The organism is Variovorax flavidus (assembly GCF_030317145.1).
GTDB lineage: Bacteria > Pseudomonadota > Gammaproteobacteria > Burkholderiales > Burkholderiaceae_C > Variovorax > Variovorax flavidus.
Map to the genome: position 1 here is coordinate 622268 of NZ_JASZYE010000003.1, position 53600 is coordinate 675867.

Annotated in this window: 60 protein-coding genes (2 of these 60 running past the window's edge); 34 read left to right on the top strand and 26 right to left on the bottom strand. The window is 65.9% G+C overall.

Features of this window, described 5'->3' with window-relative positions; genetic code table 11:
- From QTH90_RS18125 to QTH90_RS18150, 6 genes are all read left to right on the top strand, one after another.
- Positions 1-471, top strand: the 3' portion of a protein-coding gene (locus QTH90_RS18125) for an MFS transporter (RefSeq protein WP_286665952.1). The gene continues 750 nt to the left of window position 1, outside the view; only the last 471 of its 1221 coding nucleotides appear in the window; its start codon lies beyond the left edge, outside the window; the stop codon is at positions 469-471.
- Positions 472-479: 8 nt separating this feature from the next.
- Complete coding sequence (locus QTH90_RS18130) at positions 480-620, top strand: hypothetical protein (protein ID WP_286665953.1); 141 nt, start codon at positions 480-482, stop codon at positions 618-620.
- Positions 617-1171 (top strand): class I SAM-dependent methyltransferase, encoded by a 555-nt coding sequence (locus tag QTH90_RS18135; RefSeq protein ID WP_286665954.1) that lies wholly within the window; start codon positions 617-619, stop codon positions 1169-1171. Before QTH90_RS18130 ends, QTH90_RS18135 begins: the two co-directional genes overlap by 4 nt.
- A 69-nt stretch (positions 1172-1240) precedes the next feature.
- A complete protein-coding gene (gene dapA, locus QTH90_RS18140) occupies positions 1241-2167 on the top strand; it encodes a 4-hydroxy-tetrahydrodipicolinate synthase (RefSeq protein ID WP_286665955.1) in 927 nt (308 codons plus the stop codon).
- A 120-nt stretch (positions 2168-2287) separates the two neighbouring features.
- Positions 2288-3373 carry an NlpB/DapX family lipoprotein gene (bamC, locus tag QTH90_RS18145; RefSeq protein WP_286665956.1) on the top strand — a complete coding sequence of 362 codons (1086 nt, stop codon included), beginning with the start codon at positions 2288-2290 and terminating at the stop codon, positions 3371-3373.
- Positions 3374-3383: 10 nt separating this feature from the next.
- On the top strand, positions 3384-4160 hold the full coding sequence (locus QTH90_RS18150; protein ID WP_286665957.1) for an MBL fold metallo-hydrolase: 777 nt from the start codon (positions 3384-3386) through the stop codon (positions 4158-4160).
- A gap of 86 nt (positions 4161-4246) precedes the next feature.
- On the opposite strand, the gene QTH90_RS18155 is transcribed toward QTH90_RS18150, so the two are convergent.
- From QTH90_RS18155 to QTH90_RS18165, 3 genes are all read right to left on the bottom strand, one after another.
- The gene (locus QTH90_RS18155) at positions 4247-4498 is read right to left on the bottom strand and encodes a hypothetical protein (protein ID WP_286665958.1); all 252 of its coding nucleotides are present in this window, start codon (positions 4496-4498) and stop codon (positions 4247-4249) included.
- Between the two features lie 93 nt (positions 4499-4591).
- Positions 4592-5095 carry a hypothetical protein gene (locus QTH90_RS18160; RefSeq protein WP_286665959.1) on the bottom strand — a complete coding sequence of 168 codons (504 nt, stop codon included), beginning with the start codon at positions 5093-5095 and terminating at the stop codon, positions 4592-4594.
- On the bottom strand, positions 5085-6224 hold the full coding sequence (locus QTH90_RS18165; protein ID WP_286665960.1) for a JmjC domain-containing protein: 1140 nt from the start codon (positions 6222-6224) through the stop codon (positions 5085-5087). The genes QTH90_RS18160 and QTH90_RS18165 overlap by 11 nt, the downstream gene beginning before the upstream one ends.
- Before the next feature lie 14 nt (positions 6225-6238).
- Between QTH90_RS18165 and QTH90_RS18170 the strand changes: the two genes are divergently transcribed.
- On the top strand, positions 6239-6763 hold the full coding sequence (locus QTH90_RS18170; RefSeq protein ID WP_286665961.1) for an FKBP-type peptidyl-prolyl cis-trans isomerase: 525 nt from the start codon (positions 6239-6241) through the stop codon (positions 6761-6763).
- Between the two features lie 65 nt (positions 6764-6828).
- Here QTH90_RS18170 and QTH90_RS18175 read toward each other — a convergent pair whose 3' ends face one another.
- The 3 genes from QTH90_RS18175 to coaBC all read right to left on the bottom strand — a co-directional run bounded on the left by QTH90_RS18175 (position 6829) and on the right by coaBC (position 9223).
- Positions 6829-7320, bottom strand: a complete 492-nt coding sequence (locus QTH90_RS18175) for an outer membrane lipoprotein (RefSeq protein ID WP_286665962.1) — start codon at positions 7318-7320, stop codon at positions 6829-6831.
- A 195-nt stretch (positions 7321-7515) separates the two neighbouring features.
- Entirely contained in the window at positions 7516-7962 is a 447-nt protein-coding gene (gene dut / locus QTH90_RS18180) for a dUTP diphosphatase (protein ID WP_286665963.1), read from the bottom strand.
- A 34-nt stretch (positions 7963-7996) separates the two neighbouring features.
- Positions 7997-9223 carry a bifunctional phosphopantothenoylcysteine decarboxylase/phosphopantothenate--cysteine ligase CoaBC gene (coaBC, locus tag QTH90_RS18185; RefSeq protein WP_286665964.1) on the bottom strand — a complete coding sequence of 409 codons (1227 nt, stop codon included), beginning with the start codon at positions 9221-9223 and terminating at the stop codon, positions 7997-7999.
- Positions 9224-9303: 80 nt separating this feature from the next.
- Between coaBC and pyrG the strand changes: the two genes are divergently transcribed.
- The 8 genes from pyrG to QTH90_RS18225 all read left to right on the top strand — a co-directional run bounded on the left by pyrG (position 9304) and on the right by QTH90_RS18225 (position 15702).
- Positions 9304-10980, top strand: a complete 1677-nt coding sequence (gene pyrG, locus QTH90_RS18190; protein ID WP_286665965.1) for a CTP synthase — start codon at positions 9304-9306, stop codon at positions 10978-10980.
- Positions 10977-11834: a 3-deoxy-8-phosphooctulonate synthase gene (gene kdsA, locus QTH90_RS18195; protein ID WP_286665966.1), complete on the top strand. Its 858-nt coding sequence runs from the start codon at positions 10977-10979 to the stop codon at positions 11832-11834. The genes pyrG and kdsA overlap by 4 nt, the downstream gene beginning before the upstream one ends.
- A complete protein-coding gene (locus tag QTH90_RS18200) occupies positions 11831-12121 on the top strand; it encodes a DUF1330 domain-containing protein (RefSeq protein ID WP_286665967.1) in 291 nt (96 codons plus the stop codon). Before kdsA ends, QTH90_RS18200 begins: the two co-directional genes overlap by 4 nt.
- Positions 12122-12187: 66 nt before the next feature.
- On the top strand, positions 12188-13471 hold the full coding sequence (gene eno, locus QTH90_RS18205; protein WP_286665968.1) for a phosphopyruvate hydratase: 1284 nt from the start codon (positions 12188-12190) through the stop codon (positions 13469-13471).
- Between the two features lie 20 nt (positions 13472-13491).
- Positions 13492-13767: a cell division protein FtsB gene (gene ftsB / locus QTH90_RS18210; RefSeq protein WP_286665969.1), complete on the top strand. Its 276-nt coding sequence runs from the start codon at positions 13492-13494 to the stop codon at positions 13765-13767.
- Between the two features lie 23 nt (positions 13768-13790).
- Complete coding sequence (locus QTH90_RS18215; protein WP_286665970.1) at positions 13791-14447, top strand: AAA family ATPase; 657 nt, start codon at positions 13791-13793, stop codon at positions 14445-14447.
- 20 nt (positions 14448-14467) lie between these two features.
- On the top strand, positions 14468-15460 hold the full coding sequence (locus tag QTH90_RS18220) for a hypothetical protein (protein WP_286665971.1): 993 nt from the start codon (positions 14468-14470) through the stop codon (positions 15458-15460).
- Entirely contained in the window at positions 15457-15702 is a 246-nt protein-coding gene (locus tag QTH90_RS18225) for a hypothetical protein (RefSeq protein ID WP_286665972.1), read from the top strand. The genes QTH90_RS18220 and QTH90_RS18225 overlap by 4 nt, the downstream gene beginning before the upstream one ends.
- On the opposite strand, the gene hslO is transcribed toward QTH90_RS18225, so the two are convergent.
- The gene (gene hslO / locus QTH90_RS18230) at positions 15696-16694 is read right to left on the bottom strand and encodes an Hsp33 family molecular chaperone HslO (RefSeq protein ID WP_286665973.1); all 999 of its coding nucleotides are present in this window, start codon (positions 16692-16694) and stop codon (positions 15696-15698) included. The genes QTH90_RS18225 and hslO overlap by 7 nt on opposite strands.
- Positions 16695-16717: 23 nt before the next feature.
- Positions 16718-17242: a gamma carbonic anhydrase family protein gene (locus QTH90_RS18235; protein WP_286665974.1), complete on the bottom strand. Its 525-nt coding sequence runs from the start codon at positions 17240-17242 to the stop codon at positions 16718-16720.
- 39 nt (positions 17243-17281) lie between these two features.
- Here QTH90_RS18235 and QTH90_RS18240 point away from each other — a divergent pair, with 39 nt between their 5' ends.
- Positions 17282-18085: a ferritin-like domain-containing protein gene (locus tag QTH90_RS18240; RefSeq protein ID WP_286665975.1), complete on the top strand. Its 804-nt coding sequence runs from the start codon at positions 17282-17284 to the stop codon at positions 18083-18085.
- Positions 18086-18102: 17 nt separating this feature from the next.
- Here the strand turns inward: QTH90_RS18240 and QTH90_RS18245 are convergent, their stop codons facing one another.
- The 3 genes from QTH90_RS18245 to QTH90_RS18255 form a co-directional block, all read right to left on the bottom strand.
- Positions 18103-19077 (bottom strand): Bug family tripartite tricarboxylate transporter substrate binding protein, encoded by a 975-nt coding sequence (locus QTH90_RS18245; protein WP_286665976.1) that lies wholly within the window; start codon positions 19075-19077, stop codon positions 18103-18105.
- Between the two features lie 73 nt (positions 19078-19150).
- Positions 19151-20077 carry a site-specific tyrosine recombinase XerD gene (gene xerD, locus QTH90_RS18250; RefSeq protein WP_286665977.1) on the bottom strand — a complete coding sequence of 309 codons (927 nt, stop codon included), beginning with the start codon at positions 20075-20077 and terminating at the stop codon, positions 19151-19153.
- Between the two features lie 65 nt (positions 20078-20142).
- On the bottom strand, positions 20143-21117 hold the full coding sequence (locus QTH90_RS18255) for a tripartite tricarboxylate transporter substrate binding protein BugE (RefSeq protein ID WP_286665978.1): 975 nt from the start codon (positions 21115-21117) through the stop codon (positions 20143-20145).
- 79 nt (positions 21118-21196) lie between these two features.
- Between QTH90_RS18255 and QTH90_RS18260 the strand changes: the two genes are divergently transcribed.
- Positions 21197-22126, top strand: a complete 930-nt coding sequence (locus tag QTH90_RS18260) for an AEC family transporter (protein ID WP_286665979.1) — start codon at positions 21197-21199, stop codon at positions 22124-22126.
- 29 nt (positions 22127-22155) lie between these two features.
- Positions 22156-22584, top strand: coding sequence for a hypothetical protein (locus QTH90_RS18265; protein WP_286665980.1), 429 nt, complete (start codon positions 22156-22158; stop codon positions 22582-22584).
- Here QTH90_RS18265 and queG read toward each other — a convergent pair.
- Positions 22571-23641, bottom strand: a complete 1071-nt coding sequence (gene queG, locus QTH90_RS18270) for a tRNA epoxyqueuosine(34) reductase QueG (protein ID WP_286665981.1) — start codon at positions 23639-23641, stop codon at positions 22571-22573. The genes QTH90_RS18265 and queG overlap by 14 nt on opposite strands.
- Here queG and tsaE point away from each other — a divergent pair.
- Both tsaE and QTH90_RS18280 read left to right on the top strand, forming a co-directional pair.
- Positions 23627-24124, top strand: coding sequence for a tRNA (adenosine(37)-N6)-threonylcarbamoyltransferase complex ATPase subunit type 1 TsaE (gene tsaE / locus QTH90_RS18275; RefSeq protein WP_286665982.1), 498 nt, complete (start codon positions 23627-23629; stop codon positions 24122-24124). The genes queG and tsaE overlap by 15 nt on opposite strands.
- Positions 24121-25584, top strand: a complete 1464-nt coding sequence (locus tag QTH90_RS18280) for an N-acetylmuramoyl-L-alanine amidase (RefSeq protein WP_286665983.1) — start codon at positions 24121-24123, stop codon at positions 25582-25584. The genes tsaE and QTH90_RS18280 overlap by 4 nt, the downstream gene beginning before the upstream one ends.
- 43 nt (positions 25585-25627) lie before the next feature.
- Here the strand turns inward: QTH90_RS18280 and QTH90_RS18285 are convergent, their stop codons facing one another.
- On the bottom strand, positions 25628-26050 hold the full coding sequence (locus tag QTH90_RS18285) for an Lrp/AsnC family transcriptional regulator (RefSeq protein ID WP_286665984.1): 423 nt from the start codon (positions 26048-26050) through the stop codon (positions 25628-25630).
- 148 nt (positions 26051-26198) lie between these two features.
- Between QTH90_RS18285 and ctlX the strand changes: the two genes are divergently transcribed.
- From ctlX to QTH90_RS18300, 3 genes are all read left to right on the top strand, one after another.
- A complete protein-coding gene (gene ctlX, locus QTH90_RS18290; protein WP_286665985.1) occupies positions 26199-27140 on the top strand; it encodes a citrulline utilization hydrolase CtlX in 942 nt (313 codons plus the stop codon).
- 143 nt (positions 27141-27283) lie between these two features.
- Positions 27284-27565, top strand: a complete 282-nt coding sequence (locus QTH90_RS18295; protein ID WP_286665986.1) for a YMGG-like glycine zipper-containing protein — start codon at positions 27284-27286, stop codon at positions 27563-27565.
- 72 nt (positions 27566-27637) lie between these two features.
- Positions 27638-28999 (top strand): alpha/beta hydrolase, encoded by a 1362-nt coding sequence (locus tag QTH90_RS18300; protein ID WP_286665987.1) that lies wholly within the window; start codon positions 27638-27640, stop codon positions 28997-28999.
- Between the two features lie 13 nt (positions 29000-29012).
- Here QTH90_RS18300 and QTH90_RS18305 read toward each other — a convergent pair whose 3' ends face one another.
- On the bottom strand, positions 29013-29660 hold the full coding sequence (locus QTH90_RS18305) for a DedA family protein (protein WP_286665988.1): 648 nt from the start codon (positions 29658-29660) through the stop codon (positions 29013-29015).
- Between the two features lie 49 nt (positions 29661-29709).
- On the opposite strand from QTH90_RS18305, the gene mutL reads away from it, so the two are divergent.
- From mutL to QTH90_RS18325, 4 genes are all read left to right on the top strand, one after another.
- Positions 29710-31569 (top strand): DNA mismatch repair endonuclease MutL, encoded by a 1860-nt coding sequence (mutL, locus tag QTH90_RS18310; RefSeq protein WP_286665989.1) that lies wholly within the window; start codon positions 29710-29712, stop codon positions 31567-31569.
- Positions 31570-31761: 192 nt separating this feature from the next.
- Positions 31762-32718 carry an alpha/beta hydrolase gene (locus QTH90_RS18315; RefSeq protein ID WP_286665990.1) on the top strand — a complete coding sequence of 319 codons (957 nt, stop codon included), beginning with the start codon at positions 31762-31764 and terminating at the stop codon, positions 32716-32718.
- 45 nt (positions 32719-32763) lie between these two features.
- Positions 32764-33759, top strand: coding sequence for a tRNA (adenosine(37)-N6)-dimethylallyltransferase MiaA (gene miaA, locus QTH90_RS18320; protein WP_286665991.1), 996 nt, complete (start codon positions 32764-32766; stop codon positions 33757-33759).
- On the top strand, positions 33756-34412 hold the full coding sequence (locus QTH90_RS18325; RefSeq protein ID WP_286665992.1) for an ABC transporter ATP-binding protein: 657 nt from the start codon (positions 33756-33758) through the stop codon (positions 34410-34412). The genes miaA and QTH90_RS18325 overlap by 4 nt, the downstream gene beginning before the upstream one ends.
- Here the strand turns inward: QTH90_RS18325 and QTH90_RS18330 are convergent.
- Entirely contained in the window at positions 34409-35377 is a 969-nt protein-coding gene (locus QTH90_RS18330) for a threo-3-hydroxy-L-aspartate ammonia-lyase (RefSeq protein ID WP_286665993.1), read from the bottom strand. The genes QTH90_RS18325 and QTH90_RS18330 overlap by 4 nt on opposite strands.
- A gap of 121 nt (positions 35378-35498) precedes the next feature.
- Between QTH90_RS18330 and QTH90_RS18335 the strand changes: the two genes are divergently transcribed.
- The 5 genes from QTH90_RS18335 to QTH90_RS18355 all read left to right on the top strand — a co-directional run bounded on the left by QTH90_RS18335 (position 35499) and on the right by QTH90_RS18355 (position 41136).
- Positions 35499-35855, top strand: coding sequence for a YciI family protein (locus tag QTH90_RS18335; protein ID WP_286570763.1), 357 nt, complete (start codon positions 35499-35501; stop codon positions 35853-35855).
- Positions 35852-37093, top strand: coding sequence for an RNA polymerase sigma factor (locus QTH90_RS18340; protein WP_286665994.1), 1242 nt, complete (start codon positions 35852-35854; stop codon positions 37091-37093). Before QTH90_RS18335 ends, QTH90_RS18340 begins: the two co-directional genes overlap by 4 nt.
- A gap of 188 nt (positions 37094-37281) precedes the next feature.
- Positions 37282-37980, top strand: coding sequence for a peptidoglycan-binding protein (locus tag QTH90_RS18345; protein ID WP_286665995.1), 699 nt, complete (start codon positions 37282-37284; stop codon positions 37978-37980).
- On the top strand, positions 37977-38453 hold the full coding sequence (locus QTH90_RS18350; RefSeq protein WP_286665996.1) for a hypothetical protein: 477 nt from the start codon (positions 37977-37979) through the stop codon (positions 38451-38453). The genes QTH90_RS18345 and QTH90_RS18350 overlap by 4 nt, the downstream gene beginning before the upstream one ends.
- A gap of 118 nt (positions 38454-38571) precedes the next feature.
- On the top strand, positions 38572-41136 hold the full coding sequence (locus QTH90_RS18355) for an FtsX-like permease family protein (RefSeq protein ID WP_286665997.1): 2565 nt from the start codon (positions 38572-38574) through the stop codon (positions 41134-41136).
- 24 nt (positions 41137-41160) lie between these two features.
- On the opposite strand, the gene QTH90_RS18360 is transcribed toward QTH90_RS18355, so the two are convergent.
- Positions 41161-41958, bottom strand: a complete 798-nt coding sequence (locus QTH90_RS18360) for an alpha/beta fold hydrolase (RefSeq protein ID WP_286665998.1) — start codon at positions 41956-41958, stop codon at positions 41161-41163.
- A 69-nt stretch (positions 41959-42027) separates the two neighbouring features.
- Positions 42028-42420 (bottom strand): DUF1801 domain-containing protein, encoded by a 393-nt coding sequence (locus tag QTH90_RS18365; protein ID WP_286665999.1) that lies wholly within the window; start codon positions 42418-42420, stop codon positions 42028-42030.
- A 48-nt stretch (positions 42421-42468) separates the two neighbouring features.
- Here QTH90_RS18365 and QTH90_RS18370 point away from each other — a divergent pair, with 48 nt between their 5' ends.
- Both QTH90_RS18370 and QTH90_RS18375 read left to right on the top strand, forming a co-directional pair.
- Entirely contained in the window at positions 42469-42606 is a 138-nt protein-coding gene (locus QTH90_RS18370) for a hypothetical protein (protein ID WP_286666000.1), read from the top strand.
- Positions 42607-42608: 2 nt separating this feature from the next.
- Positions 42609-43664 (top strand): lipocalin-like domain-containing protein, encoded by a 1056-nt coding sequence (locus QTH90_RS18375; RefSeq protein WP_286666001.1) that lies wholly within the window; start codon positions 42609-42611, stop codon positions 43662-43664.
- Positions 43665-43724: 60 nt separating this feature from the next.
- Here QTH90_RS18375 and QTH90_RS18380 read toward each other — a convergent pair whose 3' ends face one another.
- The 9 genes from QTH90_RS18380 to QTH90_RS18420 form a co-directional block, all read right to left on the bottom strand.
- On the bottom strand, positions 43725-44714 hold the full coding sequence (locus tag QTH90_RS18380) for a branched-chain amino acid ABC transporter permease (protein WP_286666002.1): 990 nt from the start codon (positions 44712-44714) through the stop codon (positions 43725-43727).
- Positions 44715-44726: 12 nt separating this feature from the next.
- Complete coding sequence (locus QTH90_RS18385; protein ID WP_286666003.1) at positions 44727-45602, bottom strand: branched-chain amino acid ABC transporter permease; 876 nt, start codon at positions 45600-45602, stop codon at positions 44727-44729.
- A gap of 118 nt (positions 45603-45720) precedes the next feature.
- A complete protein-coding gene (locus QTH90_RS18390; RefSeq protein WP_286666004.1) occupies positions 45721-46914 on the bottom strand; it encodes an ABC transporter substrate-binding protein in 1194 nt (397 codons plus the stop codon).
- A 41-nt stretch (positions 46915-46955) separates the two neighbouring features.
- Positions 46956-48149: an ABC transporter substrate-binding protein gene (locus tag QTH90_RS18395; protein ID WP_286666005.1), complete on the bottom strand. Its 1194-nt coding sequence runs from the start codon at positions 48147-48149 to the stop codon at positions 46956-46958.
- Positions 48150-48183: 34 nt separating this feature from the next.
- The gene (locus QTH90_RS18400; RefSeq protein WP_286666006.1) at positions 48184-48894 is read right to left on the bottom strand and encodes an ABC transporter ATP-binding protein; all 711 of its coding nucleotides are present in this window, start codon (positions 48892-48894) and stop codon (positions 48184-48186) included.
- Complete coding sequence (locus tag QTH90_RS18405) at positions 48894-49664, bottom strand: ABC transporter ATP-binding protein (protein WP_286666007.1); 771 nt, start codon at positions 49662-49664, stop codon at positions 48894-48896. Before QTH90_RS18405 ends, QTH90_RS18400 begins: the two co-directional genes overlap by 1 nt.
- A 444-nt stretch (positions 49665-50108) precedes the next feature.
- Positions 50109-51668 (bottom strand): DHA2 family efflux MFS transporter permease subunit, encoded by a 1560-nt coding sequence (locus QTH90_RS18410; protein ID WP_286666008.1) that lies wholly within the window; start codon positions 51666-51668, stop codon positions 50109-50111.
- A gap of 19 nt (positions 51669-51687) precedes the next feature.
- Positions 51688-52989: an HlyD family secretion protein gene (locus tag QTH90_RS18415; protein WP_286666009.1), complete on the bottom strand. Its 1302-nt coding sequence runs from the start codon at positions 52987-52989 to the stop codon at positions 51688-51690.
- 29 nt (positions 52990-53018) lie between these two features.
- On the bottom strand, positions 53019-53600 hold the final stretch of the coding sequence (locus tag QTH90_RS18420; RefSeq protein ID WP_286666010.1) for an efflux transporter outer membrane subunit. The gene runs 918 nt beyond the window's last position; 582 of the gene's 1500 nt are visible here — the last part of the coding sequence; its start codon lies off the right edge, out of view; its stop codon occupies positions 53019-53021.

Consider the following 53600-nt stretch of genomic DNA (forward strand, 5'->3'; position numbering starts at 1 on the left):
CCCGAGGTCGCGAGCTACGCGCTGGCGCTGATCGGGCTGTTCAATGTGTTCGGCACCTACATCGCAGGCTCGCTGGGCGCACGGCTGGCCAAGCGCAAGCTGCTGGCGGCGATCTACATCAGCCGGGCGGTGGCGATCGCGCTGTTCCTGATCGTTCCGATCTCGCCGCTGACCGTGTACGTCTTTGCCAGCGTGATGGGCTTCCTGTGGCTTTCGACCGTGCCGCTCACGAGCGGCATCGTGGCCCAGATCTTCGGAGTGGCGCACCTGTCGATGCTGGGCGGCATCGTGTTCCTGAGCCATCAGGTCGGCTCGTTCCTCGGCGTCTGGCTCGGCGGCTACCTCTACGACCGCACCGGCAGCTACGACCTGGTCTGGTACATCGCCATTGCGCTGGGCGTATGCGCGGCGCTGATCAACCTGCCGGTGAAGGAAGGCGCGATCGCGCGCCCGACGCCGCAACCGGCCTGAGCACGGCCATGTCCGACCTCACACGCCATCGCCTCGTGCAAGCCGGCTGGCTGGGCGTGGCTGCTTTGGCCCTGGCGGCGGTGTTCGCGCTTTACACGCGTCCGGCGTTCCTCGTGACGCTGATCGACCAGATCTGGGCCTGTTTTTGAACCATTCGACGCTCGCGCCTTCACCCTGGATCGTGCGCTGGTCCCACCTGCCGGCGCCCGGCGCCACGGTGCTGGACGTGGCCTGCGGCTCTGGGCGACACATGCACTGGTTCGCCGAACGCGGCCATCCGACGATTGGCGTGGACCGGTCGCCGGAAGCGGTCGCTGCCGCGGCGCCCTTCGGCCGAACGGTGCTGGCCGACATCGAATCCGGGCCCTGGCCATTCGCAGGGCAGGCTTTCGGTGCGGTGATCGTCACCAACTACCTCTGGCGGGCACGGATGGCCGACATCGTGGCCGCCGTCGCGCCCGGGGGCGTGCTGCTGTACGAAACCTTCGCCGCAGGCAACGAAACCGTCGGCAAGCCGTCGCGGCCGGACTTCCTGCTGCAGCCGGGCGAACTGCTCGTTGCCTGTGCAGGCCTGCGCGTCGTCGCGTACGAAGACGGGTACCTTGCCGAACCGGACCGCTTCGTCCAGCGCATCGCGGCCGTCCGGCCTGCGAGTTCAGCCGCCTCGACTCCGCCGCGTCATCCGCTGGAGCCCCGCTAGCCAGCCTCTCTGCGAGCCTCGCCGGGCCGCCCCGGGCAAACCCGCGCGGAAGGGGGCCGAGTTAGTAGAATGTCTGCTTTTCGTCCACCGACAAAGAGATTTCCCTTGGAGCAACTGACAGGCAGCATCGTCGCGCTCGTCACGCCGATGCATGACGACGGCAGTGTCGACTATCCCGCCCTGCGCCGGCTGATCGACTGGCACATTGACGAAGGCACCGATTGTCTCGGCGTGGTCGGCACCACCGGCGAATCGCCGACGGTCGACGTCGAGGAGCATTGCGAGATCATTCGCGTCTCGGTCGAACAGGCCCGCGGCCGCGTTCCCGTGATGGCGGGCTGCGGCGCCAATTCCACCAAGGAAGCCATCGAACTCGCCAAGTTCGCCAAGGGCGTCGGTGCCGATTGCCAGCTCCAGGTGGTGCCCTACTACAACAAGCCGACGCAGGAAGGCCAGTACCAGCACTTCAAGGCGATCGCCGAAGCGGTGGGCGACCTCCCCACCGTGCTCTACAACGTGCCCGGCCGCACCGTCGCCGATATGGCACACGACACGGTGCTTCGACTGGCCCAGGTGCCCGGCATCATCGGCATCAAGGAAGCGACCGGCAACATCGAGCGTGCGCAGTGGCTCATCCGCGACCTGCCGAAGTCCTTCGCCGTGTATTCCGGCGACGACCCGACCGCAGTCGCGCTGATGCTGTGCGGCGGCCAGGGCAACATCAGCGTCACGGCCAACGTTGCACCGCGCAAGATGCACGAACTGTGCATGGCCGCCATTGCCGGCGACGTCAAGCGCGCGATGCAGATCCAGTTCGAGCTGATGCCCTTGCATCGTCATCTCTTCGTCGAACCCAATCCGATTCCGGTCAAGTGGGCCATGGCACGGCTGGGGCTGTGCGGCGGCGCATTGCGCCTGCCACTCACCCCGCTCGCCGAATCCGGCCGGCCAGTGGTCGAGTCCGCACTGCGCGCCAGCGGCCTGCTCAAGGACTGATCCCATCTTTACCGTGCCGTCGACGAACGCCGGCAACCTTTTGCCCTGGCTGCGCTCTGAAACTGCGGGCGCCGCGGCGGCTCACTGATTGAGTTAGATATTCCAAGAAGGAAGACGACGTTGAACACCATTTCGCGATTCGCACTGCTGGCCCTGGTTGCCAGTCTCGCCGCCTGTTCGGTGCTTGAGAGCGACAAGATCGACTACAAGAGCGCCGGCAAGGCTCCCACCCTCGAAGTGCCGCCGGACCTGACGCAACTGTCGCGCGACAACCGCTATGCGGTGCCGGGCGGCGCCGTCACGGCGAACAGCTACCAGGCAGGGCTGGCCAACGCACCCGGCCTTCCGACCGCGGTCAGCAACATCGGCGACGTGCGCATGGAGCGCTCGGGCTCGCAACGCTGGCTGGTCATCAACCGGCCCGCCGACCAGCTCTGGGATCCCGTCAAGGACTTCTGGCAGGAGAGCGGCTTCCTGATCACCACCGAGCAGCGCAACCTCGGCATCATGGAAACCGATTGGGCCGAGAACCGCGCCAAGCTGCCGCAGGACATCATCCGGGGAACGCTCGGCAAGCTGGTCGAGTCGATGTATTCGACCGGCGAGCTCGACCGCTTCCGCACGCGCATGGAGCGCACGCCCAACGGTACCGAGATCTTCGTCAGCCATCGCGGCATGCAAGAGGTCTACAGCAGCTCCCGCCAGGACCAGACGGTGTGGCAGCCCCGTCCCAGCGACCCTGAACTCGAGGCCGAATTCCTGCGCCGCCTGATGGTGAAGCTCGGCGTCTCGCAAGAGCAATCCAAGGTGATTGCCGCAGCCGGCGCGCCGGTCCAGACCGCTCGCGTTGCCAACGTCGGCGGCCAGCCGGTGGTTCAGATCAGCGAAGGCTTCGAGCGCGCATGGCGCCGCGTCGGCCTGGCGCTGGACCGCACCGGCTTCACCGTCGAAGACCGTGACCGCACCGCCGGCACGTACTTCGTTCGCTATGTGCCGCCGAACCCGAACAAGAGTGACCCTGGCTTCTTCGGCAAGCTATTCACCTTCGGTTCGGGCAAGACCGAAGCGCCGCTCAAGTTCCGCATCCTGGTCAAGGGCCAGGGCGATGCGAGCAGCACGGTATCGGTGCTCGACGGCAACGGCGCACCGGACACGTCCGCCAACGCCCAGCGCATCGTTCAAGTCATCGCCGACGACCTGAAATAAGGCCTTGCCGATGCTGCGCTTCCGCAGTCTGGGCAGCGGCAGCACCGGCAACGCCACGCTGGTCGAGGCGACCAGCGGCGGGCGGACTTCGAGGCTCCTGATCGACTGCGGCTTCACGCTGCGTCACCTGGACGCCCGGCTCGCCCGGGCGGGCCTCGCAGCCGCGGATATCGACGCGGTCTTCATCACGCACGAGCACGGCGACCATATCGGTTGCGCGCACGCGCTCTCGCGTCGGGAGCGCATTCCCGTCTGGATGAGCGAAGGCACCTGGCTGGCGACCGGCGCGCGCGATTTTGAAGGCCGCCTCCATCTCGCGCGGGACGGTCTCGACATCCAGGTCGGCGATCTCGTGGTTCAACCCTTCACGGTGCCGCACGATGCGCGCGAACCGCTGCAACTGCGCTGCACCGATGGCGCCCGCAGCCTCGGCGTGCTGACCGACCTTGGCCATGCCACGCCGCATGTGCTGGGCCGACTCATGGGACTCGACGGGCTGCTCCTCGAGTTCAATCATGATGGCGACATGCTGGCCGGCTCGGCCTACCCGCCCTTCCTCAAGCAGCGCGTCGGCGGCAACTATGGCCATCTCTCGAATGCAGCAGCCGCAGCGATTGCAAGGACGGTGCTGCACTCCGGTCTGCGCCACGTGCTGGGCGCGCATCTGAGCGAGCAGAACAACCGGCCCGACATCGTGCGGCGCGCAATGGCCGAAGCATTGGGCTCGAACGAGGATGAGATGCTCACAGCCACCGCGGCCGAAGGCTCGCCATGGCTCGACCTCTGAAACTTCGAGCGCATGAAAAAGGCCGCCCGAAGGCGGCCTTTTTCATGTTGCAGTTGCTGTTGGAAGCGTAGGCGCAGCCCAGAGGCTCAAGGCTTCGCTGGCGGGGTTTCCGCATTCTTCTTGGCTGCCTCCGTCGCGGCGTTGGCGGCATCGAGCGCAGACGACGCATTGGGTGACGGGGTCGCCGATGCATCAGGTGCCGGCGCGGGCGCAGGCGCGGCAGGCGGAGCGACCTGGGCAGGCGGCGGCGCGACCACTGCCGGTGGCTCTTCCTTCTTTCCGCATGCGGTCAGTGCGGCAGCGGCGATCAGCGAAGCAAGCAATACATACTTCTTCATTACATGACTCCTTTGGATGAAGGTCTCAAAGAAAAAATTCTAGACCTGCACCCTCCGCGGAATATGTATCGGGGTGCGATTCGCGGCATTGGCTTACAAGCCGAGCGTCGAAGCGGGGAAGGCGGGCCGCGCATGTCGCAGGCACTCGTCGAGCCGTTCGCGCAACGCGCGCCGACTGTCGGGCTCGCGTCCGCAAACGCCGCGGCCATGATCGATGTCGATGCGATGCAAAAACCATGACGGCGTCCAGACCGCACTCTGCACCTCCGGCAGACCCGGTCCGCTGCAAGCCCGGCACTCGATGATGTGGCTCCACATGCGCCGCCAGTGCACGAAGCGCGCATGTTCGCGCTCGAAGACATCGAATCGCTGCGCCAGCAACACGAAGCGGCGTCCCGCCGCAGACCAGGCCTGAAGCGCATCGACCATGGCACGTTCGCCCAACGGCCAGTCGTCGAAATCGGGGTCGCTCAGGACGATTTCACGCCAGTTCTGCCGGGCAGCTGCTGAAAGAGCCGTCTGCAGATGCGCGTGGAATGCGTGGCGCCCATCGAATTTGCCGTCGGGCAATTCGGCAGCAGATGATTCATTCGGCATGCACCCACCCTGCTTCGCACCAGTCGCTCAGGAGCGCGAGCGCGTCTTGGCTCGCGCTCGCGAGGTCGCGTGGCCCGAGCGCTCGCTGGTCCGCGAGGCGCCGCATCAGCTTGGCATCGCGGCCGGAGGCTCGAAAGCTCTCGCCGTTGATATAGAGATGCCGCTCGTCGTAGAGCATGCGCGTGCGGCGATCGAGGGCGACCGCATTCAGTTCGGGCGGCGTCTCGCCTTGGTCGAACCAGACCGTCGGCTTGGGTTCGGTCATCGATTCGCCGAGCGCGCGGTCGATGATGTTGCCATCGCGCATGACGGCCAGCACCGCATCGCGCGCAAATGCCTGCAACGCGGATGGCATCGCAGCCGGTGTGTCGAGCGCGGGCTGGGATGGATCGCGATAGTGCACCGCGGCCTGCGCCGCGGCGTCCTGCACGGCATCGGCCTGGGCCTCTGCGATGCGCGCGAGCAGGTCCGCGCCGAGCGGGGCAGCGGCCGGCGAGCGAAGGCCGATGGAATAGGTCATGCAGTCGTCGCCCTCTGCCACGCCATCATGGGCGTAGCGCGGCGGCAGATAGAGCATGTCGCCCGCCTCCAGCACGAAGCTCTGCTCGGGCTCGAACTGGGCGAGGATCTTGAGCGGCACATTCGGGTGCAGACGCAAATCGCGCTGCCTGCCGATCGACCAGCGGCGTCGCCCCTGTGCCTGCAGCAGGAACACGTCGTAGCTGTCGAAATGCGCGCCCACGCCGCCCGTGTCGCTCGCGTAGCTGATCATCACGTCGTCGAGGCGGGCATCGGGAACAAATCGGAACTGCTGCAACAATTCATGCACACCTTGGTGATGCAGGTCGACGCCCTGAACCAGCAGCGTCCAGCCGGGTTGCTTGAGCGAAGGCAGCCCGCGGCGCGCGAAAGGGCCATGCTTGAGCGTCCACCCCGTCTTGCCATGCCGGATGAGGCGCGACTCGACGTCCTCGCGGGCAGCCAAATCGAACAGATCGGGACGCACAATCGGTGGCACCATCGCGGGCACGGCCTGGCGAACCAGCAGTGGCTTCTTTTGCCAGTGGCGGCGCATGAATTGCTGGGCGCTCAGTCCACCGAGCAAGGTCAAGGGTTGATCAATCTCCATGGGAGAATTCTCGTATGGAAATCTCTGAACAATGCGTGGTCGGCCTGACCTGGACGCTGAAAGACACGCTGGGCGAAGTTCTGGACGTGCTCGATGACCCTGTCGAATTCCTGGTCGGTGGCGACGACCTCTTCGAGGCCATCGAGGCCGCGCTCATGGGCCATGGTCCGGGCGCCAGGGTGCAGCTTCAACTCGAACCCGAACAGGCTTTCGGCGACTTCAACGACCAATTGCTCTTCCTCGAGCCTCGCAAACTGTTTCCCGAAGGCACCGAAGAAGGCATGACTTTCGATGGTGCCGCCTTGCCGCAAGGCACGAACCCGGACATGCCCAAGGACGTGCTCTACACGGTGAGCGAAATCTATCCGGACCACCTGGTGCTGGACGGGAACCACCCGCTGGCAGGCATCGCGATCCGGCTGGACATGACCGTGAAATCGGTGCGCGAAGCGACCGAAGAAGAAATCGGGCGCGGCACGGCAGGCACCGGCTTCTTCAAGGTGCCCAACACGGCGCCGGGCAACGATCTGCTCCACTGATTCCCGTCAAGCGCGCATGAAAAAGCCGGGCATTGCCCGGCTTTTCGCGTTGGCGCCTCGCGAGATCAGAAGCGTGAAATCTGCCCATTGTCGATGCGGACGCGATCGCCGATGCGAAGGTCGCCGGGCGACGGCACGTCGAATGCACGGTATCCACCGTTGTCGGTCTGGACGGAGACGCGATAGCTCTCGTAGGCGCGCGGACCGTTGCGATTGGACTCGATGCTGTTGCCGAGCAGCGCGCCTCCGACCACGCCCGCGACGGTCGCTGCGGTCCGGCCGTTGCCCTTGCCGATCTGGTTGCCGGCCACGCCGCCGAGCAGACCACCGGCGATGGCCCCGACACCGCTGGAGCCAGTCCCGGCAGTTTCGCTCCGGAGAACTTCGATGTTGGCCACGCGGCCGTACTCAACGTACGGGCCTTGCGCCATCGGCTGGACCGGCTGGTACGGATAGCGGGAGGTCTGGTAGACCGGCGCAGGCGCCACACAGGCGGTCAACGTGGCGAGAGCGACGAGCGAAGCGCCGACGGAAAGCGAACGAATAGGGATTTTCATGATGTAGTTCCTCAAAACGGCGCGGCGATTCGCACCCTGCATGTGGGATTAACGCAGCGCAGGCGCGCCGGATGACCTTGAACACATGTTGAAACCTTCGACGCGCAACGCCGTCTCCGGTTCCATTCTTTACGCGTGGGTGCGCCTTGCGCGCTCTTGAAGGACCGGGCCTACAGCAGCCCTCTCACCCAGCGCTCAGTGCTTGCCGGTCGAACCGTAGCCGCCCTCACCGCGCTCGCTGGGCGGGAATTCGGCGACGACGTTGAACTGCGCTTGCACGACCGGAACGATCACCAGCTGGGCCAGCCGCTCCATGGGCTGCAGCACGAAAGGCGTGTCGCTGCGGTTCCATGCGCTGACCTTGAGTTCGCCCTGATAGTCGCTGTCGATCAGGCCGACCAGGTTGCCCAGAACGATGCCGTGTTTGTGCCCGAGACCCGAGCGCGGCAGGATCATGGCCGCAAAGCGAGGGTCGGCCAGATGGATCGCGATGCCCGTTCCCACCAGCTGCCACGCATTCGGCTCCAGCGTGATGGGCGCATCGAGACAGGCCCTCAGGTCCAGTCCGGCACTGCCGGGAGTTGCATAGGCCGGCAGTTGGTCCTGCATGCGGGGATCGAGGATTCGGACGTCGACTTTCACTGATAGCGCCTTTGATTTTGCGATGGCTGTTGATTCATGGGTGCAGCCCGGCGGGCAAACGGGCCGCGATCTCCGCGACCAGCTCGCGCGCGAGCGTGAGCTTGGGTGCGCGTGGCAGTTCCCGCACGCCCTTGGCATCGACCAGCAACAAGCTGTTGTGGTCCTGCCCGAACGTGAGCGGCCCGATGTTGCCGACCAGAAGTGGAATGCCCTTGCGCTCGCGCTTGGCTTTGGCATGTTCCGCGAGGTTTTCACTTTCGGCAGCAAAACCTACGCAGAACAACTGACCGCCCTTGGCGCGCGCGCCCTGGGCGACGGTCAGGAGGATGTCCTCGTTCTCGACGAACTGCAGCACCGGCGGCTTGCCGCTGCCGTCCTTCTTGATCTTCTGCTCGCTGTGCGCGGCCGGGCGCCAGTCGGCCACGGCGGCGGTCGCGACGAAGATCGACGCGGTCTGCACTGAATGCAGAGTGGCTTCGAGCATCTGCTGTGCCGACAGCACGTCGACACGGCGAACTCCACGCGGCGTCGGCAGGTGCACCGGACCGGCCACCAGCGTGACCTCGGCGCCGGCATCGCGCGCGGCGCGGGCGATGGCGAAGCCCATCTTGCCGGACGAGTGGTTCGTGATGCCGCGAATCGGATCGAGCGCCTCGAAGGTCGGCCCGGCTGTCACGACGACATGCTGGCCCGCCAGCACCTTGGGCTGGAACTGGGCGATGACTTCGTCCAGCAGTTGGTCGGCTTCGAGCATGCGGCCATCCCCTGTCTCGCCGCAGGCCTGCCAGCCATTGCCCACGCCCAATACGCGGGCGCCGTCGGCGTCGACCTGCCGCAGGTTGCGCTGCGTCGCAGGATGGCTCCACATCTCGCGGTTCATGGCCGGCGCGATCAGCAAGGGCACCCGGTCCACCGGACGCGCGAGGCACATGAGGCTCAGGAGTTCGTCGGACCGCCCCTGCACCAGCCGCGCGATGAAATCGGCGCTGGCAGGCGCCAGCACGATTGCATCCGCCTCGCGGCTCAGGTTGATGTGGGGCATGTTGTTTACCTCGCGCACGTCCCACTGCGAGGTGTAGACGGGGCGCCCGGACAACGCCTGCATCGTCACCGGCGTGATGAACTGCGCTGCCGCCTCGGTCATCACGACCTGCACGGTGGCGCCGGCCTTGACCAGCAGCCGGCAGAATTCGGCCGACTTGTAGCAGGCGATGCCCCCGGTGAGCCCCAAAACGATGTGTTTGCCTGCGAGTTCTTGCATGGCCGGCAGTGTAAAGGGGCAAGTGCCCCCACCTATAATCCCTATTTCCCACTTCCCGGACCTGCACGTTCGGAACTGGCATGACCAAATTCGTCTTCGTCACCGGTGGTGTGGTGTCTTCCCTGGGCAAGGGAATCGCCTCCGCCTCGCTCGCCGCGATCCTCGAGTCGCGCGGCCTCAAAGTCACCCTCATCAAGCTGGACCCCTACATCAACGTCGACCCCGGCACGATGTCGCCGTTCCAGCATGGCGAAGTCTTCGTCACCGACGACGGCGCCGAAACCGACCTCGATCTCGGCCACTACGAGCGCTTCATCACGACGCGCATGCGCCGCGCGAACAACTTCACCACGGGCCAGATCTACAAGACCGTGCTCGAGAAGGAGCGCCGCGGCGACTATCTCGGCAAGACGGTGCAGGTGATTCCGCACATCACCAACGAGATCCAGGAATACGTCAAGCGCGGCGCCGGCATCGGCACGGCCCACGAAGTCGACGTGGCCATCGTCGAGATCGGGGGCACGGTCGGCGACATCGAGTCGCTCCCCTTCCTTGAAGCCGTGCGCCAGATGAGCCTTCGCATGGGCCCGAACAATTCGGCCTTCGTGCATCTGAGCTACGTGCCGTGGATCGCCGCCGCCGGCGAACTCAAGACCAAGCCGACGCAGCATACGGCGCAAAAGCTCCGCGAAATCGGCATCCAGGCCGACGCCCTGCTGTGCCGCGCCGACCGGCCGATTCCTGACGACGAGCGCGCCAAGATCTCGCTCTTCTCCAATGTGCCCGAGTGGGGCGTGATCTCGATGTGGGACGTGGACACCATCTACAAGGTGCCTCGCATGCTGCACGAGCAGGGTCTGGACGGCCTGATCTGCGACAAGCTGCGCATCAACACGCCGCCTGCCAAGCTCACGCGCTGGGACGATCTGGTCTACGAAGTCGAGCATCCGCAGAAGGAAGTGTCGATCGCCATGGTCGGCAAGTACGTGGACCTGTCCGACAGCTACAAGTCGCTGAACGAGGCGCTGCGCCACGCCGGCATGAAGAACCATGCCCGCGTCAAGATCGACTACATCGACTCCGAGACCATCACGCGCGAGGACGTAGCCCGGCTCGCCAAGTACGACGCGATTCTCGTTCCGGGCGGCTTTGGCCAGCGCGGCGTCGAAGGCAAGATCTCGGCGGCGCGTTTCGCCCGCGAAACCAAGGTTCCGTACCTGGGCATCTGCCTCGGCATGCAGGTCGCGACCATCGAGTACGCGCGCAACGTCGCGGGCCTCAAGAACGCCAACAGCACCGAGTTCGACCCCGAAACGCCCTGCCCCGTGATCGCGCTGATCACCGAGTGGAAGGACAGCGACGGCACGGTCAAGGTGCGAGACGAGAAGTCCGACCTCGGTGGCACCATGCGCCTGGGCGCACAAAGCTCCGACGTGGCGCCGGGCACCCTCGCCCACAGCATCTACGGCGACGTCGTGACCGAACGGCACCGCCATCGCTACGAAGCCAACGTCAACTACCTCGACGAGCTGCGCCGTGCGGGCCTGGTGATTTCGGCGCTCACCCAGCGCGAGCACCTGACGGAGATCGTCGAACTGCCGCAGAACGTGCACCCGTGGTTCATGGGCGTGCAGTTCCACCCCGAATTCAAGTCGACCCCCTGGGGTGGCCACCCGTTGTTCAACGCATTCATCAAGGCTGCGCTCGAACATCAGAATGCGGACTCGGACAAGAAGGCATTGAAGGTGGTTGCATGAAGCTGTGCGGATTCGACATCGGGCTCGACAAGCCTTTCTTCCTGATCGCGGGTCCCTGTGTGGTCGAGTCCGAGCAGTTGCAGATGGACACAGCGGGCACGCTGAAGGAAATCACTTCCTCGCTCGGCATTCCCTTCATCTTCAAGAGCAGCTTCGACAAGGCCAACCGCTCGTCCGGCACCAGCTTTCGTGGCCCGGGGCGTGACAAGGGCCTGGACATCCTCGCCAAGGTCAAGCGCGAACTGGGCCTGCCGGTGCTGACCGATGTACACACCGAGGACGACATCACGGCAGCCGCCCAGGTGGTCGACGTGCTGCAGACGCCAGCCTTCCTCTGCCGCCAAACCGATTTCATTCGTGCGGTGGCGCAGTCGGGCAAGCCGGTCAACATCAAGAAGGGCCAGTTCCTCGCGCCGCACGACATGAAGAACGTGATCGACAAGGCGCGTGCGGCGGCCAAGGAAAAAGGCCTGCCCGAAGACAGCTTCATGGCCTGCGAACGCGGCGCGAGCTTTGGCTACAACAACCTCGTCTCCGACATGCGCTCGCTCGCAATCATGCGCGAGACGGGCGCGCCGGTGGTCTTCGACGCCACGCACTCGGTGCAGTTGCCCGGCGGCCAGGGCACGAGTTCCGGCGGCCAGCGCGAGATGGTGCCCGTTCTGTCGCGTGCCGCCGTCGCGGTAGGCGTGGCCGGCTTGTTCATGGAAACCCACCCGGACCCTGCCAAGGCGCTCAGCGACGGCCCCAATGCCGTGCCGCTCAAGCACATGAAGGCGCTGCTCGAGACGCTGCTGGCGCTCGACGGCGTCACCAAGAAAAACGCATTCCTAGAGGACATTTTTCAACAATGACCAGTGCCTACATCATCGCCAACGTCGAAGTCACGAATCCGACGCAGTACGAGGAATACAAGAAGTGGTCCACCGAGGCCATGAAGGTACACGGTGCCGAAGTCTGCGTGCGCGGCGGCAAGGTCGAAGTGCTCGAAGGCGACTGGAATCCCCAGCGCCTCGTGATCCTCAAGTTCCCGACCGTCGAGGCTGCAAAGAAATTCAATGACTCGCCCGAATACGGCAAGGCACGTGCCGCGCGCCAAGGCGCGGCGATCATGCGCATGATCGTGGTCGAGGGCGTTTGACAGGCTGAGTTTCAGGTTTTGAGTGCTGGGTGATTAACTTTTAGGTTTTTTCGGAGCAAGAGAACAATGAGTGCAATCGTTGACATCGTCGGGCGTGAAATCCTCGACAGCCGCGGCAACCCCACCGTCGAATGCGACGTGTTGCTCGAATCGGGCACCATGGGCCGTGCGGCGGTTCCGTCGGGCGCATCGACCGGCTCGCGCGAAGCCATCGAGCTGCGCGACGGCGACAAGAGCCGCTATCTCGGCAAAGGCGTGCTCAAGGCCGTCGAGAACATCAACACCGAGATCTCCGAGGCCGTGCTGGGCCTCGACGCGAGCGAGCAGGCCTTTCTCGACCGCACGCTGAACGACCTCGACGGCACCGACAACAAGGCACGCCTGGGCGCCAATGCGACCCTGGCCGTGTCGATGGCCGTGGCTCGCGCCGCTGCCGAAGAATCGGGTCTGCCGCTGTACCGCTACTTCGGCGGCATGGGCGGCATGCAGCTGCCCGTGCCGATGATGAACGTCATCAACGGCGGCGCGCACGCGAACAACAGCCTGGATCTGCAGGAATTCATGATCATCCCCGTGGGCGCCAAGAGCTTCCGCGAGGCCGTGCGCTATGGCGCCGAGGTGTTCCACGCGCTCAAGAAGATCCTGGGCGACCGCGGCATCAGCACCGCCGTGGGCGACGAAGGCGGTTTCGCGCCGAGCGTCGAGAGCCATGAAGCCGCGATCCAGCTGATCCTCGAAGCCATCGACAAGGCCGGCTACACCGCCGGCGAGCAGATCGCCCTGGGCCTGGACTGTGCCGCGAGCGAGTTCTACAAGGACGGCAAGTACCTGCTCTCCGGCGAGAACCTCAGCCTCACCGCAGAAAGCTGGACCGACATGCTCGCGACCTGGGTCGACAAATACCCGATCATCAGCATCGAGGACGGCATGCACGAAGGCGACTGGGATGGCTGGAAGCACCTGACCGAACGTCTCGGCAAGCGCGTGCAGCTGGTCGGCGACGACCTGTTCGTGACCAACACGAAGATCCTGCAGGAAGGCATCGACAAGGGCATCGCCAACTCGATCCTCATCAAGATCAACCAGATCGGTACCCTGACCGAGACCTTCGCCGCCATCGAGATGGCCAAGCGCGCGGGCTACACGGCAGTGATCAGCCACCGTTCGGGTGAGACCGAGGACAGCACCATCGCCGACATCGCGGTCGGCACCAATGCTGGCCAGATCAAGACCGGCTCGCTGTCGCGCTCGGACCGCATCGCCAAGTACAACCAGCTTCTGCGCATCGAAGAAGACCTCGGCGACGTCGCGTCGTACCCCGGTCGCGCCGCCTTCTACAACCTGCGCTGATCTTCCCGGGATCAGGCGCCATGCGATCGCGCATCGTCCCGATCATCCTGGTCCTCGTGCTGCTGATACTCCAGTGGCAGCTGTGGACCGGGCGCGGCAGCGTGCGCGAGGTGGCGCAGCTGCAGGAAAAGCTGGCTGACCAGAAGGAAGCCAACGCCCGCGCCGCCTTGAACAACGAACGCCTTGCCAACGAGGTCAACGACCTCAAGGAGGGGCTGGAGATGGTCGAGGAACGTGCCCGGCAGGAGCTCGGCATGGTCAAGCCCAACGAAGTCTTCGTGCAGATCACGCGCTGAATGGCATCGCTCCCGGCGGCCGCATGACGCCCGATCTCCCCGCTGGCTGCGTTATCGCGCTGCTTGGCGCCCAAGGCACCGGCAAGACCGAACTCGCGAACGCGCTCGCCGCGCGGCTCTCGCAACGCGACATCGTGGCCACACTGGTCGCGGACGTCTCGCACGAATGGCAGATGCGCGAACGGCGCGCCCCGGACACCGCCGAACTGGCGGCCATCGCCCGCGAACAGACACGCCGCATCGCATCCGCGGCCGAGCAAGGCGTGGTCGTGGCCGACACGACGGCCCTGGTGGCCGCGGTCCATCACGACATCCTTCTTGGCGAGGACGCGCTTTACGCGAACGCGCTGACGGCGCATCGCGGTTATGCCATCACGCTCCTCATGGCGCTCGACCTGCCGAATGTCGGCGACGACGCGCAACGCGATCGAGTGGATGCATCGTTGCGCGCAGCCCTCGCCCGCGCGGGAGCACCCTATTCCGTGATTCACGGCCGTGGACCGGATCGGCTCGCTGGCGCATGGAATGCCATCAACGCCAGCGCCGAAGCCGCGGGCAATGCGTCGGGCAGGGGCAGCCCCAACGCCGAGCAGCGCCCATGGTTCTGGCCTTGCGACAAGTGTTCCGACCCTGCGTGCGAGCACAGGCTGTTCAGCGATCTCGTGGCCCGGCGGCCCTAGGCCACAGCCCCCCCAGACCCATGGCAAGTTCATCGCACCTCCGCTTTCGCATCGCCACCTCCCTGGCCTCGGCATGCTTCTTCTGCGCATCGGCGTGGGGCGCACCCGCCACCGTGACCGTCGAAAACCAGACGCGCCCCACGGCCTGTGCAGAGGAGGACAACGTGTCGATGACCCTCAGCGCCCGGGGCATCACCCGATTCCGGGTCGAAGCGCTGCCGCCGCCCTACCTGGCCGACATCAAGGCCGACGTCACGGCGCCCGACTTCTCCAACTGCAACTTCGACGGCGGTGCGCATCCCACCGACCCGAGCTTCCCATTCAAGCCGCGCCGGGTCGTGTTCCATGACGGCAAGGACTGGATGGTCGTCGGCCTCACGCTGCCCAGTTTCTGGCGGCCGCACCGGGTGCCGGTGCGTGTCGGCAAGCGCACGGAGGACGACATCCATCTGCTGCAGGTCTATGCGAAGAAGGCCGGTGCCAAGCCCCTCGAAGCGCTTGTGATGTATCCGGCCGACGGCTACTGGCGCCTCAAGCCGCTTCCGCTGGCCCGCTTCGGTGACGGCGTGTACGGCTCATCCTTCCTGATGGGGCCGGTCGAGACCGATGGCCGGCCGGTGGTGAACATCGCATCGATCGACGTCAGTACGCAGCCGCTCGCCTTCCATGTCCGCTTCGCCGATGGCGGCCGCGCAGACGTGAAGGTCGCGGAGATCAGCGAGAAACGCACGGCGCTCGATGTTTCCCTGAAGCCGGCGACACGAAGCGACCGGCCCTTCGCGATGCTGCGCTCGATGTATGTGGCCGCCGACAACGCGGACATGAGCGCAATAAGCTGGCAGGCAAGCCCCACTTCGGCGTTGCGGACGCAGGACCTGCCCTCGGTCTCCAGGCTCGAGGCAACGATGGTCCGCTTCGGCCGGACGGTCCCCTCGCGCCACAACACCAGCGCGCCGGACATCCGCTTCAGTCGCTTCGAGGCCGAAACGGGACGCTCCGCGCCCAAGCCATGAAAGTTGAATCAGGTCCTGTGCCGACCGGCAGGAAGCCCGATGCGTTCGAGATGAGGGTGCGGTTCATCTGCGGCGCGCTGTTCGGACTGGTCGTCGGCGTGGGCCTGTGCGTCAGCCTGTGGCCGCTCGGTGTCCTGGGCCTGAGTGCGCTCGTGGCGCTCGCCGTCGTTGGATGCGGCCTGGGCGCCGCGCGGTTCGGGGACCGGTTCTGGGCCCGTGTTCGCTGGTTGCAGCCCTATTGAACCACCGCCGTGCCCGGCATCTGATCTCCCGGCGCGGTAAAGATCTGCGCGGCATCAACCGCATCGAAGCGGTACTGCTTTCCGCAGAAGTCGCAGCCGACCTCGATGTCGCCTCGCTCGGCGAGGATGCTGTCCGCTTCCTCGACCCCGAGCCCGCGGATCATGTTCGCCACCCTCGTGCGCCCGCACGTGCATGCGAAATGCGGTCCCAGCAGGCCCGCCTGTGGCTCGAAGCGCAACAGCTTCTCCTCCCAGAACAGGCGGCGCAGGATGGTGTCGACGTCCAGCGTGAGCAGTTCGTCGCGTGTCAGGCTCGACGCAAGGATCGAGATGCGGTTGTAGTCCTCGTTGCGGCCGATCTCGTCCTCGTTGGATTGGTCGTGATCGCTTCCGGATGTGCCTTCGAGGTTGGCTTCGCCCTTGACCGGCAGGCGCTGGATCAGAAGGCCGGCAGCCACCTTGTCGTCGGCCGCCAGCACGAGCGTCGTATCGAGCTGTTCGCTTTGCAGCATGTAGTGCTGCAGCACGTCGCTCAGCCGGTCGAGTTTCTCGCCGCGATCACCGAACAGCGGCACCACGCCCTGGTAGGGCTGCTGGCCCGGCAGCTTGTCCTTCGGGTCGAGCGTGATTGCGCAGCGGCCCTTGTTCCTGACGTTGACCATGTCGGGCAGGCGTGCATCGGCGGCGAGATCCCCCACCACCTTGGCCGTGGCGCGCAGGCTGAGATCGGGCTTCACTTCCGCGACCGCGATCTTGACCGGGCCGTCGCCGAAGATCTGGAGGATGAGCGCGCCGTTGAACTTGATGTTGGCCTGCATCAGCGTGGCGGCAGCCGTCATTTCGCCCAACAACTCGGCCACGGGGGCCGGATAGGCTCCGGTGCCCGTGTTGGAGGCGCGGCGCGCCAGGATTTCCTGCCAGGCATCGGTCAGGCGCACGATCATGCCGCGCACCGGCAGGCCGTCGAACAGGAACTTGTGCAACTCGCTCAATTGAGACTCGCTCTCCCGCCTCTTCAGGCGATTTTCTTGAGGCCCTTCGCGAAGCGACGGCCGTTTTCAATATAGTGCTCGGCACCGTGCCGAAGCTTTTCGGCAGCGGCATCGTCGAGCGTGCGCACCACCTTGGCCGGCGATCCGATGATGAGCGAGTTGTCGGGAAACTCCTTGCCCTCGGTCACGACGCTGCCGGCGCCAACGATGGAATTGCGGCCGATCTTCGCGTTATTCAAGATCACCGCCTGAATGCCGATGAGCGAGTTGTCGCCGATCGTGCAGCCGTGCAGCATGACCTGGTGGCCGATCGTCACGTTGTCGCCGATGGTCAGCGGGCAGCCTGGGTCGGAATGAAGCATCGACAGATCCTGCACATTGCTGTTGCGCCCGATGCGCATCGCCTCGTTGTCGCCCCGCAGCACTGCGCCGAACCAGACGCTCGCGTTCTCGGCCAGCACGACGTTGCCCATGACCTGCGCGCTGTCGGCGACCCAGGCGCCTTCGCCGAGTTGGGGCGCTACGCCATCGAGTTCGTAAAGGGCCATCGCGGTGTCTCCAGAGATCGAAAACCTAGAATTGTAGGGATGCACCTCCGCCTTGGCGCCCTGGCCGCTCTGCGCCTCACCGATCCCGACCTCAAGGTGGCCGCGACACGTGCCACATTCGCGCAATCGGCCCTGCACCCGATGCCCGCGGAGCCCGTCCGCACCGAGGGCGACGAAACCGGCGTGCCGGGCCGTCCGGAGCGGCCGCTTCGCGTCTCCGCCACCGAGGTTGAGAAGCGGTCGCCCTTCACGACGGAAGGACGCGCCGCGCTGATCCACTCGATCTGCCATATCGAGTTCAACGCGATCAACCTCGCGCTGGACGCAGCCTGGCGCTTCGACGGCATGCCGGAGGCCTACTACCGCGACTGGCTGCGCGTGGCCGACGAGGAAGCCCACCACTTCACGCTGCTGCACGACCACCTTCGCAGCATGGGCTACCGCTACGGCGATTTCACCGGGCACGACGGCCTGTGGAACATGTGCGAGAAGACGAGGAACGACGTGGTCGCCCGCATGGCGCTGGTGCCGCGCACCCTCGAAGCACGCGGCCTGGACGCGACGCCGTTGATCCAGGCCAAGCTGCGCCGCGTGAACACGCCGGACGCACTGGCAGCCTGCGCAATCCTCGACATCATCCTGCGCGACGAAGTCGGCCACGTGGCGATCGGCAACCACTGGTATCGCTGGTTGTGCGAGCGCGAGGGCCTCGACCCGATCGCGCTCTACCGCGTGCTGTATCGACGCCACGAGGCGCCGCGCCTGCGCGCGCCGTTCAACCTGGAGGCCCGCGCCCGCGCCGGCTTCACGGACGAAGAGCTGCAGGCGCTGTCGCAGACCTGAGCACTCCCCGGTTGAGACTATTCCGCGCGGATGCCAGCCGCCCGCACGATGCGGCCATTGCTCTCGAATTCCCCCGCGATCTCGTTCGCGAATTCTTCGGTGCGCCCACCCGTGGGCACGTTGTCCGTCGCCTGCAGCTTCGCGCGCAGGTCGGGGCTGGCCAGGGCCTTGTTGATCTCGACGTTGTACTTCTCGATAAGGATCGACGGCGTCCCGGCGGGCGCGAAGACGCCGAAGAGCGATGACAGGTTGGCGGCCGGATAGCCCAGTTCGGCCAGTGTCGCGACCTTCGGCAGGTTGTCGAGCCGTGCCGGCGCCCCCACGGCCAGCGGACGCAGCTTGCCGGCCTTGATCTGCGCGGCGACGCTGGGCCCCGCATTGGTCGACAGGATCTCGAACTGGCCGCCGAGCGCATCGTTCAGCTGCTGGCCGCCGCCTTTGTATGGGATGTGCGTGATGTCGACCTTCGCCGCTGCGCGCAATTGCTCGAGCACCACGTGGCCCAGCGAAGCCTGCCCTGACGTCGCCCAGCGCACGGCACCGGGCCGCGCCCTCGCGTCATCGAGCAACGAGCCGAAATCGCGTGTTCCCGTTGCGGGCGTCGCCAGCAGCAACACCGGCGAATACATGACGCTGACCACAGGCGCGATGTCCTTCAGGGGGTCGAAGGGCGACTTGCCCAGGTGCGGATTCAGCACCAGCGGGCTGATAGCCGAAAAGCCCAGCGTGGCGCCGTCGGGCGCGGCCTTGGCGACGGCGTCCATGCCGATCGTTCCGCTGGCACCTGCCTTGTTCTCGACCACGACCGTGCTGCCGAGCTGGGCCGCGAGCTTGTCGGCCAGTGCGCGGGCGACCACGTCACTGACACCGCCCGCCGGGTAGGCGACGACGAGGCGGATGGTCTTGGGGATGACTTGCGCCTGCGACGCGCCGGCGAACAGTGCAAGACCCAGCGCGAGCGTGACGGCTCGCCGGGGAAATTTCAAAGGCATCGATACAACTCCTGGACTGGGCTGGGATACGAATACAGCATCCGATTCTCCGGCGAAAGACGAACGCGCGATGTCAGCCGCGCGGATGGTGCTGCGCATGCAGCTGCTTCAGGCGCTCGCGCGCGACGTGCGTGTAGATGGTGGTGGTCGAGATGTCCGCATGGCCCAGCAGCAATTGCACCGCACGCAGGTCGGCCCCATGGTTGAGCAGGTGCGTCGCAAAGGCGTGACGCAGCGTGTGCGGCGACAGCGGCACATGAATGCCGGCCGCCACCGCGTTTTTCTTCACGATGACCCAGAACATCATCCGCGTCATGCCCGCACCGCGGCTGGTGACGAACAGGTCCGGAGTCTGCTGCCCATCCAGGATGACGGGGCGCGACTCGTGCAGATAGCGCTCGATCCAGCGGCGCGCCTCGCCACCGAAGGGCACCAGCCGCTCCTTGCTCCCCTTGCCGAGGACGCGCAGCACGCCGTCGTTCAGGCTCATCTCGAACACCTTCAGCTCGACCAGTTCGCTGACGCGCAGCCCGCTCGCGTACATCAGTTCGAGCATGGCGCGATCGCGCAAGCCCAGCGACGTATCAACATCGGGCGCGGCGAGGAGATCGTCCACCTGCTTCTCCGACAGGGTCTTGATCGCGCGCGGCATCTGCCGGGCCGGCGCCAGGCGCAGGCTCGGGTCGGCGGCAATGCGCTGTTCGCGCAGGGCCCATCGGTAGTAGCGCTTGAAGACCGTGAGGCGCCGGTTGGCCGAGGTCGCCTTGCCCTTGTCGGAAAGGCGCACGCCCATGTAGGCCTGCAGGTCGTTTTCCTGGGCGGTGTCCAGCACCTTGCCGCGCTCGGTGGTCATCCATTGCGCGAACAGTTCGAGATCGCGGCGATAGGCTGCCAGCGTGTTCTTGGAGAGGCCGTCCTCGAGCCACAGGGCGTCGATGAAGTCATCGATCTCAGGCCTGTCGGCAGGCGTACGGGTGGGCGTTTCGGTGGCCGCGGTCATTCGAGCAAGATAACAAAAGAAAAAGCCGCCCGGAAAGGGGCGGCTTCGAGCGAGAGTGCCCTGGTTCAGTCGAGCTTGAGCTTCTGCTTGGCCACGACCTGCTTGTAGACCTCGTACTCGGCCTTGATCTGCGCAGCGAACTGATCGGGCGTGTTCGCCACGATGAGCGAGCCCGTGTCCTCGATGCGCTTGCGCACGGCCGGGTCTTCGACGGACTTCTTGACGCCAGCGTTGATCTTGTCGACCACCTCCTTCGGCAGGCCCTTCGGGCCGAGGATGCCGTAGTAGGCCATGCGATTCACCGGCTCCAGGCCGACTTCCTTGAAGGTCGGCACATTGGGCAGCGCGGCAAGGCGCTGCGGCGCCGACACGACGATCGGCACCAGCTTGCCGGTCTGGATGAACGGCAGCGCCGACGGGAGGTTGTCGAACATGATCGGCACCTGTCCGGCCACGACGTCGTTCAGCGCCGGGCCGGCACCGCGATAGGGGATGTGCGTGACGAAGGTGTTGGTCAGGCTCTTGTAGAGCTCCATCAGCAGGTGCCCGATGCCGCCCGTGCCAGACGTCGCGTACGAATACTTGCCCGGGCTCTTCTTCAGTTCTGCGACGAATTCGGCGTAGTTCTTGGCCGGGAAGCTCGGATGCACCGCGATGATGTTGGGCGTGGCCGCGATGTTGACGATCGGCGTGAAATCATTGATCGGGTCGTACGGCGTCTTCGGGTTGATGGCCGGATTGGCCGCCGTACTCGACACGGTCGCAACACCGAGCTTGTAGCCGTCCGGCGTGGCCCGGGCCGTCTCGGCCGCACCGACGATGCCACCGCCGCCCGCCCTGTTGATGACCACCACGGGCTGGCCCAGCGTCTTGCCCAGCGGTTCGGAGATCACGCGCGCCACGATGTCCGTGGTGCCACCGGGTGCGAACGGCACCGAAAGTTCGATGGGCTTGTTCGGATAACCCTGCGCCCAGCTGGACCCTGCGAGCGCAAACAGCGCGGCTGCGCTGGCAAACGCATTCCATTGACGACGTTGCATGTGGATAGCCCTCCTTGGGCCAATAAACAAAAGCCCGGATGCTAACGGGTCGCCCGCCCACCCACCTCGTGGATTACCCATGTCGCGGGATATCCTCGAACGGGTGAACTATGCGCAACTGCTTTTCCCCGACTTTTCCCTCATCGCCTGCGGCTGGCTGTTGTGCCGCTACACGGCACTCGACCGCAGCGTGTGGAACCAGGTGGAAAGCCTGGTGTACTACTTCCTCTTCCCGGTCCTGCTGTTCCATTCGATCGTGCGCAGCCCGCTCGACTTCGGGGCCACCTCCAACCTGCTGACCGCCGGCGTGGGCGTCGGGCTCAGCGGCATCGCGCTGGCCTACGCCCTGCCCTTCCTGCCGGTGATCGGCGCGCACATCGACCGTCGCGACCACGCGGCCAGCGCGCAGATCGCCTTTCGCTTCAACTCGTTCATCTGCCTGGCGCTGGCCGACCGAATCGCGGGGCCCGAGGGACTGCTCATGATCGCGGTGCTGATCGGGGTGTGCGTGCCGCTCTTCAATATCGCGGCCGTCTGGCCGATGACGCGCCATGCGCAGACCGGCTTTGCACGGCAGCTTGTACGCAACCCCCTGATCATCGCCACCGTGACCGGCCTCATCGCGAATGTGCTGGGCCTCGGCGTGCCGACCTGGCTCGAGCCGACGCTCACCCGCATCGGCGCGGCATCGCTGGCGCTCGGGCTGATGGCGGCCGGTGCGGGCATGCAGTTCGCGACACTCGCACAAGGCAAGGTGCTGGCGGTGTCGGTGCTCGCCATCCGGCACCTGGTGCTGCCTTTGATCGGCTGGGGGCTCGCGGTCGTGCTCAAGCTGGACCCGGCGCAGGCGGCGGTGCTGATGACCTTCTCTGCGGTGCCCACCGCGTCGAGCGCCTACGTGCTGGCGGCTCGCATGGGCTACAACGGCGCCTTTGTGGCGGGGCTGGTGACACTCTCGACGCTGCTCGGCGTCTTGAGCCTGCCCTTCGCCCTGGCACTTACGCGATAGCCGGCAAGCTTCACGGCTACCATCTCCCGATGCGCCGCTACCTTCTGGCCGTCATCGCTGCATCGTCGCTGGCGGGCACGGTGCATGCGCAGGAATACACCCGCTACCAGGGCGGCTGGAATGGCCCTTTCCTCTTCTACGTGGTGCAGCAGGACACGGGTGCGCAGGGGCCCCCGGAGGTCTACCCGGGCGTGCTGCAGATCGACTTCGACGGCCGGGTGCATGGCACTGTCCCGGAAGCCGCCTGCACCCTGATGGGGTCGAGCACGGACTACGTGTCGCCCGCGAATGCCTCGATCGAACTCACCGTGAGCGGCTGCAAGGATGCCCGCTTCAACGGCCACTTCAGCGGCAAGCTGATCAACAACCCGGCGTTGAAATACGGTTCGCTCCGCCTAAGTTCGATGCGCTCGCTCGACTCGGGAACAGCCCAGATCTCCGCCATCATCCGGCACTGAGCGCCAGCGCCCATTCGACGTGCTCGCGCACCAGCGCGCTCGGGTGTTCGAGGCGCGAGACCAGGGCCTCGCGCGCACTGTCATCGCCGGCGCGCAGTGCATTGCCGAGCGCGACAGCCACGTTGCGCAACCATCGCTCGTGGCCGATGCGCCGGATCGGACTGCCTTCGGTGTAGCGCAGGAAGTCTTCTTCGCTCCAGGCGAAGAGTTCGCTCAATTGACGCCCGGTGAGGCCATCGCGCGCGTCGAAATCAGGCAGCGCGCTCTTCTTGGCGAACTTGTTCCACGGGCAGATCAACTGGCAGTCATCGCATCCGTAGATGCGGTTGGCCATCAGCGGGCGCAACTCAAGGGGGATCGACCCCGCATGCTCGATCGTCAGGTATGAAATGCAGCGCCGCGCGTCGAGCCGGTGCGGCGCAATGATGGCCTGCGTCGGGCACACATCGATGCAGGCGCTGCAGCTGCCGCAATGCGGCGTGACCGGTGCGCTCGGCGGCAGGGCCATGTCGACGTAGATCTCGCCGAGGAAGAACATCGAGCCGGCTTCGCGGTCCAGCACGAGTGTGTGTTTGCCGCGCCAGCCCTGGCCACTGCGCGATGCGAGTTCGGCCTCCAGCACGGGCGCGGAGTCGGTGAAGGCGCGGTGACCGAAGGGCCCGACCTCCCCGGCAATGCGATCCGCCAGCTTCGAGAGGCGCGAACGCAGGACCTTGTGATAGTCCCGGCCGCGCGCATAGAGCGAGACGATGCCTTCGTCCGGCCGCCGAAGGCGAGAGAACTCGATCGCCTGCCAATCGTCTGGAGTGGCGCGCGGAAGATAGTCCATGCGGGCCGTGATCACCGACACGGTGCCTGGCACCAGTTCCGCCGGCCTTGCGCGGCGCGTGCCGTGGGTGGCCATGTAGTGCATGTCGCCATGGAATCCCTCGGCCAGCCACTGCATCAGCCCCGGCTCCGCGCTCGATAGATCGACACCCGCGACCCCGATTTGGGAGAATCCGAGTTCCCGGGCCAAAGCCTGAATCCGAATCACGAGTTGATGGCTGCCGATCACCTGCCGATTGTAGAAACGCACAGCGCCACCCTGGTATGGCGTACCGAAGACGACACCGACGCCCTGGCGCGCGCCCTCGCGCAGTCGCCCGCCCTGCGCGACGCCTTCATCTCGCTGCAAGGCGACCTGGGCGCAGGCAAGACGACCTTCGTTCGCCACCTGCTGCGCGCGCTGGGCATCACGGGCCGCATCAAGAGCCCCACGTATGCCGTCGTGGAGCCCCACGAGGCACCCGACGGGCTCGCCATCTTCCACTTCGACTTCTATCGCTTCAGCGATCCGCGCGAATGGGAGGATGCAGGCTTTCGTGACATCTTCGCCGGACCGGGGGTGAAGATGGCGGAATGGCCTGAAAACGCCGCGGGGCGCATTCCGCTTGCGGACCTCGCTATTAAAATCGAAGCAATGACCGACGACACCCGCACAGTGACACTCCGCGCGCACACGCCGCGCGGCAGCCTGTTGCTTGCCGACGCCGCATGAGGGCGAGCGGACTGAAGCGACGTGCGCTGCTACAGGGCGGCAGCATTGCTCTGCTGCTGGGCGTCCACGAGATTGCGCAGGGCGCGACCATCGTGGCGGTCCGCGTGTGGCCCGCCTCCGACTACACGCGCGTCACCATCGAATCGGATGGCCGGCTGAATTCGCAGCAACTCGTGGTCGGCAGCCCACCGCGGCTGGCGGTGGACATCAACGGCATCGACCTCAATCCCGCGTTGCGCGAGCTGGTCGGCAAGATCAAGCCCGACGATCCCTACATCAACGGCCTGCGCGTCGGCCAGTTCGCTCCCGGCGTCGTGCGCATCGTCTTCGACCTCAAGCAGGCGGTGGCGCCTCAGGTGTTCTCGCTGGCACCGGTCGCCGCGTACAAGGACCGGCTCGTGCTGGACCTCTATCCGCAACAAGCCGCCGATCCGCTCGAGTCGCTGATCGCCGAGCGCCTGCGCGACGCGCCGAAAACCGCGGTGGCTGGCGCCGCGCCTCCTCCTTCCGGCGACACGCCCACGCCATCACGATCGGGCGGCGAGGCTGCCGATCCGCTGGGCGAGCTGATGGCGCAGCAATCTGCGCGCGCGACGCCGCCGGTGTCAGTCACGCAGGCCAATCGCCCGTCAGCGCCGGTCGGCCCTCTGCCCATTCCCATGCCGCCACCGGCAGTCAGCGCGCCGCCTCCACCGGTCACCACCGGGCGCGGCATCGCCACGGCGAGCCAGACCGACCGCATCATCATCGTCGCGCTGGACCCGGGCCACGGCGGCGAGGACCCCGGCGCCATGGGGCCGAATGGCACGCGCGAGAAGGACATCGTCCTGCAGATCGCCCACCGGCTGCGCGAACGCATCAATGCGAGCAGCGTCAACGGCAACCCCATGCGCGCCTATCTGACGCGCGACGCAGATTTCTTCGTGCCGCTCGGCGTGCGCGTGCAAAAGGCGCGCCGCGTGCAGGCCGACCTGTTCGTGAGCATCCATGCGGACGCGTTCACGACGCCCGAAGCACGAGGCGCGAGCGTGTTCGCCCTGAGCCAGGGTGGCGCATCGAGCAGTGCGGCACGTTGGCTCGCCAACAAGGAAAACCAGGCCGACAAGGTCGGCGGCGTGAACGTGGGCAATCACGAGGCGCAGGTGCAACGCGCACTGCTCGACATGAGCACCACCGCGCAGATCAACGACAGCCTCAAGCTGGGCGGCGCGATGCTGGGCGAGATCCGCAGCATTGGTGCACGACTGCACAAGGCGCAGGTCGAACAGGCCGGCTTCGCGGTGCTCAAGGCGCCGGACATCCCGAGCGTGCTGGTCGAGACCGCGTTCATCAGCAATCCCGAGGAAGAGGCCAAGCTGCGCAGCACGGCCTATCAGGAAGACTTGGCGGACGCGCTGATGCGGGGGATTCAGCGCTACTTTGCGCAGAACCCGCCGCTGGCGCGCAGCCGCCAGTTGTAGTTCCGCGCGCCGATGGCCGCGGGGCCCACTCCGGCTGGATTGATCACAGCTTGTAGGTCGACAACAGGATGCTCGTCTCGCTGTTCGATATCCCCGGGATCGAACGGATGGCCGTGAGCACCCGGTCGAAGGCCTCGAGCGTGTCGGCTCGCAACTCCGCCATCAGGTCCCAGCGCCCGTTCGTGGTGTGGAGGGTCACGACATTGGCGTGACCCCGCAGCGCGCGTCGAACCTCGGCGCCATGCGGCCCGTCGACCTCGATGCTCATCATGGCGCGGATGCGATGGGGCTCCGCATCCGGCCGAAGTCGCACGGTGTAGCCGACGATGGTTCCGTCGCTCTCCAGCTTGCTGATCCGGTTCTGCACGGTGGCGCGCGCCACGCGGAGCTTCTCCGCCAGCGCGACCACGGACATGCGGGCGTCGTCGCGCAGCAGGGCGATGAGTTGGCGGTCGGTGTCGTCCATGGAATTGTCATTTTGCAATCTTCGATCGACACAATGCAAGCATCGATGTCATTTATGACAAGTTGAACGGTTCACTTTGGCACCTCCGGCTGAAACAATGGATCCATCACCCCCCAGCCAGCGGTGCAGTCTTCAGGAGAACCCAACCATGTCGCGTTTCCTCTCGATTCAAGCCCCTTCCGCGGTCGTCATGATCCGGCCGCATGGCTTCACGCCCAACCCGGAGACGGCAGCGGACAACGCATTCCAGAGCCGGGCGGAGCAGGAATCCGCACAGGCCATCGCCCGCTCTGCATACCGCGAAGTGACTGCTGCCGCAGAACGCCTGGAAGCCGAAGGCGTGCGGATGCATCTCTTCGAGGATCGCGGCGAGCGCGATACCCCGGATTCGGTCTTCCCCAACAACTGGTTCTCCACACATCCGGGCGGCCATGTGGCGCTCTACCCGATGTACTGCGAGAACCGTCGCCGCGAGCGCCGCCCGGAGGTCATCGAGATGCTCAAGTCCGAGTACCGCGTGCAGGAGGTCATCGACTATTCCGGGCTGGAGCATGACGGCCTCTTCCTAGAAGGAACCGGTGCGATGGTGTTCGACCACATGGCGCGCGTCGCCTACGTGGCGCGCTCGCATCGTGCGGACCCCGTGGCCCTGGAGCGCTTCAGCACGCATTTCAACTTCGAGCCGATGGTGTTCGACTCGGCCGATCCGAGCGGCCGGCCGGTTTATCACACCAATGTGCTGATGTGCGTCGCGACCGAGTTCGCGATGGTGGGTCTTGACCTGATCTCCGACAGCCGGCGCGCAATCGAAGTGCGTGCACGCCTGGAAGAATCGGGACGCGACGTCATTGCACTGGACGCACGGCAGATCGCCAATTTCGCAGGCAATGCGATCGAGCTGTCCGGTCGCGACGGCCGCATCCTTGCGCTCTCGCAGCGCGCGTTCGACAGCCTCACGGCGCAGCAAAAGGCAGTCATCGAGCGCTCCGCGCGGCTGGTTCCGCTCGCGGTGCCCACCATCGAGATGGCGGGCGGATCGGTGCGCTGCATGATCGCGGGCATTCATCTTTCGCGCAGGCGTCCGACCTGAGCAGGTTCTGGTCGTGCACTGCAGGTCGCCGCAGTCGCGCAAGGTGCGACCACCCTTTCGGGCAATACACCGGGGCCGTCTCCTACATGTCGGCAAAGGGTTCTCCAGAGAATGAATTCACCAATCACTGAAAGGTGGACATCATGAAGACGAGACTCTGGATTTCCGCAGCAGCAGCTGCTTGCGTTCTCACATTGGCCGGCTGCGCAGGTGGCCCCAATCAGCAACTCGGCACTGCCGGTGGCGCAGTGGGTGGCGCGCTGATCGGCAACGCGGTCGGCGGCAACACCGCCAGTACCGTGGGCGGGGCAGCCATCGGTGGCCTGATCGGCAACCAGGTTGGGCGCAGCGCGGATGAGCGCAACTACCAACGCAACTACTACCCCAACAACACCTACTACCCGAACAACGGTCCGCGATATTGAGACCGTGCAAAGCAGAGAGCGCGCCTTCGGGCGCGCTTTTTCGTGGCGGCCGCGTGACCGTATAAACGCGGGATGAGACAAAACATCCTTCGATCCTTCGTTGCCGCCGGAGCCTTCGTGCTGAGCGCGTGCAGCACGATCCCCAACGACAAGCCGGCCCCGAAAGTCGCAGGCGCCTCACCCGTCACGGCGCCTTGCCCCCAGGGCCTTCCCGCCGATACGCGTTGCTACAGCGGGCAAGACAGCGCTGGCGCCTTCTATTGGATTGCCATTCCTGCCAACTGGAACCGGGTGCTCGTGATGCACGCGCACGGCGGACCCGAGTTGGGCGCGCCGTCCATGGCGCGCGCCACCGAAGACCTGCAGCGATGGGCCGTCACCGTGAAAGCCGGCTACGCATGGGCAGGATCAACCTATCGGCGCGGCGGCTACGGGGTCACGATGGCCGCCGAAGACACCGAGCGCCTGCGTGCCTTGTTCGTCCAGGCCTTCGGCGCACCGCGGCGCACCTTGTTGCACGGACAGAGCTACGGTGCTGGCGTAGCCGCGAAGGCCGCCGAGCTGTACGCGACCGTCGACGGGCGCAAGGGGCCGTACGACGGATTGCTCCTTACCAGTGGCGTGGTCGGCGGCGGCACGCAAGCCTATGACTACCGGCTGGACCTGCGCGTGGTCTACCAGTACGTGTGCAAGAACCATCCGCTGCCCAGCGAGCCTGCATATCCGCTCTGGCAGGGACTTCCGCGCGAATCGACCCTCACGTCCGCGGAACTGCTGCAGCGCATCGACGCCTGCACCGGCGTGCGCAAGTCCCCGATGGACCGCACAGCGCAACAGCGCGCAAATCTCGCGACACTGCTGGACACCATTCGCATCCCCGAACGTTCGCTCGTCGGCAACATGAACTGGGCGACCTTTCTGTTTCGCGACGTGGTGCAGGAGCGCCTCGACGGCGGCAACCCCTTCGGCAACATCGGCGTGAAGTACAGCGGCTCGCGCGACGACGCTGCGCTCAATGCCGGCGTTCAGCGCTACCCAGCCGATCCTGCCGCAGTGAGCAAGCTGGCCGCCGATAGCAACCCGACGGGCCGCGTGAACGTGCCGACGCTCGGCCTCCACGCCATCGACGACCCGACGGCCTTCGTCGAACTCGAATCGGTCTACCGAGATGTACGCGAGCGCGCTGGCACGGCGGACTTGCTGGTGCAGACCTTCAGCCGCGAATCCGAACACAGCTACCTGAGCGATGCCGAATACCCGACGCTGTTCGCCGCCCTCCTGGAGTGGATCGACAACGGCCGCAAGCCGACACCGGAAGGCATCGCCGCGCGCTGCAAGGACATCGAAGCACGCTTTGGCGGTGGCTGCCATTTCGATCCCACCTATGTTCCGCGACCGCTGGCAGCGCGCGTGCCGCCCCGGCAGAGGCCGTAGCCTGGACGACGACTCAGTGCGCCGACGAGGCGCCGCGTGCGCGCCAGGCGCCGTAGATCGCGATCAGCCCCGGCACCAGGATCAGCGCCCAGATGATCTTCTCGAGATGTTCCTTCACGAGCGGAAGATTGCCGAAGAAGTAGCCGGCGGTGCAGATCCCGACCACCCACAGCAGCGCACCCACGATGTTGAAGAGCGTGAACTTGCCCCGGTTCATCGCAGCCACGCCCGCCACGAAAGGCGCGAAGGTGCGGATGAACGGCATGAAGCGCGCCAGGATGATGGTGACGCCGCCGAAGCGCTCATAGAACGCGTGGGCCTGGTCGAAGGCCTTGCGGTTGAAGAAGCGCGAACTCTCCCACTTGAAAACCTTGGGCCCGAAATAGCGCCCGATGCTGAAGTTGCACTGGTCACCCAGGATCGCCGCGACCAGCAGGATCGGCACTGCCAGCCCGAAACTCATGAGTCCGGCTCCGCACAGCGCGCCGACGATGAACAGCAGCGAATCGCCTGGCAGGAACGGCATGACCACCAGCCCGGTCTCGACGAACACTATCAGGAACAACAGCCCGTACACCCACGGCCCATAGGCGATGACGAAGGCTTCGAGGTGTTTATCGACATGCAGGATGAAGTCGATGAGAAAGCTGATGATTTCCATGGCGCGCATTATGGCGACAGGGGCGCAAGCCCCCTTCTAGAATGTTCGGGTGAGTGCCCTTCCCTCTTCCATCGATCCGGCAGCGCGCCGCCCCATCCGCGAGCTTCCTGACGAACTCATCAGCCAGATCGCGGCTGGCGAAGTGGTGGAGCGGCCCGCTTCCGTGGTGCGCGAACTGCTCGACAACGCCCTCGATGCCGGCGCGCGCCAGATCACGGTGCGGCTCTCCGCCGGCGGCGTGCGTCTCATCTCGGTCGAGGACGACGGGCAAGGATTGCCACGCGACGAACTTCCTCTGGCCCTGCGCCGCCATGCCACCAGCAAGATCGCCAGCCTCAACGACCTGGAGACCGTCGGCACGATGGGTTTTCGCGGCGAGGCGCTCGCGGCCATCAATGCCATCGCGGAGCTGAGCATCCTCTCGCGCTTCGCCGGCGCCGACAGTGCCTTCATGCTCGATGGCCGCACCGGCGAATTGCGCCCCGTGGCCCGCGCGACCGGCACCAGCGTCGAAGTGCGCGAACTCTTCTTCGCGACACCCGCGCGCCGCAAGTTCCTGAAGACCGACGCGACCGAACTGGCGCATTGCATCGAGTCGGTGCGTCGCCACGCCCTGGCCCGGCCCGAGGTCGGCTTCTCGATCTGGCATGAAGGCAAGCTGGTCGAGCAGTGGCGCGCCGCCACCACGCGAGATCAGCGGCTCGCCGACACGCTCGGCGACGACTTCGTCACGCACAGCGTCGCGGTCGAACACGTCCACGGCCCGGTGCGCGTGACCGGCCGGGCCGGCATTCCCGATGCGGCGCGATCGCGGGCCGACCAGCAGTTCTTCTACGTCAACGGCCGCTTCGTGCGCGACAAGGTGCTCGCGCACGCCGTTCGCAGCGCCTACGAAGACGTCCTGCACGGCCAGCGGCAGCCGGTCTATGCGCTGTATCTCGAGATCGATCCCGCACGGGTCGACGTCAACGTGCATCCGACCAAGATCGAAGTTCGATTCCGCGATGGACGCGAGGTGCATCAGGCGGTCCGCCACGCCATCGAGGATGCCCTGGCGGCACCGCGCGCCGGCGACGCCACGAGCGCACCGGCCGAACCGTTCTTCAAGCCGCGCCCGCTGCCAGCCTCGGCTTCGTGGACGCAACCCGCCATGCCGTTTGCCGCGGAGCGCGGCATCGGCGATGCCGCTGCCATGTGGCCCGCCTATCGGCAGGAAAAGCCCGCAGAGAGCCCGGTGGTCGCCAGCACGCCTTGGGTGGCCCCTGCGGAGCCGCAGCCCTTCTCGCCCGCTGCACGGCCGGAACCGAGCCCCGCCGAATCCGAAGCCTGGCCTCTCGGACGCGCACTCGCGCAACTGCAGGGCATCTACATCCTGGCCGAGAACACCCAGGGCCTGGTGATCGTGGACATGCATGCGGCGCACGAGCGCATCGTGTACGAGCGCCTCAAGACCCAGTTGGACGGTGCTTCGATCACCAGCCAGCCGCTGCTGATCCCCGCCACCTTCGCCGCCACGCCTCAGGAAGTGGCGACGGCCGAGGCCTGCGCCGCCGTGTTGCCGTCGCTCGGCCTCGAAATCATGCCGTTTTCGCCACGCACGCTGGCCGTGCGCGCCGTGCCCGGCACGTTGGCCGACGGCGACCCGGTCGAGCTCGCGCGCAGCGTGCTCGCCGAACTCGCCCTCCACGACGCCAGCACCGTCGTGCAGCGCGCACAGAACGAACTGCTCTCCACCATGGCCTGCCACGGCGCGGTGCGGGCCAACCGCAAGCTCACGCTCGACGAAATGAACGCATTGCTGCGCCAGATGGAGGCGACCGAGCGCTCGGACCAGTGCAACCACGGTCGGCCGACATGGCGCCAGCTCTCGGTGCGCGAGCTCGACTCGCTGTTCATGCGCGGGCGATAGGCCAGAACTTTCCTTCGCTTACAAACTGCCGCCCGAGGCGCTTTCTCCGGCTGCAGGCCGCGAAATTCGGCACATTTGGCAGTGGTTGAGCCCTGAACCGAGGGTTTTCATGGGTCATCGCGCGACCGGGCACGCGCGTTGCATGAGGTCTTTCGTTGAACTTTCCGGCCTCCCGCCTGTCCTTCAGCCTTCATGAAATCCTGGACCCTCTTCGCATCCGCCACCGCCCTGGTCGCCCTGCTGGCGGGCGGTTGTTCCACCCTCGACGAGCGCCAGCGCGAGTGGATCTTCCAACCCAGCGACCGAAGCTGGGGCAATTCGGAAGCCATGAGCCAGGGAATGGACGACGTCTGGATCGATTTCAAGTCATCGCTCACCGGCGAGCCTGCGCAGCTGCACGGCCTGTGGCTCGGCGGGGCGCCTGAATCACCCGATACGCCCGTTCTGCTTTACCTGCACGGTGCGCGCTACAACGTGGCCGGCTCCGCACCAAGAATGCGCCGAATGCACGAATTGGGCTTCGCGGTGCTGGCGATCGACTACCGAGGTTTCGGCAAGAGTTCCAAGGGCTTGCCCTCGGAAGATTCCGCCCGCGAAGATGCGTATGCCGCATGGACCTGGCTGGCGGCGAAGCACCCCAGGCAACCGCGTTACATCTTCGGCCATTCGCTTGGCGGCGCGATCGGGATCGACCTGGCCTCCCGCGTGAACGACGAGAGCGGCACCATCGTCGAAAGCACCTTCACGTCGATCGCGGACGTCGTGAGCAGCTTCAAGTGGGGCTGGCTGCCCTTCGGCCCCTTCATCACTCAACGCTTCGAGGCGATCAGCAAGGTCAAGGACATCGGCGCGCCGCTGCTGGTGGTGCATGGAGCGGCGGACAGCCTGATCAACCCGACGCTGGGCCGCAAGCTGTATGACGCGGCGACCGTGCCCAAGCTGTTCGTGCTCGTCGAAGGCGGCTCGCATCACAACGCCAACTCGATCGGGCAGGTGCAGTACCGTGCGGCCCTCTCGCAGCTCTTTCGCATGAAGGAGCCGCCCACCGAGATGGCTGCGGGGGCCGAAACGGCGGCTGCGCCTCCGTTGCCCGCGCTCCCGGACACCCCCGCGCGCCGCCAAGCCCGGTTGGCCGGACAGGCGATCTGACGCGGCTCGGGCGCTCCGCTCTCCGGCTTTGTTAACCTCGGGCGCATGCCGCCCCCTGCCGCACCGGCCCTTTCGCAAACCGTGCCGCGTGCTCCAGGCACGTCAGCAGCCCCCACCACCCCGCGCTACGTCGCGCTGGCCGGACCCACCGCATCCGGCAAGACCGCAGCCGCCTTGGCCATCGCCCGCGCGCGGCCAGTCGAGATCGTCAGCGTCGATTCGGCGCTGGTCTATCGCGGCATGGACATCGGCACCGCCAAGCCCACGCCCGAAGAACGCGCCGAAGTCCCGCACCACCTCATCGACATCCGCGATCCGAGCGAGACCTACAGCGCCGCCGCGTTCGTGCAGGACGCGAAGCGACTGATCGGCGAGATCACCGCGCGTGGCCGGCTGCCGCTGCTGGTGGGCGGCACGATGCTCTACTTCAAGGCGCTGGCCGATGGCATCGATGCCATGCCGGCAGCCGATCCCGAAGTGCGCAGGCAGCTCGAAGCCGACGCTGCTGCACTGGGCTGGCCCGCGATGCACGCTCGCCTCGCGGAAGTCGATGCCGTCACTGCAGCACGCCTGGCACCCAACGACAGCCAGCGCGTCCAGCGTGCGCTCGAGGTCTGGCACAGCAGCGGGCGGCCGTTGTCGAGCTTTCACGCGGCAGGCGCCGCCGACGATGGCTGGCAGGCCACCGCGCTCCTGTCGCTCGAACCGACCGACCGGGCCTGGCTGCACGAACGCATTGCCGCGCGCTTCGACGCGATGCTGTCAGGCGGCTTCATCGCCGAGGTGCAGGCTCTGCGCGCAAGGGGCGATCTGGTCGCGGATCTGCCGTCGATGCGCTGCGTCGGCTACCGCCAGACCTGGGAAGCGCTCGACGGCACCTGGCCCATCACCGAGTTGCGCGAGCGCGGCATCGCAGCCACGCGCCAGCTGGCGAAGCGCCAGATCACCTGGCTGCGCAGCATGCCGCAGCGCCGCGTGATCGCCGCCGAGGCACCAGACGCCATCGAGCAGGTCGTGCGACAGGTCGTCGAGATCGCATGACGCTGCACATCACGGATCTGGACAAGCACTACGGCGAGGTGCCGGTGTTCGAGCACGTGTCGCTCGACGTCGCGGCCGGCGAATTCGTCGCGATCGTCGGCGAGTCGGGCGTCGGCAAATCGACGCTGCTCAACTGCATGGCCGGCCTCGACAGCTGGAACGCCGGGACGGTCGTTCACGACGGTGTCGACATCGGCGCACTCGACGCCGAGGCGCGAGCGCTTTGGCGCCGCAAGCACGTCGGCTTCGTGTTTCAGGCTTTTCATGTGCTGCCGCATCTGGATGTCGCGCAGAACGTCGGGCTGCCCCTGTTGCTGCTCGGCCAACGCGGCCCGGCCAGCGATGCGCGGGTGACGCAGATGCTCGACGCGGTCGGTCTTGCGGGATTGGGTAGGCGACTTCCCCAGGAACTCAGCGGAGGCCAGTTGCAGCGCGTGGCCATCGCGCGCGCATTGGTGCACCGCCCGTCACTGCTGCTGGCCGATGAGCCGACGGGCAATCTCGACCCGAGCACCGCCGCCCGCGTGATGGACGTCCTGATTGCACAGACGCGCGAACATGGCGCGTCGCTGGTGCTGGTCACGCATTCGGAGGCAGCCGCAGCGCGCGCCGATCGGGAGCTTCACCTCAGTGCGGAAGGAATCAAGGCCTAGGCGGCTCCTGCCACGAGCGCGGCAAAGCGCCCCAGGTCGACGTTGCCGCCACTGATGACCACGCCGACGCGCGCTCCGCGAATCGCTTCGCCTGCGGCACAGGCGCCCGCGAACGCGAGGCAACCGGTGGGCTCGACCACCATCTTCATGCGCTCGGCAAAGAAGCGCATCGAATCGACCAGTTGCGCATCGCTCACCGTGACGATGTCGTTCACGTCGCGCCGGATGATGCCGAAGGTGTATTCGCCCAGATGCTGGGTCTGCGCGCCGTCGGCGATGGTCTTCGGTGTTTCGATATGGACGATGTGGCCCGCGCGAAGCGATTGCTGGCCATCGTTGCCGGCTTCGGGCTCGACACCATAGATCTTGCAGTCGGGCGACAGGGCGCGAGCCGACAGCGCCGAACCGCTCGTCAAGCCGCCGCCGCCGAGGCAGATATAGAGCACGTCGAGCGCACCCGCTTCTTCGATCAGTTCCTTCACTGCCGTGCCCTGCCCCGCAATCACATCAGGATGGTCGTAGGGCGGGATCAGCGTCATGCCGCGCTCCTGCGCCAACCGGCGGGTGAGCGCTTCGCGGTCTTCGGTGAAGCGGTCGAATTGAACCACCTCGGCACCGTAGCCGCGGGTCGCGGCGAGCTTGGCTGCAGGCGCGTCATTGGGCATCACGATCACGGCCGGCATGCCGAGGATGCTGGCCGCGAGCGCGATGGCCTGCGCGTGGTTGCCCGACGAAAAGGCGATCACACCGGCCTTGCGCTGCGCCGCGTCGAATTTCGACAGCGCATTGAACGCACCGCGAAACTTGAAGGCGCCCATGCGCTGGAAGTTCTCGCACTTGAAGAAAAATTGCGCACCCCAGCGGGCGTCCGCGGTCCGGGATCGCAGCACCGGCGTTCGGTGGGCATGGCCGTCGAGCCGCTCGGCCGCGGCGATCACGTCGTCGTAGGTGGGAAGTGTCGTCATGAGCAGAGCTTACCTCCGCATCGATAAAAGTCTTCCGGATCGACCTGTCGAAATGACCGCTTGCGCATCGTCATTGCTGTGAGCGATCCTGCTCGGTGTTTTCTCTCTTCGTGGAGGTTCCATGCAGTACATGTTGATGTTCTACCAGCCCCAGTCGGAATTCGACCAGCGGGATGAGGCGGCCGCGCAGGCCTACCGGGCGGGCTGGATGGCCTATGTGGGCGCGGCGCGCCAGTCCGGCATCGTGCAGAACGGCCACGGCCTGCACCCGCCGATGACCGGCACCACGCTGCGCGTGCGCGGCGACAAGCGCCAGGTACAGGACGGCCCCTTTGCCGATACCAAGGAGCAACTCGGCGGCTACTTCGTCATCGATGTGGCGGACCTCGACACCGCTCTCGAGTGGGCGGCCCGCGCGCCCTGCGCCAGCACAGGTGGCGTGGAGGTACGGCCAGTCTTCAGCACGCCCGACATGTGACCGGTCCGGCCGTCCAGGAGGCACGCGCGGCCGCGGAGAAGGCCGCCCGCCAGTCGTACGGGCGGCTGGTGGCCATTCTTTCGGCACGCACGCGCGACATTGCGGCGTCGGAGGATGCGCTCGCCGATGCCTTCGCGCGCGCGCTGGAGCGATGGCCGGTGGACGGCGTGCCCGACCGACCCGAAGCCTGGCTGCTGAGCGTCGCGAGAAACCGCACGCTGGACGCCTGGCGCCACACCCGTGTGCAGGACGAGGCTGCGCAGACTCTGCTGCTCCTGGCCGATGAAGTCGGCGCCGATGCCGTTGGCGGCGATGCCGTACCGGACGAACGCCTTCGCCTGCTCTTCGTCTGCGCGCACCCGGCCATCGATGCGGCGGCGCGCGCGCCGCTGATGCTGCAGACCGTGCTGGGGCTGGATGCCGTCCGCATGGCCGGCGCCTTCCTCGTCGCGCCGGCCACCCTCGGGCAGCGGCTGGTACGGGCCAAGGCGCGCATCCGCGCCGCGGGCATTCCTTTCGAGTTCCCGCGCGCCAGCGATCTGCCGCAGCGGCTGCAGGACGTACTCGACGGCATCTACGCCGCGTACGGCACCGGCTGGGACGAGGTCGACGGTGCCGATGCCACGCAGCGCGGCCTCACGGCCGAGGCGATCGACCTGTGCCGCATCCTTTGCGGGCTGATGCCGGGCGAACCCGAGCCGCTGGGTCTGCTCGCGCTGATGCTGTTCTGCGAAAGCCGTGCAACGGCCCGGCGCAGCGATGCGGGTGCCTACGTACCCCTCGACGAGCAGGACATCCAGCGTTGGAATACGCCGCTGCGCGAAGAGGCCGAGCAGGCGCTGCAGCATGCGGCGGCCATGAACGCCGTAGGCGCCTATCAGATGGAAGCGGCCATCCAGTCGGCCCACTGTGCGCGGCGCCTCGGTGCGCAGGTGCCGCCGCACGCGGTGGTCGCGCTCTACGACGGCTTGATCGCGCTACGCCCGAGCATCGGCGCGAGAGTCGGACGCGCGTGTGCGCTCGCAACGGCCGACGGGCCGGCCGAAGGCCTGCGCGCGCTCGATGCCTTCGCTTCTGACGAAATCGCCAACTACCAGCCCTATTGGGCTGCACGCGCGCACTTGCTGACCCGCACCGACGACCGCGTGGCTGCCCAGCAGGCATATGCCCGTGCGGCGGGGCTCAGTACCAGCCCGGCGGTGCGCGCCTACCTCGCCCTGGCGTCCGGCCGAACTTGACCCGGCGCATCGCGCGAGCAGTCCATCCGCAAGTCAGACGCCTTTCCCGCGACAAGGTATCCACGTGGATCCTGATTCGAGAAAGTACTCGATCTTCACGAGGGAATTCTCAAATTTCACCGCGCAAATCCTCCCGGCTTCGCTTCACCCTTAGCCTCCGCTGCGTCACATATCAACGGGGGAGCTTCTTGAGCGACGGTTTTCAAAGATGGAAGGACGGCATCGACAGGGCCAATGGCGACTGGGATGCGTACGACGCCACGATCAAGGAAGTGGTGGCGACCTACAACGCTCATTTGCTGGGGAACGCGTGGTATCCCCAACTCAACTGGCGCGTCATAAAAGCGATGCTTTGGGCAGAGACGGGCCCGCACGACAAGGACTGGCAAAGAAGGCCGATGCGAATCGGTGTGCCAAACGATCCCGGCCTGACCGTGTTGCTCACACGGTCAGAGGGGAGTGCCCTCGTCGTCCCACCAACCATCTTCATCACCTCCGATGCACGAACCCAGCCTCGCCAGAACATCCGGGCGGGTGTCGGGTACTTGCTCACGCGCATGGCGAACTACGACTTGGCGACGGTAATGGACCGAGACAACAGAATCTTTGATGTAACGGTTCAGCCTGGAGACAGAGGCTGGGAGTCGGTCGCCCGTCGCTGCAGGTCCACCAGTGAGGTCTTGCTAAGGCTGAACCCCGGCCACCGATACATCCATGGTGGACAGGTACTCAAGTGTCAGAAGGCGTCAATTCAACAGGTCATCACGGGCTGGAAGGCTTTTGACTACCGGACCATCGCGAGACGCTACAACGGCAACGGCGAACCCAAGGGTGACGCGAAGTACGCGGAGAAGTTCGATTACGCCATGCGGAAGATCGGCAAATGACGGGACGCACGATCGGAGCGGCGACTGCAGGCCTTCTTTCCGTCCTCGTGCTGTACGCGAAGCCAGCCACCGCCGATGCTCCTTGCGAGGGCGCTTACAGAAGCGCGGTTCGAGGCTGCTTCGGGGGAGCCTATGTGCGCCGCGACACCATTGAATGGAATACCCCCTGGAGCGTCTGCAAGCCAACACCCTACGAGATCATCGACAGCGAGATGGAAGGCGACCAGCGCCGCGTGGTCTACATGCTCAAGAAGCCCAGCAAATCCTGTGGCTACCAGATCATCGAGATCGAGCACATGGGAGACGACTACTGGAGCGTCAACGGCTACCCGACAAGGGAAAGCTACGAGAAGAGGGATGACCACGCCTGGATAGACGCTGCGGAGGGACGCACCAGTTTGTCGTGCCCCGTTTACTTTGATAAGCCGCAGATTCGCTGCGACATTGAAGTCCCGAAAAAGACTCGACGGTGATGGACATCGTCAAGGGGCGCATAGGGGGTGATTTCGCGCCAAACGGCGCCGTGCGCGCGCGTCTCGCCCCGGGATCCAGCCGGCCTTGACCGACGCACATCGCGCAGAATGGGCCGGCATGCATTCGCTGCTTTCAACCTTTTCATGGCAGGAATTTCGCCACCATCCGTGGCGCAACGCTGCGGCGGTCGTCGCCGTGATGCTAGGCGTCGCGCTGGCCTTTTCGGTCCAGCTCATCAACGCGTCGGCGCTCGATGAGTTCTCGAGCGCGGTGCGCTCGGTCAACGGCCAGCCCGATCTTGAACTGCGCGCGGCGCAAGGCAGCTTCGACGAGGCCGTGTTCGCCCTGGTGGCGCAGCATCCGCAAGTGACGCTGGCAAGTCCGGTGCTGGAAGTGCAAAGCCTGGCGATGGCCGGCGAGCGCCGCTTGCCGTTGCGCGTAGTCGGAGTCGATGCGCTGGTGCTGCCGTCGATCGCGCCGGCGCTGATGCCGCGGCCCGCCGAAGGGGCCGATCGGCTGGCGCTGCTGGCGCCTGGCCACGTGTTTCTCAACGCCGCCGCCCGCAACGCCTTGGGTGCATCCGCGTCCACCGTGCAATTGCGCGTCGGTACCCAATGGCGAACCCTCAACGTCGCCGGCGAGGTCGCGGCCGGAGGCCCCGCACTCGCCGTGATGGACATCGGCGCGGCGCAGGACCTGTTCGAGCGTGGCGGCCGGCTCACGCGCATCGACCTGCGGCTCGCGCCGGGTGCCGATCGCGCGGCCTTCATGCGCTCGCTGCGCCAGTTGCCGGGCTGGCCGGCGGGCATCCAGATCGCCGAGCCGGGCGACGCGGCGCAGCGAGTGAGCAACCTGTCACGCGCCTACCGCGTCAACCTGACAGTGCTCGCGCTCGTGGCTCTGTTCACGGGTGCCTTCCTGGTGTTCTCGGTGCTCGCTCTCAGCGTAGCCAAGCGCGCGCAGCAGTTCGCGCTGCTGGGCGTGCTCGGCGTCACACCGCGCGAGCGGCTGCGGTTGGTGCTGGCCGAATCCATCGCGCTCGGACTGATCGGCAGCGTTGCCGGCATCGCGCTCGGCACCGCGCTGGCGCAGTTTGCGCTGCAGGTGCTGGGCGGTGATCTCGGCGGTGGCTACTTCGAGGGCGTGGCACCGACCCTGCGATGGAGCACGAGCGCAGCAGTGCTTTATGGCGCGCTGGGCGTGCTCGCTGCGGGCGTCGGCGGCTGGTGGCCCGCGCGGGCTGCCAAAGCGCTGCCGGAGGCCCAGACGCTCAAGGGCTTGGGCGCCGCGCCGCCGCGCAGGAACGCCCATGGCATTGCGCTGCTGTTGATCGCGGCCGGCGTGGCCCTGGCGATGGCGCCCGCGGTGTTCGGCATCCCGATTGCGGCCTATCTCTCCGTCGGATTCCTGCTGGTCGGCGGCATCGCGGCGCTCCCGTGGCTCATCGCCCTGCTCTACGACCGCCTCGCGCCCCTGTTCGCGCGACGCGTGCTGCCGATGCTGGCGATCGAGCGCGCGCGACGCATGCGCGGGACTGCGGCAGTGGCCGTCAGCGGCGTGGTCGCGAGCCTCAGTCTCGCCGTTGCGCTGACGGTCATGGTGGCGAGCTTTCGGGAGTCGGTCACACACTGGCTGGATGTGGTCTTGCCGGCCGATCTCTACGTGCGCAGCGCGGCCGGCGGAAGTTCGAGCAGCGAACAGGCAAGCTTCTCGCCAAGCTTCGTGCAGTCGCTGGCGAAACTGCCGGGCGTGACGCGCACCGGCACGCTGCGCACAAGGCCCCTGCTGCTCGATCCTTCGCGGCCCGCCGTCACGCTGATTTCACGCAGCCTCGAGGAGGATGCCGGACGCTCGCTCCCCTTGCTGGGTGCGGCCTTGCCGGTGCCGGCGGGACAGATCGGCGTCTATGTCAGCGAGGCGATGGTTGAACTCTATGGCGCAAGGCCGGGCACAGTGTTCGAGCCGCTGGCGCGCGCCTGGGCCACGGGGCCGACCGTCGAACGGGCCGTGCCACCGGTCTTCTTCGTTGCGGGCGTGTGGCGGGACTACGTTCGCCAATTCGGCGCAATCACCATGGATGCGCGAGACTTCGAGCGGCTCAGTGGCGAGCGCAACGTGAGCGACATCGCGCTCTGGCTTACGCCGGGAACGCATGCCGGCCAGGTCGAACAGGCAGTGCGCGCGCTCGCCACGCGCGAACTCGGCGCGAGCGAGCCCATTGAAATCGCCTCGGTGGGCCAGATCCGCGCCACCTCGCTGCGCATCTTCGACCGCAGCTTCGCCGTGACCTACTGGCTGCAGGCCGTCGCGATCGGCATCGGCCTGTTCGGCATCGCAGCGAGTTTCAGCGCACAGGTGCTCGCGCGCCGCAAGGAATTCGGCTTGCTCGCGCACCTGGGCTTCACCCGCGCGCAGGTGCTCGCCATCGTTGCCGGCGAAGGTGCGGCATGGACCGCGATCGGCGCGGTCGCCGGGCTGGTGCTCGGCCTGGCGGTGTCCGTGGTGCTGGTGCATGTGGTCAATCCACAAAGCTTCCACTGGACCATGGATCTGCTGGTGCCCTGGGCACGCCTCCTCGGGCTGTGCGCGGCCGTGCTGGCGGCCGGCACGATCACGGCATGGCTCGCCGGCCGCGCGGCGGCCGGGCATGACGCGGTGATGGCGGTGAAGGAAGACTGGTGAGCTGAAATCGACTCTTCATTCTTTTCAAAGAGATTTCAGAAACCGGCAGATTTCATCGTTGACGACCTCCGGATGCGTCACGGGGCCCATATGCCCGAGCGAATCGAACTCGACGACCCGGACATTGGGCAGCGTTCGCGTCAGCAGCCTGGCCACGCCAAGCGAAGACTCCGGCGACTTCTTCCCTGTCATGTAAAGCACCGGAATATTCATCGCGGCAAAGGCTGCGAGAGGCGTGGGTTCGGTGAGCAACGCGTGCGCCCAGTTGCGGACGTTCACCATCGAACCTTCAATCGGCCCCTTGCGAGCATCGGGCGTGTGCTTCCACGCGCCTGCGCCCATCCAGTAGTCGATGAAACACCTGGCGGCCTCGGACGGGTCGCCCTTGTCGAGCGCGACACCTGCGCCCGCAACGGCCGAGCGAATGCCATCGGCTGCGTTGGGCGGTGGCGTCTCGGCATCCACCAGCGCAAACAATGTGGGCTCGAACAGCGCCAGTGCGCGCACCCGCTGCGGGTGAACGATCGTCGCGATGAGCGCGATGGCAGCACCGTACGAATGCCCGACAAGCACCATGGGCTCGCCGGCAAGAGCAAAGACGGGTTCGAGCAATGCGACCTCGTCGCGAAGCGCGACTTGCCGGTCGATCGGCCACGCCGGGCTCTTGCCTGCGCCGAAGGAGTCCGCCGCCAGCACGTGGAACTGCGGCGCCAGGCGCTCCATGAGGCCGCGCCATTGGCTCGAGCTGCTCGCATTCGAGTGCAGACACACCACGCCGGGACCGGTGCCGGCTTCGCGAAAGAACGCGCTGAGATCCTGCATTTTCAAGACTCCCCAAAGCGATGCGCCGACCTGGCTCGCTCAGTTTAAGCCGCGCGCCATGTTCGCGAATCAATCCCGCCTTGCATCGAGCGTCGGATCACCGAGCGTTCGGTTGAGTTCGACCGCCTTTCGCGTCAGCAGGCGCACCGTCGCGGCATCGACGGTCATCCCTTCTCGCAGTTCCAGAGTCGCCATCTCGTACTTCCCTCCAGGCTTGAGCCCCGGCGCAATGGTGCGCAGGCGCTGACCTCGCCAAAAGCCGAACAGGACGCGGGCGTCCTCCGCGCGGATGAGCAGCACAGGCCCGTTTGCCAGATAGACAAGGTGGCGCCACTTCACGACCTCTTCCATGGCGGACGCGGCACGCACCGCGGCCCGCAATCCTTCCACGCACTCGCGTCGCCAGCCATCGAGGGCCAGCACATAGGCGTCGGGACTTGAGGCGGGCGCGGACTTTTGCATCAAAACTCCAGAGGCCGCATTCTGGATCGAATGGCTGAAAATGTGCGAATGAACGCTTCCACCTCTTGCAGCAGCGTCCGACCCAGCACGGCCATCCTGCGCATCGAAGCCGACCACCTGCGCAGTACCCAGACCCGCCTGATTCCGCTGCGTCTGCGGCGCTTCGACACGACGCCTGGAGAATGAGCATGAGGGCACTCGGCCTGTCGCGTCGCGCCCTGTTGCTGTCGGCGTTCGCGGTGCCCGCAGCATGGGCACTGCCGCCACGTGCCATGCAGTTCCCGCGCGATTTCGGCAGCCATCCGGACTTGCGAACCGAGTGGTGGTACATCACGGGCCATGCGAAGTCCGGTGCGCGCGACTTCGGGTTTCAACTCACCTTCTTTCGCTCGCGCGTCGAGGCGACGCAATCGATGCGATCCGCCTTCGCCGCCCGGCAGTTGATCTTTGCGCACGCAGCCATCACTGACCTCGAAGGTCGCAAGTTGTGGCACGACCAGCGCATCGCACGCGAAGGCTTTGGCGTGGCGTTTGCCTCCGAAACCGACACCGACGTCCGCCTGCGTGACTGGACACTTCAACGCGACAGTGAAGGCTATGCGGCCCGGTTACCCGCCAACGGCTTTGCGATCGATCTGCGATTCAGCCCTACCCAACCGGTCATGTTGCAAGGCAGTGCGGGCCTCTCCCGCAAGGGCCCGGACGCCGAACAGGCCAGTTACTACTTCAGCGAGCCTCAACTCGCGGCCAAGGGCAGTCTGAGCCTGCAAGGCAAGCGCTTCGATGTGCAGGGCTCCGCATGGCTCGATCGCGAATGGAGCGAGGCCTACCTCCATCCGGGTGCGGCAGGCTGGGACTGGATAGGCATGAACCTCTTCGATGGCAGTGCGCTGATGGCTTTCCGCATACGGGGCCGCGACGGATCGGCACTGTGGGCGGGCGGTTCGCATCGCACCGCCGACGGGCGCCAGCGCGTGTTCGGCCCCGACGAAGTGCACTTTGATCCGGACGGCACCTGGACGAGCCCACGCACGCGCGCGGTCTATCCGACGCGATGGCGAATCCAGACGCCCGCCGGCGCGTTCGCGGTGCGCGCCCTGCTGGACGATCAGGAGCTCGACAGCCAGGGCTCGACCGGCACGGTGTACTGGGAAGGCTTGAGCGATTTGTTGGACGCGAGCGGAAAGCCGGTGGGTCGCGGCTACCTCGAACTCACGGGCTACGCGCAGCCACTGCGGCTCTGAGCGTCTCTGTCGAAGACCGATTGGCTCTACAGCCAGCCGGTGAGTCCGTTCGGCCTTCGCTCAGCCCTTCGCCGCCCCGCGCCGGCGATCGATGAAGGCGATGATCTCGCCCATGATCCCGCGCCGGAAGGCCAGCACGCAGATCACGAAGATCAGGCCCGTGACCATGGTGACCGATTCACCCAGTGTGTTGAACCAGTCGACGGTCGTGATGCGCGCCAACAGGTGGCCGAATTCGCCGATCTTGTTTTCGAGCAGCACCACCACGGCCGAACCGACCAGCGGACCCGAGAGCGTGCCGAGGCCGCCAACCAGCGTCATCAGGATGACCTGGCCGGAAGCGCTCCAATGCACGTCGGACAGCGTCGCAAAGCCAAGCACCAGCGTCTTGAGCGAGCCCGCCAAGCCTGAGAGCGCTGCCGAGATCACGAAGGCCAGCAGCTTGAAGCGGCTCACGTCATAGCCCAGCGAGAGCGCACGCGGCTCGTTTTCCTTGATGCCCTTCAGCACCTGTCCGAAGGGAGAGTGGATGGTGCGCACGATCAGAAGGAATGCGGCGACGACGATCACGAGCGTGACGTAGTACATGGTGAGGTCGCTCTGCAGATCGAGCACACCGAAGAGCTTGCCCCGCGGCACGCCTTGCAGGCCGTCTTCGCCGCCGGTGAACTTCGCCTGCAGCGCGACGAAGAACACCATCTGCGCGAGGGCCAGCGTGATCATCGCGAAGTAGATGCCCTGCCGACGGATCGCCAGTGCACCGAAGAGCCAGCCCAGCAGCGCGCCGGTGACCGTGCCGGCGATGAGGCCGAGTTCGGGCGTGAGGCCCCAGACCTTCATCGCATGGCCCGCCACGTAGGCCGATCCACCCAGAAAGGCCGCATGGCCGAAGGACAGGAGCCCCGTATAGCCCAGCAGCAGATTGAACGCCGATGCAAAGAGCGCGAAGCACATGAGCTTCATGACGAACACGGGATAGGCGCCGGCGAACGGCGCCACGACCAGTGCGGCAAGCAGCAGCAGATAGATGACAGTGGAAAGCTTTTTCATGCGGCTGCTGTCTTATTTTTCTTTGCCGAACAGGCCGGCGGGGCGGATGAGCAGCACGATGACCATGATCACGAACACTACGGTGGAGGAAGCCTCCGGATAGAAAACCTTGGTCAGGCCCTCGATCACACCGAGCCCGAGACCGGTGAGGATGGCGCCCATGATCGAGCCCATGCCGCCGATCACGACGACCGCGAACACGACGATGATGAGGTTCTGCCCCATCAGCGGCGACACCTGGATGACCGGCGCGGCAAGCACGCCGGCAAAGGCCGCGAGGGCGACGCCGAAGCCGTATGTGAGCGTGATCATCAGCGGCACGTTGACGCCGAAGGCCTCCACCAGCCGCGGGTTCTCGGTGCCGGCGCGCAGGTAGGCGCCGAGCCGCGTCTTCTCGATGACGAACCAGGTTGCGAAGCAGACGGTGAGCGAAGCGACAACCACCCAGGCGCGATAGTTGGGCAGGATCATGAAGCCCAGGTCGGTGGCGCTCGCGAGCGCATCGGGCGTGTCGTAGGCGAGGCCAGAGACGCCGTAGATGGAACGCAGCACGCCCTCGATCAGCAGCGTCAGGCCGAGCGTGAGCAGCAGGCCATAGAGATGGTCCAGCTTGTAGATCCAGCGCAAGAGCAAGCGCTCGATGAGCACGCCGAAAAGCCCCACGATGACCGGCGCCACGACCAGCATCACCCAGTAGTTGACGTTGAAATAGTTCATCGCCATCCAGGTGAACACCGCCCCCAGCATGAACAGCGCGCCGTGCGCGAAGTTGATGACGTTGAGCAGGCCGAAGATCACCGCGAGCCCGAGGCTCAGAATGGCGTAGAACGACCCGTTGACCAGCCCCAGAAGAAGCTGGCTCAACAAGCCGGGAAGAGATATGTTCATAAACGTTCAGACAACCGGGTCAGCGCTCTTACTCTCTACCAGAGGGCCGCAGCGCCCGGCCGCCCCCGGCAGGGGGTAGGCGAAGCGACACGCAGTGCGCGCAGCCTGGGGGCGAGCATTATTTCCAGACAGCGCATTTGCTCTCGGCCTTGGTCGTGAAAACCTGCTCGCCGGGCAGCTTGGCGACCACCTTGTAGTAGTCCCATGGTTGCGTCGATTCAGCCGGCGACTTGACCTGCATCAGATACATGTCGTGCACGAAGCGTCCATCCGGGCGGATGTTGCCCTTGGCGTAGAAGTCGTTGATCGGCATCTTCTTGAGTTCGGCCATCACCTTGTCGGCGTCGGTGCTCTTGGCAGCCTGCACGGCCTTCAGGTAGGTCGTGGTGGCCGAGTAGTCGGCGGCCTGGATGTCGGTCGGCATGCGCTTGGTCTTGTCGAAGAACTTCTTGCCGAAGGCGCGCGTCTGCTCGTTAAGGTTCCAGTCCCAGCTCGTGGTGAGCAGCAGGCCTTCGGTGTTCTTCAGGCCCAGGCTGTGGATGTCGGTGATGAACACGAGCAGGCCCGCCATCTTCATGCTCTTCGTGATGCCGAATTCCTTGGCAGCCTTGATTGCATTGATGGTGTCGCCGCCAGCGTTCGCAAGGCCGAGGATCTGCGCCTTGGAGTTCTGTGCCTGCAGCAGGAAGGACGAGAAGTCCGACGCGTTGAGCGGATGCTTGACGCCACCGACCACCGTGCCGCCCTTTTCCTTGACGACCTTGGCCGTGTCGGCTTCGAGCGCCGCGCCGAAGGCGTAGTCTGCCGTCAGGAAGAACCAGTTCTTGCCGCCGTTCTCGACCACCGCGCCGCCCGTGCCCTTGGCCAACGCCACCGTGTCGTACGCATAGTGAACCGTGTACGGGCTGCATTGCTCATTGGTGAGCGCCGAGGTACCCGCGCCATTCACGATGAAGACGCGCTTCTTCTCCTGCGCGACCTTCGCCATGGCGAGGCCGGTGCCCGAGTTGGTGCCGCCGAACAGCATCGTCAGGTTGTCGGTGTCGATCCACTCGCGCGCCTTCGATGCCGCGATGTCGGCCTTGTTCTGATGGTCGGCCGTGACGAGTTCGATCGGCAGGCCATTGACCTTGCCACCGAAGTCGTCAATGGCCATCTGGATCGCCGTCGCGCCGTTCTTGCCTTCGACGTCGGCGTACAGGCTCGACATGTCGGTGATGAAGCCGATCTTGACCTTCTCCTGGGCCTGCACGGCGCCGGTGGCAAACGCAACGGCAAGGGAAACGGCGGTGAGTGCAATGGTTTTCTTCATGTTCAGCTCAGGTCCAGGTTGGTGGGTAACAAAGGGGGCGGTTATTTCCAGAGGGCGCACTTCGAGTCGGCCTTCGTCGTGAAGACCTGGTCACCCGGCAGCTTGGCGTTCACCTTCAGGTAGTCCCAGGGCTGCTTCGAGTCGGCCGGGGACTTGACTTCGACCAGGTACATGTCGTGCACGTAGCGGCCATCGGCGCGGATCTGGCCCTTGGCGTAGAAGTCGTCGAGCTTCATGCTCTTGAGTTGCGCCATCACCTTGTCCGCGTCGGTGGTCTTGGCAGCCTGCACGGCCTTCAGGTAGGTCGTGGTGGCCGAGTAGTCGGCCGCCTGGATGTCGGTCGGCATGCGCTTGGTCTTGTCGAAGAAGCGCTTGGAAAACTTGCGCGTGTCGTCGTTCAGGTCCCAGTACCAGCTCGTGGTGTGCAACAGGCCTTCGGTGTTCTTCAGGCCCAGGCTGTGGATGTCGCTCAGGAAGATCAGCAGGCCGGCAAGCTTCATGCTCTTGCCGATGCCGAATTCCTTGGCCGCCTTGATGGAGTTGATGGTGTCGCCGCCCGCGTTCGCAAGTCCGAGGATCTGCGCCTTGGAGTTCTGTGCCTGCAGCAGGAAGGACGAGAAGTCCGACGCGTTGAGCGGATGGCGGACCGCGCCGACCACCGTGCCGCCCTTCGCCTTCACCACCGCGGTCGTGTCGGCTTCGAGCGCATGGCCGAACGCATAGTCGGCGGTCAGGAAGAACCACGATTTGCCGCCGCGTTCGACCACTGCACCGCCGGTGCCTTTGGCCAGCGCCACCGTGTCGTAGGCGTAGTGGACGGTGTAGGGGCTGCACTGCTCGTTGGTGAGCGCGGAGGTCGCCGCGCCGTTGTTGAAATAGACGCGCTTCTTCTCCTGTGCCACCTTCGCCGTGGCCAGCGCGGTGCCCGAATTGGTTCCGCCGAAGACCATGGTCACGCCGTCGGTGTCGATCCATTCGCGCGCCTTGGATGCGGCGATGTCAGCCTTGTTCTGGTGATCGGCGGTGACCAGTTCGATCGGCTGGCCCAGCACCTTGCCGCCAAAGTCGTCGATCGCCATCTGGATCGCGAGCGCGCCGTTCTTGCCCTCGACGTCGGCGTAGAGGCTGGACATGTCGGTGACGAAACCGATCTTGACCTTCTCCTGCGCATGCGCGCCCGAGGCGACTGCCAGGGCCGCCACGGCCAGGGTCAGTGCGGTGAGCTGGTTTTTCATGGGGATCTCCAATCCAATCAGGGGGTTGAGAATTTCAAACGCCGAGAAGCTCGTTGAGCACCGGCATCTTGGCTTCGAGTTCGGCGGCGCCGAAGGCCTCGACCATGCGGCCGTGTTCCATCACGTAGAAGCGATCGGCCAGCGGCGCGGCGAAGCGGAAGTTCTGCTCGACCATGACCACGGTGTAACCCTTGCCGCGCAGCGTCTGGATCATGCGGGCCAGCGCCTGCACGATCACCGGCGCCAGGCCTTCGGAGATTTCGTCGAGGAGCAGCAGCTTGGCGCCCGTCCGCAGGATGCGCGCGACGGCCAGCATCTGCTGTTCGCCGCCGGACAGGCGCGTCCCCTGGCTGTGGCGGCGCTCGGCCAGGTTGGGAAACATCGCGTAGATCTCGTCCACCGACATGCCCTGCCCCGCCCCTTTCAGGGCGGGCGGCAGCAACAGGTTCTCCTCGCATGACAGGCTCGCGAAGATGCCGCGCTCTTCCGGGCAGTAGCCAATGCCCTGATGGGCGATGCGGTGCGTGGCCATGTCGATCGTCTCGGTGCCATTGACCTTGATGCTGCCCTTTCGGGCGCCGGTGAGGCCGAGGATCGCGCGCATCGTCGTGGTGCGGCCTGCGCCATTGCGGCCCAGCAGCGTGACCACCTCGCCGGGTTGCACGACCATGTCGACGCCGTGCAGCACGTGCGACTCGCCATACCAGGCTTGCAGTCCCTTGATTTCGAGTGCGGGGGCCGCCATCAATGCGCCCCTTGCAATTGGCCGTCGGTGGTGCCCATATAGGCTTCCATCACTTGCGGGTTTTTCGAGACTTCGGCGTACGGCCCTTCGGCCAGGACGGCGCCGCGCTGCAGCACCGTGATGGTGTCGGCGATGGTCGACACCACGCTCATGTTGTGCTCCACCATCAGGATGGTCCGGCCGGCGGAAACGCGCTTGATCAGTTCGGCCACGCGATGCACGTCCTCGTGGCCCATGCCCTGCGTGGGTTCGTCGAGCAGCATCAGTTCGGGCTCCATCGCGAGCGTGGTTGCGATCTCCAGCGCGCGCTTGCGGCCGTAGGGAAGATTGACCGTCAGTTCGTCTGCCAGGTCTTCGAGACCTACTTCGGCCAGCAACGCGCGAGCGCGATCATTGAGGGGCGTGAGCGACTTCTCGCTCTTCCAGAAGTGATAGGAAGTTCCGAGCGCGCGCTGCAAGCCCAGGCGCACGTTCTCGAGCAAGGTGAGGTGCGGAAACACCGCCGAAATCTGGAACGAGCGGATGATGCCGCGGCGCGCGATCTGTGCCGGGCGCTCGCTGGTGATGTCCTGTCCGTTGAACAGGATGGTTCCAGACGTCGGCTCGAGGAACTTCGTGAGCAGGTTGAAGCAGGTCGTCTTACCCGCGCCATTCGGCCCGATCAGCGCATGAATCGATCCCCGAACGACCGAGAGATTGACCTTGCTGACCGCGGTAAAACCCTTGAATTCCTTGGTGAGCTGGCGTGTTTCGAGAATGATGTCGCTCATCTCGCGCGGTCACCCGGGTGCTGGCAGGAAAAATCAGTCATGCGGTCCATCTGTGCGCACCACCATGGCTGCGCGGACCGCATTGTTTGCGGGGCCACCAAAACTTGCCTACTGGGGCAAATGCCTAGCTTTGGCTCCCCCCAGGCTTCGCGCACTTCGTGTCGCAGCGCCACCCCCCTACCGGGGGCAACACCGGCGGCCCGGCAAAGCCGGTTCCGCGGTGTTCCGCGAACAGGCCTCGCTTTGGTCGCCGTCGTGTTTCTCGTGCGTTCTGTTGCCCCCGTGCCACGGGGGCTGCCGCGGACCCGGCTTGGCCGGGCCGCGAGCAAGCCTGGGGGGTGAGTCCAGGAACACCGCGGAACCGGCTTTGCCGGGCCGCCGGTGTTGCCCCCTGCAAGGGGGTTGGCGAAGCGACACGAAGTGCGCGAAGCCTGGGGGTAAGCTCTAATGCGCTCCGGCGGCAGCGTCGGCGGCGCCGGGGCTGCGGGTGGGCTTGGCCAGCCAGACCAGCGGGATCAGCAGGAGGAAGAGGATGGCTGAGCCGTAGAACAGGTCGTTCGAAGCGAGCATGAACGCTTGCTGGTCGACGAAGCGATTGAGCTGGGCCAGCACTTGGTCGGCGCTGAAGCCACTGCCCCCCAGGCCGGCGATGGCGCTGCTTGCCGCCCCGCTGCCCTGCGTGACCGATTCGACCAACTGCGCGTGATGCAGCGCCGCCCTGCTCTCCCACAAGGTCGTGGCGGTCGAGGTGCCGATCGCGCCTGCCGTGATGCGCAGGAAGTTCGACAAGCCCGACGCGGCCGGAATCCGGTCGGGCGAGAGGCCCGACAAGGTGATCGTGACCAGCGGGATGAAGAAGAACGCCATCGCCACGCCCTGGATGATCGTCGGAATCATGATGGTCCAGAAATCGGCCTGCGTATTGAAGTTCGATCGCATCCACAGGACCAGCGCAAACACCAGGAAGGAGAAGGTCGCGTAGCGGCGCGGATCGATCTTGCCCACCGTGAGGCCGACGATTGGCGAGAAAAAGATCGCCAGAAGGCCCACGGGCGCCATGATCATCCCGGCCTGCGTCGCCGTATAGCCCATGAACTGCTGCAGCCACAGCGGCAGGATCACCACGTTGCCGAAGAAGAGGCCATAGGCCACCGCCGTCGCAAGCGCGCCCGACCAGAAGTTGCGTCGCTTGAAGAGCGACAAGTCGACCACCGGATGCTTGTCAGTGAGTTCCCAGACAAGGAAGAACGCGAATCCGACGCCCGCCACGATCGCAAGAGTGACGATCTCGGCGGAGTGGAACCAGTCGAGTTCCTTGCCCTTGTCGAGCATGAGTTGCAGCGAGCCGACCCACAGCACGAGCAGCGCCAGTCCGATGCCGTCGATCGGCACCTTGCGCGTGCCGCTCTCGCGCTTGCGGTAGATGCCCCACGTGATGGCCGCGGCGAGCAGACCGACCGGGATGTTGATGTAGAAGATCCAGGGCCAGGAGATGTTGTCGGTGATCCACCCGCCGAGCAGCGGGCCCATGACGGGCGCCACCAGCGTGGTCATCGACCACATCGCCATTGCAAGACCGGCCTTTGCCCGCGGATAGCTCGACAGCAGCAGCGTCTGCGACAGCGGAATCATCGGACCGGCAACGAAGCCCTGCAGCGCGCGAAACGCGATGAGCATCGTCATGTTGGGTGCGAGCCCGCAAAGCCACGAACTGATGATGAACAGCAGCACGCTGGTCATGAACAGGCGCACCTGGCCGAAACGCTGGGTCAGCCAGCCGGTGAGCGGCACGGCGATGGCGTTGGCCACCGCGAAACTGGTGATGACCCACGTGCCCTGGGTCGAGCTGACGCCGAGGTCGCCGGCAATGGCCGGAAGCGAGACGTTGGCGATCGACGTGTCCAGCACGTTCATGAAGGTCGCGGCAGAAAGCGCGACCGTCCCCCACACGCGGGCGGAGCCCTCGAGCGGCGGGAGCGGTTGGGAAACCGGGGCGTTCGACATCGCGCGAGAGCCGGGCTGATCAGCCGGGTTGGGCCTGCGAGGCGGCCGGGCCGCCGTGGTTGTTCGAGTTCGTCGCGGGCGCCTTGCGCGTCATTTCGCGGCCCAGGTTCGCGGCGATGATGCGTTCGACTTCGGCGTCGGCGCCGTGGTCGAGCTTGCTGTAGACCTGCGTCTGGACCAGCGCGCTGTCACGCGGTGCGTCGGCGAGCATCTTGCCGCCCTTCTTGCTCACGTCGATCTCGGCGTCCATCGAGAGACCCACGCGCAGCGGATTGGCCTTGAGCTGCTCTGGATCGAGTGCAATGCGCACGGGCACGCGCTGCACCACCTTGATCCAGTTGCCGGTCGCGTTCTGCGCAGGCAGCAGCGCAAAGGCTGCGCCGGTGCCGACGCCCAGGCCGGCGACGCGGCCGTCGTACTCCACCTTCTTGCCGTACAGGTCGGCCGTGAGCTTCACGGGCTGGTCGATACGGATGTTGCGCAGCTGCACTTCCTTGAAGTTGGCATCGACCCACAGCTGGTTCAGGGGCACGATCGACATCATCGGCGTGCCCGCAGCCACCCGCTGGCCGAGCTGCACGGTGCGCTTGGCAACGTAGCCCTCGACCGGCGCCGGCATCGCGACGCGTTGCGTGGCGAGATAAGCCTCGCGCACCTTGGCGGCGGCGGCCTGCACGCTCGGATGCTGCTCGACGCTCGTGCCTTCGGTCAGCGACTGGTTGCTGGTGAGTTGTTCGCGCGCGGCGAGTGCGTTGGCCTGCGCGGCCGCGAGGGCACTCTTGGCGTTGGCCAGCGCCGTCTCGGAGTGGTTGAGCTCTTCCTTCGACACCGCGCCGTTGCCAGACAGCGCTTGGCGGCGCTTCAGGTCATCCTGCGCGCGGGCGATGTCGCTCTGCGCCCTGACGATGTCGGACTGACGCAGCGACACCTGTGCCGCCAGCGAGGCGTTGTTAACATACAGGGTACGCACCTGGCGCACGGCCTGTGCAAGCGCAGCTTCGGCCTGGTCGAGCGCCACCTTGGCGTCGGACGGATCGAGCTGCACCAGCGGCTGGCCGGCCTTCACGAGGTCGGTATCGTCCGCCATGATGGCCATGACCGTGCCGCCGATCTGCGGCGTGATCTGGATCACGTTGCCCTGCACGTAGGCGTTGTCGGTCGATTCATAGTGGCTGGCGACCAGCCATTCGTACACGCCCCATCCGGCACCGGCGAGGACGACGACCGACGCGAGCGCGGTCAGCGCGCGACGGCGCTTGTTGCTGGGGGCCGCGGCCTCGGCAGCGGGTGCAGCGGGTTGAGCGGCGTTGTTGTTTTCCATGGCAATGTCTTTCGGCTTCAGAGCGATGTTCAGGGGTGTTGGGGCGCTGATTGAGCGGCGGCGGTCGTGTCGGCGGTGGGCTGCCAGCCGCCGCCCAGTGCGCGTGCGAGGGCGACCTGGCTGTCGAGCGCACGCGCGGCGAGATCCACGCCTTCGCGGCGCTGCAACAGGACGGTGGTTTCGGCCGACAGCACGTCGAGGAAGTTGCCGAGGCCCGCGCTGTAGCGCTGTACGGCGATCTGGTAGGCCGCTTCCGCGGCATCCTGCGCGTCGCGCTGCTGGACCTGCTGACGCGCAATCGACTGCACGCTCGTGACCTGGTCGGCCACGTCGCGCACGGCGTCGAGCACGGTGGTGTTGTAGCTTTCGATCGCGGCGTCGAGATCTGCAGCCTTGCCGCGGAGATTGGCGCGCAGCCTGCCGCCCTCGAAGATGGGCAAACGAATGGCAGGGCCGACGCCCCACTGCTGGCTGCCCGACTTGAGGAGGTTGTCGAAGCCGATGCTCGAGAAGCCGGCGAAGGCCACCAGATTGATGTTGGGATAGAACTGGGTCTTGGCGTTGGCAACGTCGCTGGTCGCTGCTTCGACGCGCCAGCGCGCAGCAGCAAT

What these genes read in the sequence shown, in the direction of transcription:
- QTH90_RS18350 (WP_286665996.1), top strand. Translation starts at nt 37,977, where the DNA reads ATGACGGGACGCACGATCGGAGCGGCGACTGCAGGCCTTCTTTCCGTC.
- QTH90_RS18400 (WP_286666006.1), bottom strand. Translation starts at nt 48,894, where the DNA reads ATGGCGGCCCCCGCACTCGAAATCAAGGGACTGCAAGCCTGGTATGGC.
- QTH90_RS18335 (WP_286570763.1), top strand. Translation starts at nt 35,499, where the DNA reads ATGCAGTACATGTTGATGTTCTACCAGCCCCAGTCGGAATTCGACCAG.
- miaA (WP_286665991.1), top strand. Translation starts at nt 32,764, where the DNA reads ATGCCGCCCCCTGCCGCACCGGCCCTTTCGCAAACCGTGCCGCGTGCT.
- QTH90_RS18225 (WP_286665972.1), top strand. Translation starts at nt 15,457, where the DNA reads ATGAAAGTTGAATCAGGTCCTGTGCCGACCGGCAGGAAGCCCGATGCG.
- QTH90_RS18405 (WP_286666007.1), bottom strand. Translation starts at nt 49,664, where the DNA reads ATGAGCGACATCATTCTCGAAACACGCCAGCTCACCAAGGAATTCAAG.
- QTH90_RS18385 (WP_286666003.1), bottom strand. Translation starts at nt 45,602, where the DNA reads ATGAACATATCTCTTCCCGGCTTGTTGAGCCAGCTTCTTCTGGGGCTG.
- QTH90_RS18255 (WP_286665978.1), bottom strand. Translation starts at nt 21,117, where the DNA reads ATGCAACGTCGTCAATGGAATGCGTTTGCCAGCGCAGCCGCGCTGTTT.
- pyrG (WP_286665965.1), top strand. Translation starts at nt 9,304, where the DNA reads ATGACCAAATTCGTCTTCGTCACCGGTGGTGTGGTGTCTTCCCTGGGC.
- QTH90_RS18370 (WP_286666000.1), top strand. Translation starts at nt 42,469, where the DNA reads ATGAACGCTTCCACCTCTTGCAGCAGCGTCCGACCCAGCACGGCCATC.
- QTH90_RS18315 (WP_286665990.1), top strand. Translation starts at nt 31,762, where the DNA reads ATGAAATCCTGGACCCTCTTCGCATCCGCCACCGCCCTGGTCGCCCTG.
- QTH90_RS18330 (WP_286665993.1), bottom strand. Translation starts at nt 35,377, where the DNA reads ATGACGACACTTCCCACCTACGACGACGTGATCGCCGCGGCCGAGCGG.
- ctlX (WP_286665985.1), top strand. Translation starts at nt 26,199, where the DNA reads ATGTCGCGTTTCCTCTCGATTCAAGCCCCTTCCGCGGTCGTCATGATC.
- QTH90_RS18300 (WP_286665987.1), top strand. Translation starts at nt 27,638, where the DNA reads ATGAGACAAAACATCCTTCGATCCTTCGTTGCCGCCGGAGCCTTCGTG.
- QTH90_RS18295 (WP_286665986.1), top strand. Translation starts at nt 27,284, where the DNA reads ATGAAGACGAGACTCTGGATTTCCGCAGCAGCAGCTGCTTGCGTTCTC.
- QTH90_RS18175 (WP_286665962.1), bottom strand. Translation starts at nt 7,320, where the DNA reads ATGAAAATCCCTATTCGTTCGCTTTCCGTCGGCGCTTCGCTCGTCGCT.
- QTH90_RS18325 (WP_286665992.1), top strand. Translation starts at nt 33,756, where the DNA reads ATGACGCTGCACATCACGGATCTGGACAAGCACTACGGCGAGGTGCCG.
- QTH90_RS18160 (WP_286665959.1), bottom strand. Translation starts at nt 5,095, where the DNA reads ATGCCGAATGAATCATCTGCTGCCGAATTGCCCGACGGCAAATTCGAT.
- tsaE (WP_286665982.1), top strand. Translation starts at nt 23,627, where the DNA reads ATGGCTGCCGATCACCTGCCGATTGTAGAAACGCACAGCGCCACCCTG.
- QTH90_RS18355 (WP_286665997.1), top strand. Translation starts at nt 38,572, where the DNA reads ATGCATTCGCTGCTTTCAACCTTTTCATGGCAGGAATTTCGCCACCAT.
- QTH90_RS18170 (WP_286665961.1), top strand. Translation starts at nt 6,239, where the DNA reads ATGGAAATCTCTGAACAATGCGTGGTCGGCCTGACCTGGACGCTGAAA.
- QTH90_RS18220 (WP_286665971.1), top strand. Translation starts at nt 14,468, where the DNA reads ATGGCAAGTTCATCGCACCTCCGCTTTCGCATCGCCACCTCCCTGGCC.
- dapA (WP_286665955.1), top strand. Translation starts at nt 1,241, where the DNA reads ATGTCTGCTTTTCGTCCACCGACAAAGAGATTTCCCTTGGAGCAACTG.
- kdsA (WP_286665966.1), top strand. Translation starts at nt 10,977, where the DNA reads ATGAAGCTGTGCGGATTCGACATCGGGCTCGACAAGCCTTTCTTCCTG.
- QTH90_RS18265 (WP_286665980.1), top strand. Translation starts at nt 22,156, where the DNA reads ATGCGCCGCTACCTTCTGGCCGTCATCGCTGCATCGTCGCTGGCGGGC.
- QTH90_RS18415 (WP_286666009.1), bottom strand. Translation starts at nt 52,989, where the DNA reads ATGGAAAACAACAACGCCGCTCAACCCGCTGCACCCGCTGCCGAGGCC.
- QTH90_RS18150 (WP_286665957.1), top strand. Translation starts at nt 3,384, where the DNA reads ATGCTGCGCTTCCGCAGTCTGGGCAGCGGCAGCACCGGCAACGCCACG.
- QTH90_RS18130 (WP_286665953.1), top strand. Translation starts at nt 480, where the DNA reads ATGTCCGACCTCACACGCCATCGCCTCGTGCAAGCCGGCTGGCTGGGC.
- QTH90_RS18240 (WP_286665975.1), top strand. Translation starts at nt 17,282, where the DNA reads ATGCACCTCCGCCTTGGCGCCCTGGCCGCTCTGCGCCTCACCGATCCC.
- QTH90_RS18375 (WP_286666001.1), top strand. Translation starts at nt 42,609, where the DNA reads ATGAGGGCACTCGGCCTGTCGCGTCGCGCCCTGTTGCTGTCGGCGTTC.
- QTH90_RS18280 (WP_286665983.1), top strand. Translation starts at nt 24,121, where the DNA reads ATGAGGGCGAGCGGACTGAAGCGACGTGCGCTGCTACAGGGCGGCAGC.
- xerD (WP_286665977.1), bottom strand. Translation starts at nt 20,077, where the DNA reads ATGACCGCGGCCACCGAAACGCCCACCCGTACGCCTGCCGACAGGCCT.
- coaBC (WP_286665964.1), bottom strand. Translation starts at nt 9,223, where the DNA reads ATGCAAGAACTCGCAGGCAAACACATCGTTTTGGGGCTCACCGGGGGC.
- QTH90_RS18155 (WP_286665958.1), bottom strand. Translation starts at nt 4,498, where the DNA reads ATGAAGAAGTATGTATTGCTTGCTTCGCTGATCGCCGCTGCCGCACTG.
- QTH90_RS18285 (WP_286665984.1), bottom strand. Translation starts at nt 26,050, where the DNA reads ATGGACGACACCGACCGCCAACTCATCGCCCTGCTGCGCGACGACGCC.
- QTH90_RS18380 (WP_286666002.1), bottom strand. Translation starts at nt 44,714, where the DNA reads ATGAAAAAGCTTTCCACTGTCATCTATCTGCTGCTGCTTGCCGCACTG.
- QTH90_RS18410 (WP_286666008.1), bottom strand. Translation starts at nt 51,668, where the DNA reads ATGTCGAACGCCCCGGTTTCCCAACCGCTCCCGCCGCTCGAGGGCTCC.
- QTH90_RS18390 (WP_286666004.1), bottom strand. Translation starts at nt 46,914, where the DNA reads ATGAAGAAAACCATTGCACTCACCGCCGTTTCCCTTGCCGTTGCGTTT.
- QTH90_RS18360 (WP_286665998.1), bottom strand. Translation starts at nt 41,958, where the DNA reads ATGCAGGATCTCAGCGCGTTCTTTCGCGAAGCCGGCACCGGTCCCGGC.
- QTH90_RS18365 (WP_286665999.1), bottom strand. Translation starts at nt 42,420, where the DNA reads ATGCAAAAGTCCGCGCCCGCCTCAAGTCCCGACGCCTATGTGCTGGCC.
- QTH90_RS18395 (WP_286666005.1), bottom strand. Translation starts at nt 48,149, where the DNA reads ATGAAAAACCAGCTCACCGCACTGACCCTGGCCGTGGCGGCCCTGGCA.
- QTH90_RS18215 (WP_286665970.1), top strand. Translation starts at nt 13,791, where the DNA reads ATGACGCCCGATCTCCCCGCTGGCTGCGTTATCGCGCTGCTTGGCGCC.
- ftsB (WP_286665969.1), top strand. Translation starts at nt 13,492, where the DNA reads ATGCGATCGCGCATCGTCCCGATCATCCTGGTCCTCGTGCTGCTGATA.
- QTH90_RS18305 (WP_286665988.1), bottom strand. Translation starts at nt 29,660, where the DNA reads ATGGAAATCATCAGCTTTCTCATCGACTTCATCCTGCATGTCGATAAA.
- QTH90_RS18165 (WP_286665960.1), bottom strand. Translation starts at nt 6,224, where the DNA reads ATGGAGATTGATCAACCCTTGACCTTGCTCGGTGGACTGAGCGCCCAG.
- QTH90_RS18235 (WP_286665974.1), bottom strand. Translation starts at nt 17,242, where the DNA reads ATGGCCCTTTACGAACTCGATGGCGTAGCGCCCCAACTCGGCGAAGGC.
- QTH90_RS18200 (WP_286665967.1), top strand. Translation starts at nt 11,831, where the DNA reads ATGACCAGTGCCTACATCATCGCCAACGTCGAAGTCACGAATCCGACG.
- QTH90_RS18260 (WP_286665979.1), top strand. Translation starts at nt 21,197, where the DNA reads ATGTCGCGGGATATCCTCGAACGGGTGAACTATGCGCAACTGCTTTTC.
- eno (WP_286665968.1), top strand. Translation starts at nt 12,188, where the DNA reads ATGAGTGCAATCGTTGACATCGTCGGGCGTGAAATCCTCGACAGCCGC.
- QTH90_RS18245 (WP_286665976.1), bottom strand. Translation starts at nt 19,077, where the DNA reads ATGCCTTTGAAATTTCCCCGGCGAGCCGTCACGCTCGCGCTGGGTCTT.